The organism is Vibrio sp. FF145 (assembly GCF_041439075.1).
GTDB classification, from domain to species: domain Bacteria; phylum Pseudomonadota; class Gammaproteobacteria; order Enterobacterales; family Vibrionaceae; genus Vibrio; species Vibrio tasmaniensis_A.
Map to the genome: position 1 here is coordinate 1 of NZ_JBGONH010000039.1, position 48,603 is coordinate 48,603.

Here is a 48,603-nt window from a genome sequence, read left to right on the forward strand (position 1 = left end):
GGCTTCTCATGTAGGCTAGCTACACATCAAAGCCTCTGCCTTGTATAAATACCCAACAACTCGCTGCAAAAATCAGCTCGAAAGGTCAACATGCCCTAGTAGTACACAAGCAACATGGTAGAATGCCGCCATTAATCTTATCCTTGTATAAGATTGTTGAACCTTTCCATCGCTATTTAGCCAAATCATACCGAGAAACTTATGCCATTTTCCAAGCTTGGATTAAGCTCACCTATTGTTAAAGCCGTTGCAAAACAAGGCTATGAAAAGCCAACCTCTATTCAAGAAAAAGCAATTCCGATTGTGCTTTCTGGTAAGAACCTTATTGCTGCTGCACAAACAGGTACAGGTAAAACTGCGAGCTTTGTTCTCCCTATCTTAGAAATGCTAAGTAAAGGTGAAACACAACGTAAAAAACGTATTCGTGCTGTTATTCTGACACCAACTCGTGAGCTTGCGATTCAGGTTGAGCAGAACATTACTAAGTACGCGAAGTTCCTAAACCTAACATCACTAGCGATGTACGGTGGCGTATCTTACCAACACCAGAAAGACCGCTTGATCGAAGGTGTCGATATTCTTGTGGCAACACCAGGTCGTTTAATCGATATGTACGGACAACGTGCCGTTCACTTTGATGAAGTCGAAGTACTGGTTCTAGATGAAGCTGATCGCATGCTAGACATGGGTTTCATCGAAGACATCAACAAGATCATCGCGCGTTTGCCACAAAACATTCAAAACCTGTTGTTCTCAGCAACGCTATCAACGCCAGTTCGTGCGCTAGCGAAAAGCGCAATCAGTGAAGCGGAAGAGATTTCTATCGCCAAAACTGACGCTTCTAAAGCAAACATCGAACAATGGCTAGTTACAGTCGATAAAGACCGTAAATCTGCACTGTTAAGTCACATGATCACTGACGGTGAGTGGGACCAAGCGCTTATCTTTATCGAGACTAAGCACGGCGCGGCTAAGTTGGTTGCTCAACTTGAAAAGCGTGGTATCGAAGCGGAAGCTTTCCACAGTGGACGTAGCCAAGCGATTCGTGAAAAGATTCTGGCTGATTTCAAAAAAGGCCGTCTAAAATATCTAGTTGCGACAGGTGTTGCTGCTCGTGGTATCGATATTGATAATCTAAGCCGCGTAGTGAACTACGACATCCCATTCCCAGCGGATGACTATGTTCACCGTATTGGTCGTACAGGCCGTGCTGATGCATCTGGTGAAGCGATCTCTTTCCTATCGAAAGACAACTTCAAGAACCTGTGCATTATCGAAAAACGTCTTGGTCACTTGATTGAACGTCGTGTTGTTGAAGGTTTTGAACCACGCAAAGAAGTGCCAATCTCTGTATTGAACTTCGTTCCTAAGAAGAAAAGAGAGCAGCAACAAGACTAAGTAATTTCAGCTATAGAAATGAAAAAGTCGCATTAGCCAAAATGAAAATAAAACGAAGCCCATGTGGCTTCGTTTTGCTCTTAGAAATACAAATAAAATTGAGGCAATAAGATGATCACTCCTATCGCAACGAGATTAACCCGAGGCCAAGACCTAAAGCTTGAGATCCAAAAGCTAGTGACAGCGCACAATATCTCAGCGGGCTCTGTCGCGTCTTGTGTCGGGTGTGTTTCTCAACTCAATATTCGTCTGGCTAATGCAAACAACACCAAGCTAATTATAGATCCGTTCGAAATTGTGTCACTTATGGCGACGCTAACCCCGAACCACCAGCATGTTCACCTATCCGTTGCTGATGAAAATGGCAATGTGATTGGTGGGCATCTGCTTGAGGGAACGATTATCGCCACCACCGCTGAATTAATTGTGCACCGTTACGATACTTTGACCTTCAACAGAGAGCATGATGATACGACGGGTTACACTGAGCTCACTATCAGCAGTAACACATAATAGCTTCACTGATAGCAGCACCAAACGCCTCATATAAAGCGATACCACCCAATAGTAATTAGGAAACACGATGGCTCCAAACTCCGCAGACTCCGTTATCGTTCTCGATTTCGAAACCACAGGCTTATCACCAAACATGGGTGACCGAGCGATTGAAATCGGTGCGGTTAAATTAGTTAACGGCGAAGTCGTCGACACCTTTCAGCAACTCATGAACCCAGGGTTTCGTGTTAGTGGATTCATTGAAAGCTATACCGGAATCAGTAACCGTATGTTAAGCACAGCGGCCAGTTGCAGTGAAGTGATGGATGAGTTTGCAGACTTTATCCAAGGCAGCCAACTTGTTGCTCACAATGCATCGTTTGATAAGCGCTTTCTCGATGCGGAATTAGACTTTATTGGCCGAGACTACACAGGCAAGTTCGCTTGCTCAATGTTGATTGCTCGCCGCCTAATCCAAGATGCGCCGACTCATAAGCTAGGCGACCTTGTGCGCTTTAAGAATATCGACAACGACGGTACTTTCCACAGAGCGTTAGCCGATTCAGAAATGACAGCACGGTTGTGGTTATTGATGATTGATGAGCTTCAAAGTGACCACGGCATTCAACAGCCGAGTTTTCAACTGATGCAGAAAATATCTAAGACCGCTAAAGGCTCTATTCCAAAGCTGCTGATGAGCAACAGAAATTAAATATCTAAACTCTCTCCCCTTCAAGTTTGATTGACAGGCTAGTCACATGGATAACTACTAGCCTTTAGAACGAAAGAAGACTCTACTCCTGCAGTGATTCAAATGTTCCTTTAAGGCTTGCTAATTCACCCATGAAATAAGCCCACTGCTTATTAGTGCTGCTTTCTACGATATCGACTAAAAAATTGGCTGATGTCTGCATGTTCTTGTTAAGCTCAGGCTCAAGTCCTTCAGGGTAATAAGCTTCATTGTTCAGAAGCAGGTTCATAATAATCGGCTGAGCTATATCTAAGTCGCTTTTCTTTTCTATCAGTGTCGATAAATCTTGGTAGGTATTATTTTGATATTGGCGCCAGTTATCGTTGGTATTTACCCATTCTTGAGACCAAGTTGAAATAATCTGCTTTTGCTCTTTCGATACCGTCCCTAGCCATCGCTCTAACCGATCTTCAATTCGACTTCGATAACGTTCTCTCGAATCTTCATCATTCAATGATAATCTTTCTTCGTAATATTCTTGCTGCTTTTCCCTAAAGTTCTTTAAGAATTCCTTATCTTGTTTAAGGTTAAACTGCATGCTTAACGCGTAAATATCGGGAGAGAACTTACTAACGATTGAGCGAATATGTTCTTTAATTTGGTCACTTTGTTCAGTGATAAAAGCAGAACTCATATCAGAACGATCTGTGTTTAAGATCACTTCTAATTGCGATATATACAGCGGCAGTTGAGTTTCTTTATGCCATTGCTGTAATAAATCGAGGCGCTCTTCGAGCTCGGATTCTTGACTATTCGATAGAGAAACAAAGTCTTCAATATAGCTAACGACAAACCAGCTTATATTGTTATAGGCAAATTTAGTCCCGCAGCCAGAGAATAGAAAACAGCTTAATAAGACTAACCAACGACACTTTCTCATTACACCCTCTCACAACATTTTACTCAACAACGAACCTCAAGACGATCTTATAACATTAGCTACAAAATCGGGTTCTCGTAAAAACTTTCGGATAAATTGAGACTCAGACTTGCTAATCTAACTATTTCGGCAAATGATTAAACTAAAAATAATTAATGGCAGTGATGTAACTTGATTTTTATTGCTCATTTGACGCAATACGAACCCTATAAATGAGTTGGGTTGGCGTATTTCAAATGATTGATATTTGGGAGGGGAGCTATGGCCGCTATTCCTGATCATCCAAGCGATTTAGAATATGAGCTTTGTTATTTTGACGATGGTTCAATAACCACAATCACGATATTGGTTCACAATCGAAAGGAAGCGATGACTTGGTATCTTAGCGAGGGAAAACATATCAACGATCTTTATTCGATAAGACCCGATGAATAATGCTTTGGTATAGAGAACTAGGTCGATAAACCTAAGAGAGTAAACTTGAGTGGCATTTTGTGGAACACCCTTTACTGCAATGTCATTAAGTAACAATCTCGTTAATTAGACATATCGCAGCAAAGGGATTCAGTCTCGAATTATTTCAGAATTCGGGCGCGGAATTGACGACCCTTCATTTTACCTGATTCGATTTTACCTAATGCTTTCTTAGCCATTGATCTTTCTACAGCAACGTAAGCACGCATCGCGAACAAGTTGATCTTACCTACTGATTTACCATCAATACCGCCTTGGCCTGTCAACGCACCAAGGATATCACCTGCGCGAAGTTTCGCTTTCTTACCACCATCAATCTGGATCGTTACCATGTTTGAGTAGTACGGCTTAGCAATTGGTTTAGCTGGTAACTGAGACGGTTCGATTGGCATATCCATGTACTCATCAATTTGAGCAACACGGTGCATCTCTTTTTCGCTAAAGAAGCTGATAGCGACGCCTTTACTTCCTGCTCGTCCAGTACGACCGATGCGGTGTACGTGAACTTCAGGATCGCGAGACAACTCAAAGTTGAACACAGCATCTAGGTTATCAACATCAAGACCACGAGCAGCAACATCTGTTGCAACCAAGATAGAGATGGTTTTATTTGAGAACTGAACCAAAGCTTGGTCACGTTCACGCTGTTCCATGTCGCCATGAAGCTCAATAACACTGAAGCCACGGTGGCTTAGCTCGTCGTTTACGTTCTGTACTTCTTTCTTAGTATTACAGAACACAACCGCTGACTCTGGTTGATGATGAAGAAGCATTAGCTCTAGTGCGTCATCACGAGCTTCAGTACCTTCAACCTTATAAAAGTGTTGCTGGATGCTTGAGTGATCGTGTGTTGATTCAACCTTCACCATTTCAGGGTTATTCATGATGCGGTCTGCAACAGATTTAATCTGTTTAGGGAAAGTTGCACTGAACAATAACGTTTGACGATCTTTTGGTGCTGCTTCAATAACAGCATCTAGTGCATCTTGGAAACCCATTTCCAGCATGCGGTCGGCTTCATCTAACACAAGTGTGTTCAACTCAGACAGGTCAATGCGGTCTCTCTCTAGGTGGTCGAGGATACGACCAGGAGTGCCCACAAGAATGTGTGCGCCATGCTCTAATGAACCAATTTGTGGGCCCATTGGCATACCGCCACATAGTGTCAGCACTTTAATATTGTGAATACCACGAGCAAGAGTACGGATCTCTTTTGCTACTTGGTCTGCTAGCTCACGAGTCGGACATAACACTAAAGACTGAACACGGAAACGCTTAACGCGTAGGTTTTGCAGCACGCCTAAACCAAAAGCAGCTGTTTTACCTGAACCCGTTTTACCCTGACCGATAACATCCTTGCCATCCAGAATAGTAGGAAGACTTAACGCTTGAATAGGCGTCATTTCAGTATAACCAAGAGAATCTAACGTATTTAGAAGCTCTGGCTTAAGGGCGATTGAAGAGAATTTTGAAGTGCTCAATGGAAATATCCAACTGGTGAAAAACAGAGTGCATTATGAGTGTTTTTGAAAATTATTCCACCTTAATCACAGTTTTGAAGAAATAGGTTAGGCGAACACAAAAAAGCCAGCTTTGTTGGCTGGCTTATCGTCATTTTCGAATTACTTCTTATGGCACACCGTGACCTTTTGAGGCAACCCAAACGCGATACCATTGCTCGCGCGTCAGTTCGATTTTCAGTGCATCAACGGCCGTTTTCACACGCTCAATCTTACCGGAACCAATAATAGTAATCGGATTAGAGGGTAATCGACGAACCCAAGCGTAAATTACTTGGTCAATACTATCTGCACCCACTTCTTGGCGAATGGCTTCTAGTTCATCACGAACACGAATCGCTTGTGCTGAAGCGCCACTAAAGATGCTACCACCACCGAGACAAGACCACGCCATTGGACGAATACGGTTCATCTGCAGTTGATCTAGCGTGCCATCATGAGCCACTTCGAAGTTCAATGGGTTGATTTCAACTTGGTTCGTCACCAGTGGCTTACCTAGCCGTGATTGCAGTAAGTCGAACTGACGCGGTGAAAAGTTAGAGACACCGAAGTGCTTAACTTTACCTACCTTATGTAGTTCAGCGAACGCTTCTGCCACTTCATCCGCGTCCATCAATACGTCAGGGCGATGAATCAGTAATACATCAAGTTCGGTTACACCCAAACGCTCTAGAGAGTTATTTACTGATTGGTAAATATGGTGCGCGCTGGTGTCATAGTGATTGATCTTGCGATCTGGAGTGTGGTCACCACACAAGTTGATGTCGCACTTGGTGACGATTTGAATATCATCTCGAAGGCTCGGCTCAAGCGCTAATGCTTCACCAAACAACTTTTCACATTGGTAGTTACCGTAAATGTCCGCGTGATCAACCGTTGTGATGCCAAGATCAATGTGCTGCTTTAGGAAAGTCAGACGTTGTTGCGGGGTCATACCCCACTCAGCTGTACGCCAGTATCCTTGCACCAGCTCAGAAAGTTCTGGGCCTTGTGGCGCTACCGTTACTTTTGCAACCATGGGTTGTCTCCTTTATCAATACTGAACGTATCCTAAGCTCGTTTTACCGAAGGCTCAACGTATAACAAATGGCAAAGGTAAACGCTTACTAAAAATGTGAGAGCCACAGAAAAACGAACACTTAAATGAATTATAACTTGCTGTCTGCCCGTGAGCCGTTCTCCTGAAAGGCTTGTTTACTCTGATGAGTGACGAAACCATCTATAAATTTGAGCAATTAAAAGCGATTTAGTTCAACCGTTAAGTTGTCACCATCACTATGTAACTGAATCCAAGGGGCTGAAGAACTAGAAGAAGATGAGGAAGAGCTAGGCACATTCCATACACTCATTTGCTCAGAGGAATGATGTGGTGAGTTGATGAATTCTACGAGTTGTTTATCTACCTTGTCGTAACCAACTCCCTCACGTTTCGCTTGTTCGAGTTGAGCGACGACATCAAAATCATCCTCTCCAATGCGAATTGAACTGAGAGCAAAGCCATCTTGACGAAGATATGCCTGAAGCTTTGTGTAACTTAGGTTCGAATATGGCAGATTAAGGCGAACCACTTCGACGCTTGAGTCACCCAACTCCAGTTCAACATAAACATCCAAATCGTAATATTGGGTTAAGTCACTGCACAACAGAGTGCCTTCAACTTCGCCACAATCCATAAGATCGATATCGTTAATATAGTTTTGAGAACTCGGTTGAGTTGGGTTGCTATTGAATACCGTCCGTAACCACCAGCTTTCACTCGCCTGCGCAGAAAATGAAAGGGTATTCAGAGTCAATAACAAAGGCAGGATTAAGCTAGGAAGAGTTCTCATTATTTGTGCTTATTTCACGCGGTATGGAGCGTGCATTATACGTGACCAATCAACAAACAACTGCTCGATTTACATCTATAAAACTAAAAATATTGCTCAACGATAAGATTAACAAACTTGATACTAAGAAGAGTTGCACTCTGTTATATCTGTCGTCACACAATACACCCCATGAATGTGTCATAATGTTGAAATTAATGAATAATTTACAAGGAACGTCCATGACTGCAACGAACTATCTCAACCAATTGAACCAAAAGTATCTTGCGACTCATAAAGCGAAAGAAGACTTCTTTTGGGATACTTATATGGGGATCAGTGATGACCATGATGGCTCGACACTCGCGCAGACCCAATGGACTGAATTTCTTAGCTCTGCCGAGCAAATTGCTGCTATCGAAACGCAGCTAGCTACTATCGAAGAAATTCAAGACCCTCAAGAAAAAGAGAGCACGCTAACAGGCTTGAATGGTTGGTTAGCGACCTTTAGATCTCACGCTATTGAGTCTGAGCAGTCACAGAAGCTTAAAGCCGAACTCATAAAGTTTGAGGCTGAACTGTTTGAGAAAAAACAGAATCATGTAATGACTTACGTGAATGAAGCGGGCGACGACACTGAAGGGTCGTTACCGGTTCTAGGTTCAACAATAAGAACCAATAGTAATGAAAAAGTTAGGCTTTCAGCTCACCAAACACTACTAGGTTTAGAGCAGTGGCTGCTGGCTAACGGCTTCATTGAACTCATCAAAAAACGCAACCAGTTTGCTCAATCGCTGGGTTTCAAAACCTTTTTTGACTATTCCGTCGTTAAAACCGAGCAGATGACAACTGAGCAACTGTTTACAATTCTGGATGACTTTGAAGTTCGCACGCGAGATAACCATCAACAAAGCCTAGAGAGCTTAACTCAGAAAAAAGGTCAGAGCGCTCTAGAAGCCCATAATTTCACCTACTCTTTTGCAGGTGACGTCATGAATGACTTAGACCCTTATGTTCCATTTTCAAAGTCACTAAGGCGTTGGGTTGAGTCTTTTGGTCGTCTTAATATCGAATACTCACAAGCAACATTGAAATTAGATTTGCTTGATCGTAAAGGAAAGTATCCAAACGGTTTCTGTCATGGGCCAGTTCCTTCTTTCTACGATCAAGATACTTGGGTAGCTGCACAGGTCAACTTCACGAGCAACGCCAAGCCCGACCAAATCGGCAGCGGTTATGATGGTATCAATACGCTGTTTCACGAGGGCGGCCACGCTGCACATTTCGCTAATGTTAAAATGAATGCGCCTTGTTTCTCTCAAGAATTTGCACCAACATCGATGGCTTATGCCGAAACTCAATCCATGTTCTGTGACAGCTTATTGAATGACGCCGATTGGCTAAAACAATATGCCCTGGATTCAGAAGGCCAAGCAGTACCTGATGAGCTAATCAAAGCCATCATAGATAACAAACAACCGTTCAGAGCCTACCAAGAACGAAGCATTCTTGTTGTTCCCTATTTCGAACGAGCACTTTACGAATTGGCGGATGAAGATCTGACACCTGAAAAGATCACTGCTCTTGCTCGTAGCAGTGAGAACACGATTCTTGGATTGGCTTGTAGCCCTCGCCCATTAATGGCGATCCCTCATCTATTGTCGGATGAAGCCTCTTGCGCATATCAGGGTTACTTATTAGCTCATATGGCCGTGTATCAAACTCGTGCATATTTCACCGATAAGTTTGGTTACTTAACGGATAACCCGGAGATCGGCCCTTTGTTAGCTAAGCACTATTGGCACCAAGGAAATAGCGTGAATCATAATGGGACAATCGAAAGCCTGACTGGGGAAGGTTTTAATGCCAAGTACCTCGCTGACGAGTGCAACTTATCGCCAGAAGAAGCTTGGGCTATTGAAGATCAAAAAATCAAACAGCTGTCGACAAGAGAACGAGCACCCGTCGCTGATTTGAATGCGAAGATATCAATCGTTGATGGGACAACCGAGTTGGCGAATAATGATAAGTCAAACCATCAGATGTGTGATGAGTTTGAACACTTTATCGTTGGGCAATACGGCCGATAGCGGGTGCTGAGCATCTGTAACCAAGGTTGAACCAAAAAACTCAAACGAAAAAAAGGACGATATTTAATCGTCCTTTTTATTTACAGCATCGACCCTACACAGTGACACAATTTAAACGAGATTGAACATCAAAAATAATGTCGACAGAATCAAGGCTTCTTAGTGATTTCCTATGAATACCACATATCTGCCCTGTCAAAACAATATAAAACTTTTCTGTTTTGAGTAAATTCCAAGCTTCATCAAGAGATTCAGCATAAACCTTGTTCTTGAGATCTTGCGGGCGAGTACCTGCAACTCTTCCATGTTTACGCGCCAATTCAAATAATCCATTTCGATTCGGTTTACATGTAAACAGAGTGTCATTTCCGTAAATAACACCCTTGGCAGTAATGCTCTTAACCATTACATTCTCCAGATTATCATTCCACTCATAACACTGAGTACCAAACCACATATCGGTTGGATACTTAAACGGCAAAACGAAGAGAACATGGTGTAACGACCGGGCATGCGACACACCATAGCAATCAGATTTAAAGTTCTTAAGCTCTCAAAGCTATTAAGCTATTAAGCTATTAAGAGCTTAGAAGTAGTAGTAAGCTGCTGCGAATACGTGTGTTTCTTCGTCGTACTGTGCGCTAGTTGAACCCATGCGTGCACCATCAATATCTTGTTTGATATCAATACCCATGTCAGCGTTGTCTGCAATACGGTACATTGCCGCGATGTTGATGTAAGAAGCATCTACGTCCGCTTGGCCATCAAGTTCATTGCTGTTAGAGGCGTAACCAGCTGCAATTGTTAGGTCTTCAGAAACCGCGTAACCACCTGAAACGTAGTAACCCGTGTCTTTCTCAGAATCTGCGTCATCAATCCAAGAGTTCATACCTAGTGTTAGGTCACCAATTTTTACGTTACCAGTTACCGTGTAAACTTCGTAATTAGCTTCGTAATCACGGTTTTCGTAACCTGCGTATAGGTTGAATACCTCTTGCTCTAGACCGATGTAGCCGTTCACACCTTTGTCGAACTTATCATTGTTACGAGAATCTTTCGTTTCGAAGTAAGAGATACCGTAAGCGATACCGCTTGTTGCACCCTGGAACTTAACAACATTGAAGCCGTCAGAAGCATCACCAGCAGAAGCGCCAAACTCGTAAGTGTTATCACCAGCACCGTCAACTTTATCTAGTGCTGTATCATTTTCCCAACCGAATGAAGCGATACCGAAACCAGTGTCAAAACCAAGCCAAGCTTTGTCTACATCAGCAGCAGGGCCAGTATCGATGCCATTTGTCCACTTGTAGTTAACTGAATCATTCGCTGAAACGTTATTGTCTGTTGTGTAGTTCACCATCAAGTCTGTTTCGAAGTAACCAACAATACGGTTGTTACGGTAGTTTACTGCAAGTGTTAGGCCTGTAGCCCAGTCATCGTAGAATGCTTTAGAACCAGTGTCGTAGTAACCGCCAACACCCATAGCACCAGATACTGAGAATTGATCTTTATGCATTGAATCAAATGCGAACATGTCTTCATTTTGGCTGTTTTGGCTGCTTGTATTTACCGCGAAAGCTGAACTTGAAATGCTTGCAATCGCAAGTGCTACTAATGTCTTTTTCATAATAACCACTACCTATATATTGATTCGGCCTTGTTAGTCCGGCCTTTTGGAGTAGCGCTATTGTTCAAAAATTTGTGTTGTGGATATACCGTAAAACTACTGGAATTTTATCGTTGCGATGAATTTAATTACATAATGATATATTGATATTACTTTTATATTGAGAAGCGCAACCCAATCGTAAACCCAATATCAGTGCTGTTATCCATATTGCGAATATTCTCTGTCATCAAGGCTTCTAAACTAAACCTATTGAATCGGTACCTATAACCTAGCACCACTTCATTAGACGGCTCTGAAAAATCTGGTTCATCCGTTGCCCACCCTTGATAATTTAAAGACTCAACTAACAAACTGTGCCGAGCATTAAACATATACTCATACCCTAATGCCCAACTTGCGCTGAACCCCTCTAAACTAACTAAGTAGTCATCACCGTTACGGTGAACCAAACCTACCGTTGAAAAAAAGTTATGCCTTAAGGTGATAAAGCTGTAGTTAAGTTGGACGCCTTGTTCGAAGCTAGTTCTGGCAAACCGGCCACTTTTTACGTTGTTGTAAAATAAAGAGCCACCAGCAGAGAGCGACATCGGCCCTCTAGAATGCAACAGAAGCTCATTGTAAAAAGTCAGCGCATTGGTTAAATCATCCCCCTCAAAATCAGACACATGAACCCCTGCATGATTAAAATCCATGGTGAACTGATCTTCAGCCACTTCATCACGGCCATTTTGTCCAATACCAAACAGATCGTGAAAACCCATCACAAAACTGTCTAAACCATTATCTTTTGCAGTCACAACTCGATAATCCAGCTCGGTTTTCCAAATTGGAGATGCTTGCCACTCAATCGCAATATTTGACTGGTTTTGATAATAGTCGAGCGAATACGCACTCGTGTGTGCCCATATACTGGCTTGGGTATAAGAGGACTTGAACTCAATAGTCCCCACCCTTTTGGGCTGAGCAGAACGAAGTTGTGTTGAAAGCACATTTGAATGAATAGGTGACTGCGCATAGACAAACATTGGGGATGCGTTCGCGCTTGCAGTAGGATGAAAAAAAGTCAGTATCGAGACTGAAATACTCAGTAACGCCCTTAAACTTATCACAGTGTTTACTCGGTTGTATAAATGCCCGATTTTATTAAAAAACACCGTTCAATTAATGCAGTAGATCTACCGCTTATCATCCTAACATTTAGATTAAAGAGTTATAAAAAAACGAAAATTAGAACCTCTCGAAAATGTAATCATCTTATCTTGCACTGTGCTTTACGAACGCATAGTCTTCGGGATATTAACCTGATGAATATATTGATAGAGGAAAGGTATGTCGGCTACTAACCTAAATTTTGAACAATTGTTGATGAAGCAATCAACGACTCTCATCAATAGCGATCCTAAGTGTTTTCAAGCTACTTGGTCAGAAGCGAGCTTTGACGTACTCGATTGGTTTGGGATGGATCGTTTAACACTCTACCCTAACTCAATGGTCTTACTGGAAGACGGAAAGACTTGTTCAGTATCGAAAGCGAACATACCTCCGGTTAATAAACAGAGTCTCATTGGTGGCAACTATCTTGATTATCTAAAGCTGCTAAAGACCAAAAAAACTTATCTCGCGTTTTCGAAAGACGACCTTGAGAACACTCAGAATTACGTATTAAAGCAGTTATACAAAGAAGGGGGCCGATGGCACTGCATCATTCCTTTGCAACTCTTTAACCAACGCTGGGGAGCACTGTCTTTTACTAACTTTCACGACAACGATACCACTTTCGCTCTCGAAGACATCCAGCGCTTAAAATTAGTCTGTGAGCTTTGGCTCTGTTATTGGCAGCACTCAACGCTAGCCAGAACATTAAAGCAAAATGAGAATAGGCTAGAAGATGACAGTGACAAATTACTCTTACTCACCAAGAAGCAGACCAAAGTGTTGGCCCTTATTGCTCAAGGCCTAAGTGCAAAAGAGTGTGCGGAACAGCTCCATCTAAGCTCTCGAACTATAGAATCGCATAAGTACAGAATGCTTGGGTTGCTCGATTTGAACAACCACAATGACCTCCTTCAGTTCGCGTTGCGTAATGGGTTAGGTATTACAGAAAACCTGCACACAACGCGTTAAAGCAATCTATTGACCCTGTAAATCATTCTGTGTTCGGTGACCTTCAGCTCTTTATATCTGAAGGTTCTGTATTTCTGAAAGTTCTATATTTCTTGAGTTTAAGGACACTGGCTACTCGTTACCTTCACTCAGAGCAAATTTAATTTCATCCGACGAAAAGCCTTTTCGACTTAGCATCGCGTAAGCCTTAGAGCGTTCTTTATGATCGTTTAGGTCATAAGACTTCTTCTGCAACTGTTCTAAACACGAAGAATAGAAATCTAGCTGCTCTCCATTAATCAATCGGTCGATGAGCGATGACAGCTCACTGGTGTCGATTTGTCGTTGTCTAAGGTCTTGCTGAATGGCGGTTAGACCCTTGCCTTTACGAGCATACTTGAGCACCTCTTTTTCCAAATCGGCTTTCTCGGCCTTAATTTGAATATTACTTTTCAGTTGATGTGCTTGTGGGTGTTGGTCAATCGCTACCTTAACTTGTTGATAGCTAAAGCCACGCTTTTGCAGAGTCGCAACCAGCTTTTCACGGCTCATGGTAAAGCTTGAGTAGTAGTGGTTGATTCGGTCTATCAAGATGGTTTGTTCATCGATAGACTTTTCGAAAGACACCTTATGGATTGCATCAGAAATCACTGAATCGGTCAGGCCTTTCTTCTTCAATTTTTCGACAATATATCGAGAACCAAATTCACCTGAGAACGCTTGTTCTACGAATTGTTCAGCAAACACTTGGTCAGACTTGAGATACCCAAAGCCCTTCAAAGTATTCAACGTTTCATCGATCCATTCTTGATTGTCGGTTTTCCCTTTGAGCTTCGCTACCAACTCACTTTCTGTCATATCTCTCTGAGTTAAATGCCACATCGCAGAGTTCATAACGCTTTCGATTCGCGTCGCTTTTCTTACCGTTGTATTTCTACCATTCGTTTTTTGCTGTGAATCATCCATTCGATTTCAACTGTCCAAACTAAGCCTACCTCATCATAACTTAATTCTAAGGTGGTTGAATTACCTAAAAGAGTGAAGCTCAATATAAACGGCAACCAATAAAAATGGACGCTTATTCAGCGTCCATTTGATATCACATTAAGTAGAAATCGACCTTAAGCCGTACTTAGTTTTTTTGGATTAGCTCTCTTCGTGATTGTAAACATGTACATCACGTTGAGGGAATGGAATCGTGATGCCCTCTTCATCGAAGCGTTTCTTCACGGTTTCCGTCACATCCCAATACACTTCCCAGTAGTCATCTGTCTTAACCCAAGGTCTTACAACAAAATCAACTGAAGACGTATTCAAGGTGTGAAGCTTGATCATATGCTCTGGTTTTTTCAACACTAGAGGGTGAGCAAGAATGATGTCGTTCAATACCGATTTTGCTTTATCGATATCATCTGAGTAACCGATACCAAAAACCATATCAACACGTCTCACACGCTCTGCTGTGATGTTGTTGATCACGTCACCCCAGATCTTGTTGTTTGGGATCACCAAGCGTTGGTTATCGATGGTTTGAACGGTTGTCGATACTAAGCTCATGTCTTTTACAGTGCCTTGAACACCAGCGACTTTGACCATGTCGCCAACATCGTACGGACGGTAGATCAAGATCATCAAGCCCGATGCAAAGTTAGACAGCGTATCTTGCAATGCAAAACCAATGATGACACCCGCAACACCGAAACCCGTTAATAGTGGTGCTAGCTCAATCCCTATTTGAGACAGGGCGATCAGCAAACCAACAAACACGACCGCTTTAGATGCAATTGATACAAAGAAGTCCTGCATCAATACACTGAAGTCCATTTTAGAGTGCGAAACACTCTTACGAACGGTTTTACGAGCCACATTAGCAATAAGGCGAGTTACATACAAAATACCGAGGAAAAGCGCGAGTTTAACGATAAATGAAGGGGTATTTTCAAAAGCCCATGAACTGAATGAACGAAGCCAACCATCCAACAACTCCAGTGCAACATCAACATCCAATACATCAGCGTTAATGTCGCCGGTGGTCGCTAATAGAATACGCTTGTACGAGGTGACATCCACACCAAATGGCACCATCATGGAGATACTTTTCTCTAAGCTGGCAACCATAACGCTGGTTCGTTCTCTGAAACGTATTAATTCAGTTTTTATCGTCGCCTTTTCTTCTTCACTCACAAAAGACAAACGGCGCTCTAAATCTTGACGCTGCGTGTCTGTGTAGAGAATCGCATTTGTCAGATATTGCGAACGAGAAACTAGTGCGGTTTTTAACTGACTTTCCGCAGCCGATACATCAACGCCTCGATCTTTTGACCAACTTAAGGTCTTAGAAAGTTGCTGATAGTAGTCATCCATCATTCCGATACGTTTTTGAATCAACAATTCAAGACGCTTTTTTGCATCCCCTTCAGCCGAACGGTTGTCTTTGCTCATAGAGACAATTTTAACTTCGTTCAATGACAGTAAATGCTGTAAAAGCTCTACTTGCTGGGCAAGAACAGCGTCTAAGCCTTGCTTCTTATCAGATGATAATTGGGAGGATATCTCTTTGCGTAGTGCTTGGTTCTTTCTTCGCAATATGTCTTCTAGAAACGGCTTTTCAGCATCGTGCGCTGTTTCTAATGTAGCGAGGTCCAGCATTAGCTGGTCTTGTACTTCTGCTATTTTATCGACGCTTTGCGCAAAACTTCCAAATGCGACAAACGCCAACATTAACAATAGACAACGCCAAACCTTCATCATACTAATTCCTATTATTGTCTAAATTGACCCTATAAATAGTAGTAAAAAGAAGATGGATAACAAGCATTTAAACGTATGTTGTGTTAAAACTTTGCAAATTATCAGCCTGTATCTAATATTTGAGAGTTCCAATCCCCTCTTATGACCTGTAGAGTACGCAACCAACAAAGAACAACAGCCAATATCGTCATTTAGGTGCATGTACTAAATCGCCTTAAATCCTATGTTGGCTCACAGCAAAAGAGCATAAAAATGAACAACGAACTTGATGTTATTGAGTCTCTAGAAGAGCTAGAGCAATTCCTAATTTCAGTAGAAGCAGGGGGCTTAGGTCTTGAAGACGTTGAAGGCGTAGGTATGGCCACCAATAATTCTGATGGTCGTCATTTCGTTGCAGTATTCAACAGCAGTCACAAGGTTTTACTCGCTCGCTGGATCACTAAAGAAATCTTTGAAAATGGTAAAGACCTTGTGCGCAACGGTCCTCGCCGTTCTCACTAAACCTTTCCGATAGCACCAATGGTTAAAGCCCAATACACCATCTACGAACTGTTGGGCTTTTTTGTATCTCCTGATAATGAATAGAGCACTCTATACAGGATAAATTGGCGATAACTTCCAGTTGTTGTGAACTTTATCTAGAGCTCAATGTCGTATTTGCGTGAGTTGGTGTTTATGCATCGTTTATCGTGTATCTACGGTTTATCGCGTTTATACATCGTTTCACTTTAACAATTTCATGACTTGTGACTCGAAGAGATCTTATTTAAGCTAACCGCAATTCAATGAGCTCGCTTTAACTATTAACTATTAACTGATTAGATTACTGACTGATTTGCTGAACACATCGCTACTCATCTTATCCACACAGAACCGCCGACAAAAGCATTCGCTTTGGGCGCTGTTCCTTACCGGACTGGTTATCGTAACTTGTCTGGCGAGTACGCTGTCTGCAAACAAAGTAACCACTTCAGCTTCCCTAACTGGACAATCAATACTTGTCGGCGCAGAAACCAGCCACCCACAAGCAATCGTCGCACCTTTCGATAAAATGTCTGAGCTCTATGCCAGCGTTTTTGGTTCAGAAGCTTCTAAAACTCTGTCAGCGCCAAATTCTAGCGCGTGCAGCCTAAGCTCCAAAATGCTCACCTTCGCGACACCTAAAACAGGTTGGCTGATTCCTTTTATCCTGTTTATTGCTGTTGCGTACAGCCTATCACCGCACATATCGAGATTGTCTAGAGATAACCATCGCTCTTCTCGACCTACAAAACACCGCTTACATCTAAAGCACTGTATATTTAGAGAGTAAATAACCGGGCTACTACACCCTTTTATTTATTTTTTGGAGATACATTTGTGTACAACACACTACTAACTAAGTTTGTCGATTCGTTGGCATTCTGCATGCGTACATGCGCGAAAACGCTAGTCACTGCCCTTTTGGTTATGACGTCATTTACTGCCTTGGCACAGACGACGGGCTGGCTCAGCGTGCCTGAACATCCACCAGTCAAGATGCGAATGATGTCGACGGGTGAACAATCGGACGACGGTTCTAAGATTCAAACCGTGCTGGATGTCGTTCTCGACGGCGATTGGAAAACCTATTGGCGTAGCCCAGGTGAAGGTGGTATTCCACCAAGTTGGGACTGGTCTGGTTCCACAAACATAGAGTCGGTAGAGTGGCATTGGCCGATCCCTAAATATTACGAACAACTGGACGTGATGACGTTAGGCTACAAAAAACACGTCAGCTTCCCAGTAACGTTGACACTGAAAGACAACACGAAGCCAGCACTGTTCAAGGCGTCGTTCACCTTTCCGTCGTGTACCAATATCTGTGTTTTAACCGATTACGACATCGAATTGCCGATTGATCCGCAAACATTAGAGCTCGATGAAGAAGCGATGTTCTTGTTCAATCAAGGCATGAGCCAATCTCCACGAGAAGCTAACCGCACTTCAGTGAACGGCCTGTTCTGGGATAAAAGCAAACAACAACTGGTGACTCAGCTAACAAGTAAGGAAGGCTGGGATAAACCGATGGTATTGATTGATGGGCAAGAAGTGCTTGATGACTTCTTCTCTCCACCAACCGTCCACATCACAGACAATACAATGACCGCAGTATTCGATGTGAGTAACTGGATCGGCGAGGTCGACTTAACGGATCGCACAGTGAGTATTACCGTTTCAGATACTAACTTTGCCGAAGAGATGACCGCGCAAGTTGGGTCAGACCCGATAGCTTACCAAACAAGCAACAACAGCTTTCTAGTCATGCTTGGTTTTGCGTTAGTGGGCGGTTTAATCCTCAACATCATGCCGTGTGTTCTACCCGTATTAGGAATGAAGTTAAACAGCATCATTCAGAACCAAGGTGCTTCAAATCGCCATATCCGACTCTCATTCCTAGCGTCTGCTGCGGGGGTTATCACTTCGTTTTCGCTACTAGCTCTAGGCATGACCGTTCTGAAAATGGGTGGCAATGCGATTGGTTGGGGAATCCAGTTCCAAAATGTTTGGTTCATCGGGTTCATGCTGATCATTACCCTACTGTTCTCAGTTAACCTACTCGGTCTATTCGAATTCAGGCTTCCATCAGGCTTGAACACTTGGATGGCAACCAAAGGCGACGACTCACATTCAGGTCACTTCATCCAAGGCATGTTTGCGACACTATTGGCAACGCCTTGCAGTGCTCCATTCCTAGGAACTGCAGTGGCTTATGCTCTGGGCGCAAGTTACCAAGAGTTGTGGGCTATCTTTATCGCACTCGGCATTGGTATGAGCGCACCTTGGTTGATCTTCGCGCTATCCCCAAGCCTAACCAAATTGCTTCCAAAGCCTGGGGCATGGATGTTCAAAGTTAAGCTGGTATTTGGCTTAATGATGTTCATTACCAGCCTATGGCTAACAAGCCTTCTGAGCCCATTCATTGGTAAATTCCCAACTATCCTGCTGTCGCTATTTATCGTGATTTCAGTACTGGTTTGGATTGGCATGAAACTGGGTCGCAAGGTGCTTATTCCTATCGTCGCAACCACAACCTTGGTGTTTGGTGCTGCATTGATCGTCGGTAGTGTCACCGCTGATAACTGGGCGACTCCGATTGTTGACGATCTCGCTTGGCAAAAACTGGATGCGAAGCAAATCCCTCAGTTGGTCGAGCAAGGAAAAACAGTCTTTGTCGACGTGACTGCTGAATGGTGTATCACCTGTAAAGCCAACAAAATTGGCGTCATTCTTCAAGATCCTGTCTACAGCCACCTGCAACAAGAAGACATTGTTTTGATGAAAGGCGATTGGACAACACCAAGTGAAAGTGTCACTCAATACTTACAAAGTAATGGGCGATTTGGTGTGCCATTTAATATCGTTTATGGCCCGAGCTATAAAAATGGTATTCCATTACCCGTAATTCTAGACAGTGACACTGTTATTCAAGCCATCGACGCTGCGAGATAATTGATGAAGACGCCCAACAACGAACAAAAGCCTAGCTCTGCTGAAGATAACGCTGTAAAGGCTGAAACCAAAAAGCCAAGCCGTCTTAAGAAGTGGGGAAAGGAACTCGTTTCAATGATACTGATCGTTGGCGTGGTTTCGTTTGCCATGGATTTTTACCACAGCAGAAGCATGCCTCAAGGAGACGCGATTCCAATCGTGGGTCAGTCGATCCAAGGTGAGGATATTGATGTTATCGAGCTAAGCAAAAGCGGTAAGCCCGTTATTGTCTATTTTTGGGCGACTTGGTGTAGCGCGTGCAAATTGGTGAGCCCGACGGTTAATAGCTTCAGCGACTCCCATCAAGTAGTTTCTGTCGCACTTTCATCTGGCCCAGACGAACGTGTTCAGCGCTTCTTAGACGCCAAAGAGTATGACTTCCCTGTTATCAATGATCTCTCTGGATCGATCAGCAGAAGTTGGGGAGTCAATGTCACGCCAAGTATTGTCATCATCAAAGATGGAAAGATCAGCAGTATCGCAACCGGCGTTACTTCCCCTATCGGCCTGTGGTTAAGAACCTACTTTGCATAACTCGCTCACTAAGAAAAACAGAGCAGAGCAAATGAACCGATTAAAGCCAATTTAACAAACAATAATACCGTGAGCGCGACCCAAAACGCGCTCACGATTATCAAGAATTAGAGAATAAACAACATGAAAAAACATCTGATTTGCACACTGATTTTAGGCTCACTAATGAGCACAAGTGCCTTCGCTGAGTTAAGCACAGAACAAACCCAGCAACTCGAAGAAATTAACCAGTTCCTGAAGGAGAATCCTTCTACGATTTCAGGGCTGCATACCAGTTTAGAGCAGTATGTCGCGGGCCAAGCGCAAGCAAAGAAAGCTCAAGCAGAGAGTCACGACTGGTTGTATAACAATGACGCTCACCCAATCACGGGCAACCCTGACGGAAAATCAGTCATCGTTAACTTCACTGATTACAACTGCCCTTTCTGTAAACGCTTAGAGAAAGGCTTAGTAAAATTAGCTTCTGAAAATAGTGATATCAAAATCATCAATGTGTACTTGTCATTTAAGCAGCAACAAGTAGATGGCCTTGATACCAATGCAGCTCTATACGCGATGAAAGTATGGAAAGATAATCCAGAAGCCTTCCCTGAAGTCAACAGACTGCTGATGGCAAAAAGTGGTATTCACTCGAAAAGCTCACTAGAAGCCGTAGCCAAGAAGACAGGAACAGAAGCGGAACTAAAAACAACTCAAGAACAAAACCAGGTTCTAACCACTAACCATCAAACCTTTAGCGCTCTGGGTTTAACAGGAACGCCAACGATGATGATGAATGATCAGCTTCTACCGGGCTATGTGCCTTACGATCGACTTAAAGATATCGTGGATGATGCTTTTTAATCGAGCGTAGATAGAGATAAAGACTAGAAAGAGAAGTGAATAAAAGCCGACTCGCGCAACACCCAGTCGGCTTTTTCATTGTTTGAATAAAGTAGATAGTCCATTTACCTTAAATTTAAAGGTGAGTTGAATCCTAAAAACGACCAAAGTTAAAATGCGTACATTCTTTTGTCCGTCGATAGTTCAAAACAGTACTCTGCGTGTTTTCTAAGGCATTCAAACACTTCTCGATCCAACTTATAACTATCAACTTGGTCCGTTAATATCGCTAGAGTTTCTTCCAGTGTCATACCTTTACGATAAGGGCGAGACTGGGTTAATGCTTGGAATACATCGACTACAGCAACAATTCTACTGGGTTGATCTAAATCTTCAGCCGTTTTACCCATCGGATAGCCTGAACCATCTAACCTTTCATGGTGGTCGGAAGCCCACTGACACACCTGAGGCGAACTAAACAGCTCCTGCAGCGCGAATCGAGTATCTGTCGCATGGCGTTTAATACAACAGTATTCTTCGTCAGTGAGCAAATCTGGCTTATGAAGAATGTCACCAGGGGTTTGCAGTTTGCCAATATCGTGAACTAAACCAGCTAAATAGAGCTTTCTCTGCGTTGTGTGTGAATAACCAAGTTGTTTAGCTAGATATTCAGAAAGTTGCCCTACCTTCAACGAGTGCTTGAAAGTGAACGAGCTTTTCGTATCAACGACATTAGCAATAAACTCGGCAAAGGCGACTGTTTCATCCAGCGACATTTGCTGAGAGAAAAAGGGTACAGGTTCAAAGTTATCTCTCATATTCTCGATGTAAGGGGTCTCCATCGAGAACCAAAAATCATCCAGATCAACCAACTCACACATGTGCTGTACAAGATTGGTTTCGAACATCTCGTCCGCTTGCTCAGTCAAACGTCCAATAATGCTCGCTTTACCGTCTGGGGTTAGGTTCCCATAACGATCAGAAGCGGTTATGCCATATAGATAGTCAACTCTGTCAGCAAGCATCACAACTGCAGCCAGTTCCTTTTCTAATTCACTGATATTCATAGTCTTTAGATCTAACCAAGGGGTATGATGATAAAGAACTGGCTTAGCAAATATAGAAAGAACAGGGCACTCCTTTAAAATTTGGTAGCCCTTTTGACAATGGTAATAAGTCGAGTCGGGAACAAACCCCGAATTCAGTCGACGTTGCTCGTCTATTTGCGACACTCCGCAGTCGTGAATTAGCCCTAACGAAAATGCGAGCTGTGCCTGCTCCTCTTCCCACCCCACGCTCAGAGCACATCGATATGCGATGTAACCCACCCTCTGTCCATGGTTTTTGCTTTCAAAACCGACGTTATCAAGCGCCTTAGCAATACCAAATAGAGCCTTTCTTAGGTCTACGGTTACCTCTTGGCAATGTTGATTCATTACTTAAGCCTAGTATTTTTATAGTTTTTATATATTTAGGCTGCTAATACTAATGCATGACCAACGATCATACCCGCAATTATTATAAGGTTTAATGTATTTCGTGATAGACCTAGCGTATCACGAATAATTCGCGCTACAAGTGGTTGCATATTCAAAATTGTGCGACATTATAACCTGCCGACCAAAAGACACTTAAATCATCAGCCAAAAGAAAAGGGAAAACATGTTTAAAACAGTTATCGATGAAGAGTTATCCATCGCTCTGGTTGAAGAGAACTTCGCATCTCATTACGCGGAAATTTCACAAAGCCAAAATGAGTATCTTAGCCAATGGTTAGCATGGCCACCGCACTGCAAAACAGAGCAGGACTTTAGGATCTTCATCCAGCGCTCGCTACATGATTACGCGGAAGGCAAAAGCATGACATGTGCGATTGTGTACAAAGACAATATCGTCGGTAACTGTAGCTTTAACACCATTGACCACAGCAAACAGAAAGTCACGATAGGCTATTGGTTGTCTGAGACTTACCAAGGTAACGGGATCGTTACACGCGTAGTTGAGAAGCTCATTGATATTGCTTTCAATGAGTTAGATATGGAAAAGGTGGAGATATCAGCTGCAACTGGCAACCAGAGTAGTCGCAAGGTTTGTGAGCGCTTACATTTCACATTAGAAGGTATCATAACTCGTAACGAGAACTTAAATGGCCGTATCATAGATCATGCTATTTATGGCCTTCATCGTTTAAGCACCAACAATATCTAAGCTTGATTTTCTACTTGGTAAATTTTGCCAATTGATAGTGAATGATAATTGGTAATTAGTAAGTTAATTAAATTAGTAAGCCACGATATTAAACCGTGGCTTTCATTTTTAAGAGTCTAATTGGTCTCTTACTAAAATCATTTACGTGATCTTTGGGATTAAGATACAGAACTTGGCACCACCGCGATTGCTATCGCAGATCCGAATGTCCCAAGAAAGCTTTTTAGCCGCTGAAATCGCTATCGCTAGACCTAACCCTAACCCACCAGTTGCTGATGCTCTGCTAGAATCTAAGCGAGAAAACGGAAGGAATACTTCTTCACGCCTGTCCTCCGGTATCCCAGAGCCATTGTCTTCAATCAGAACCAGCCAATTTTCTGAGTTCTCGTCCAGAGTTACCCAGACTTTGTCTTGTGTGTAATTCCCAGCGTTCTTAATCACGTTATCAAAAACCAAACGCGCCATCGAGCAATCACACTTAATTTTGCACTCTAGCTTTACTTTGGACTCAAAAATAACATTGTCTAACTCCGAGTAACGGATTCTATCTAAACAATACTCGCGAAGGTCAGCTTTCACTTTAACAAGCTCGAAGAAAGAATTATCCATGACATTCAACTTCGACAGCATGATAATTTCTGACGTGAGGTCGTTGATATCCCCGATGTAGGTATCAATATCATCGAAAAAAACCTGATGATGCTCTGGAGCTTCCCGCCTTAAGAGATCCGTCGCCAATTGAATACGGCTTAGCGGTGTACGGACTTCATGTGGAATCGCTTGAGCAAATATATGACTTTGTTTTACTTTGCTCTCAATCTCCTCAGCCATGAAGTTAAAACTTTTGGCTAGCTCAGACACTGGGTGTATATCATCTACGTCAGAGCGAGTACTCAGCTTCCCCTTACCAAACTGCTTCTGTTTCTCAACAAGTAACTCTATTCTTTCTTGAAAACGCCTAACAGGTAAGTAAACACTTGCGCCAATAGCGAAGATAACGGCCAACAAAAGCCCAATAAGAAAGTTTCTTTCTGAATCTTCATACCACTCAATTTCAGGTGAGAAGAAATCGCCTACCTCACTGAACGCAAAGCTAAACCTAGAATTTGGTAGCTGAAATACTGCCGAATAGAGATTATTTTCACTTAGGTATACCGGTACACCATTCAAGGTGGTAAATAACTCGCATCGTTGACACGGAGCCTCTCCCGACCAATTCTCCAACAGGCGTAAATTGAAAATATAAAATTGCTGGTAGCCTGTTCTGTCGAGTTCTTTATATAGCGAGTTTTCTCGGTTGTGTTGACGAACATACTGCTCAGAAAAGTAGATGCCATCATTAAGGAATATTTCGATCTGGGTACGCCGCATGTGCCCTTCACCAAGGTTCCAAAACAAAAATATCGTTGCCGACATCCCTGCCACAATTCCAAGGTACAAACGAGTAAACATAGAAACAGATCGAAGTTTCACCGCGATAGACTTATACAACCAGCATATACCCCTTGTTACGAACCGTACGGATCAACTGCTTATCTTTTGCATGCATACGCAGCTTCCGGCGCAACCCTGAAACACGCATATCAATAGAGCGGTCGTTAAAGGCATAATCAATACCTCTAAATAGCTGGCAACATTGATCTCGAGTAACGACCTGACAAATGTTATTAACAAGAAGATTTAGAATTTCAAACTCGGCAGAGGTGAGCTTTAGGTTCTGTCCATACAGAGTGGCACTTTGAGCTGTACTGTTGATCACAATTTCACCTGGGGTTTCAGCGGTCGTGTCAGGCTCAGCAACGACAGGGGCTGCGCGACGCAATAGTGCTTCAATTCGTGCCAATAATGCATGACCACGAATAGGTTTTGCAACGTAGTCATCCGCGCCAAACTTAAACAAACTAACCTCACTCATTTCATCAGCAGAGGCAGTCAATACTAAGATAATCCCATTATAAAATTCGCGAGCCTGTCGGCAAATCTGTGCGCCGCTCATTCCTGGAAGCATCAAGTCCAACAGAACGAGATCGGGTTCAATACTGCGGATCGCTTCAATGGCCAAATCCCCTTCATGGACAACGCTAACATTGTAGCCTTCAGCTTCGAGGTAAAGCGTAGTTAAACGCGCTATCGCCTGGTCATCTTCGACAATCAGCACTTTGGTTTTCGACATTTCTATCACCAGCATTTATTAAAAGCGAGGGCAGTATATATACTGTTCATATATCATCAATATTGTTATTGAAGTCACTAACTTACCGTACGCAAAACATATTAATCACTTTTGTACATACACGTTTACAAACCATCGTTCAGCAACAAAAACGCTCATTTATTGATTGATTTCCCGTCAAAAACGGAAAATCTAGACGCTTAAATGCTTACGTTTGCTTACCTTCTTACGCGCACTTACATTAAAAGAATTTACAAAACTCATTCAAATAAACTTACTAAACATTAATAACACAATAGTTAGTAACACTTCAAATCAACAAAATGACAGATTTTAAAACCGCGATCGTATTCTAAAAAATTGAAGAAAACGATTACTTAACCAATCAAATAGCATGTTCCATTATCAAGCTCTCTCCCCCTCTATCAAGCTCTCTCCCCCTCTATCAAGTAAAGTCTTCTTCAAGTAACATTTATTCGGCTAATCATTAACTCAAATAATAAACAACGGTGACTTACTGATTAAACAAAAGTCACTTTGTCACAAGGCCACTTAAAGATGAATAAATCGCTTTTAATGTTACTGACCATGACCGCTTTGTTGGCAACACGAGTCACCGCTGCTCCTAATAAACATGAGGTGATGAATCAAATCAAAGCGCAAGTAAGCTCTTGGATAGATATTCAAGTCACACCACAAAATAGTATTATCCAAAAGATGGTCTTCAACTGTAATTTCTACCTAACAACCCCAAGCATTAAATCTCCAGATGGCAACGAAAGCAGCTCTGGTTCATATCGCTTTTATTCACATAATGGGGTAGTCGGCGCGATGACTGAACCTTTCACTACTCAACCCCTTCCAGAATTAACAATGTGCCTGAAAGAAGACTTCATCGTCACTAACCAAGATCAAGCCCAATTATTATTTGAAGCAATTGAGACGGTATACACAAATCATTCAATGTTTGACGATCGCTTCCCGAAAGAAATCGTCAAGACATCAATAGGTTGGAACTTCATCAACGGGGAAATTTTTGGGGACAATAAAGGCTATGCGATTGAAAGCACCCCGGAAGGAAAAGTAACCAAAATTATCCGTTCACTGAATCTTTAAACGCTATTTTTGTCGCTAATTTATCTTTAGTGCCTGATTTTTCTTTAACACATAGCTTCTTCATGGCTGTTAAAGATCAGAGTTCAATTTGATAGACGCACTGCCAAAGCACGACATCTGTCTGCATAAATCGATTAAAGTATGAGTTCCCCGAATTTATTATGATGACCAGCTACCAACCTTTCGAACATCTAAAGTGTCCTATCTGGATATATGACATTGATAATAAGCGAATAACCTGGGCAAACAGCAGTGCCCTCCCTCTTTGGGAGTCTGAATCTCTATTTGAACTGACCTCACGCGATTTTGGTATTGAAATGTCAAAAGCGATCGAAGCAACGCTTGAAGAATATCAGAGACAATTTCAGCGAAATCAAAGTGTAAAGACTTGGTGGAACTTCACCCCAAAATACATTTCTAAACGCGCACTATGTCTTTTCTCTGGAATCCCATTACCCGATGGCCGAACAGGGATGCTAGCGCAAGTCATCGCAGAAGAAGAGAGCTTAAAACGCGATCTCACATACTCTGATGGTTCCAACCTCTCTCTTTTATTCAACAAAGTGGGAAGCGTAGTGAGTGCAAACTCCGCTTTTTCTAAAAACTACGGCTCGCCGTTTAGTCGCCTATCCGATTTTGTTTCAAGCGAAGAAGTTGCAGACCAATGGTTATTTTCAGCTCGCAAAGGTCGAGACATTTTGGAGGAAGTCAGCTGTAAAATTGAAAATAAAACCCACCACTTTGATGTTCATGGAAAGTGGTTGTTTGACAAAAGTGAACTGCTATTAAACCTAACCTGTACCACCAAACAAAAAGAAAATTTGATTAAAGCTCGATATAACGCAGAGCACGACTGCCTCACTGAGCTCTACAACCGCCGCGGGATCACCAAAAGGCTCGAATCGAGCATTGCCTGTCGCTCGCCCTTTGAATTGATGTTTGTGGACCTTGATGGCTTTAAGTTGGTAAATGACACTTATGGGCATGGTGTTGGTGACCAACTACTCAAAAAAGTTGGCAAGCGTCTTAAACAGATCCTCGACGAAACATGCACAATCGGTCGCTTTGGTGGTGATGAGTTCATCGTGATTGCTCACGCCCGAAAAAATCAAAATATCCCGTTACTCTGCTCTCGCATTATCGATTCTTTGAACAAAAGCTTCCAAATAAAAGGAATTGGCACCTTATCTGTAGGTTGCAGCATAGGTTCTGCTCATTTTCCAGATAATGCCACGGATAAAGAATCATTGTTAAAGCAGGCCGGAATGGCGATGCATGTTGCCAAAGCCAATGGTCGGAACCGCTTCCAAACTTTTACTCCAAATTTAGCGCAGATTCTGCATCGGCAAGTAGAGATACGCCATAGGTTAACTCTGGCACTAGAAGGTGATGACCTCAATCTTCATTACCAACCGATAATGGACACCAATAGCAATAAAGTTAAAGGGTTTGAAGCCCTACTTAGATGGTCGGATAAAGATCTGGGCAATATCGAGCCTGATGAGTTTATTAGCCTAGCGGAAGAAACTGGACAGATTGTTCCACTCGGAAAGTGGGTCCTTAACTCTGCACTTAAGCAACTGTCGATATGGCACCGAGAATTTGATGATGAATTGGTAATGAGCATCAATATCTCGTGTATTCAGATGCACACTACTTTTGCAGAGCAACTATCGGCAATGCTCAACTTCTACAACATACAACCTAAAAGTATCGCCCTTGAGATCACTGAATCCTCAATGATCTTCAAACACGGTGAAGTCAGACAAGCATTAGACGATATTTCAGCGCTAGGCGTTGAGCTACACCTTGACGACTTCGGCACTGGCTACTCCTCACTCTCTATGTTACATGACTTGCCAATTAGTACCGTTAAGCTAGATAAAAGCTTCGTCCATGGCACCTATAAAGGGAGCGAAGCGATTGTCCAAGCCACCTATGCTATCTGTGAAAAAATGGGGCTTAAGGTGGTTGCGAAAGGGGTCGAAACTGAAACACAAAAAGCTTTCTTAACCAGTTGCGGATATCAATATTTACAGGGATTTCTGTTCAGCAAACCTATCCCACCCGATGAAGTCGAAATGCGATTTTTGTCTAGTAGATAACTCGGCTCTAAGGGGGTTACTTACTAAAGCAATTAAACTCCCCAAGCACAATATAATTATGTAAGTGGTAAATGCGCAAATGCTATCAACTATACCGCTTACGTAAATTTTACGTCATACCCAAATCTAGATAATTTACACTTTGGTTAGTTGTAATTAAATCACCATTTAAATTACTCCCCAATGTCACCCTAATATAATTATCAATATCCAACCAACCAAAGTAGACATACTTATACTATGCTCTGGAAAATAATACTAGATATTACCTTTTCTTATAGATCGGGTAATCTTGAATTTATTTCCTTTATTTACATAAAGTTAAATGACATTAAAATAAAATCAAACCATCCTTATAGAAACAGTCCAACTACAGAAGTAAAAACAAGTGCAATACAAATTAACATAGAAAATAAAACTATATTCTCAAAATTAACAATAAATAAACCATATCGAGATAATCATAAAAAACCGGGCGATCTGACATATAAATAATTTAATCATATAAAACCAAAAGCCAAATTAGCTTTCCAAAGAGGGAATGACAAAAATTACAGAACAAGACAAAAAGTAAAAATCCAGCCCCTAGAAATGGATAAATGCCAAAATAAATGGATAAATCCACTTTACCCCTTGTAAATCATCAACTTTTATTTATAAATTCAAGTTTTGGGTGAACATCTCTATAACCTGTTATTGACCCCAAAATTCTGCGATTAGTATCAACATCTTGAGAGAAATAGTGACATTAGTTATGTTATTTAGAAAGGACTCTTAGGTTGAATGAAAATCTCAGCATCACATATCAATCACGTAAATATAATAACTATCGCTTAGGAGTTAAGCTATGCATTGTTCTTTCAATATAAACAATAACTATGAGAGCTTGCAATTAATTTATAATGAAGAAAAAATATACATAAAAAGGAACAGTAATAAGATATCAGAGGAAAGTCTTAATAGTAAAGAAAGTTTTGTTTTCAAATATCTTATTGAGCATTCATCGATATCAAACCCTCAATCTGCTAGAGATGTTGAAAAGTCATTTAAATTACACTTCGATGAAGAGTTCAGCTTGTACGCTTTAAAGAACATTATTGCTTCGATAAGAAAAAAGTATAGGAATCTGTGTAAGAAAGCCAAAATTAACAATAATAGTGAACTTATCTCGAACCTTTATAAGGTTGGTTATTTTATCGACCTAGATAAAAGTACAACCAACCGTATAACACCAAAATACAACATCAACCAATTCAAGCTCAGCCATATCGAGATGTTGAAGCTGATGCTCAACACTTACCAAAAAGAGTTGATCAGAGGCTTTATAACCGTTTGTACCGTTTCTTCATTTTTTTTGTTCGTTGTCTACTTCTTCCAAATCCTTTATACAACGAAAATTGCAGATGAATACAGTAAAAACGCAAAGCAAATAGTAGAGGAAGTAATGAACTATGGCTGTGATAGCGAAGTTGCAGTGTACGCATTGAGGCACTCACTTAACCTTGATTCTGTTTTGATGACAACGCCATATGGTTCATGCTACATATCCAAAACACAATCAAAAATGGTTGAACTAGACCAAATTGAAAATTTTGACGATAGCCTAGATTTTGCTTATTCACGCTTCTCAGACCCCAAAGAGGACATCGAACTCATTGCGCGTATTTCTAAATGGTCTATTGAAGCTAGATATAAGAACTCATTACTCCCTCTTTTGGTTGATTCAGTTTCCATACAAAAAAATGGTCACTACATATTAAACCTAGGCGAAAACAGTCAGCCTATTTATCAAGCCCCACTTCCAACCGGTGCAACCATCACTTTCTACAGTGATGATATTGTGCTTCTGTGGGTCATTTTTTCTCTGGTGATCGCCACGCTACTTTATCGCTCATATATTCTTGGCTTTGGCATTTACCTGCTTCGTTGGCGACACATATCCTTCGAGGAAGAGCCCATAATCAACACCGACGACAATAGCGTTTTATATTACGAGTTATTGTCTAGAGTGCGCAACGTAGGCGTTCTGAGTTTCATCAACACCATGAGACGTACTAATTTGTTGACCTTTCATACTATTTTAATCATTGAAACAGTAAAAAAAGCGAAGTTGGACAACAGCCATGATATCTACGGTGTCAATGTGTGCCCGAGTGCGTTGGTGGGATCTAACTTTACGAAGCTCAAAGAGCATTTAGTCACGATGGAAGCGAATGAGTTTGTCGTAGAAATAACAGAGTATTCAAACATTGGCTATGGCTATGAGGTCATCGACAACATCAAAATGATCAAAGATCTTGGAATCACCATCGCGCTAGACGACTTTGGTACAGGTAACAACAACATTGAAATAATTAGTGCTATCTCTCCGACCTACCTAAAACTGGATCGTTGTTTTGTTAAAGACATTGAGTCAGGAGATTATCATCAAGGAGTATTGCTTAATATATCGGAGATTGGACGCTTATCAAACATCACGATGATTTATGAAGGTGTCGAGACGCGCAGGCAGCAATATATCTTATGTCAGTTAGGCTACAACCTACATCAAGGTTATCTGTACAGTCGACCTAGTCACTCGGAGGAGTAATTATCTTCCACCTCATTTAAATATTGATGACCTCCCTTTTCTTGTTTAATTGCAATTGATCATACAACGACTTGAGAGCCCACAAGGAAGTAGGCTTCAAGTGTTCTCATAACCCAATACATTTCTCCCAAACACAAAAATCTACTCTTCATTTTTATAAAAACCTTGCCAATCTGAATAAAAGGTTTAGTGTTATACACATGTATATCACCATGCAGTTTTAATTATGACCGAATGGAAAGACGACCAACCGATCTTTAGGCAGCTAGCTGCAAAGATCAGTGACCAAATTCTTCAAGGTGTTTGGTTAGAACAACAAGCATTGCCCTCAGTGCGTGCTGTTGCTGCCGATCTTAAAATCAACCACCTTACTGTCATGAAAAGCTACCAGTTACTGGTTGATGAAGACCTAGTCGAGAAAAAACGCGGCCAAGGTATGTATGTCGCAGAAGGGGCACTTCAAAAATTGAAAGAGTCCGCACATCAATCATTCATCAACACACAGATCCCAGCCATCGCTGAGACGCTAGGCATCATTGATATGAGTGTCGAAGAACTCGTGAAACAGCTAGAACAACATATAAAGGACAAGTCATGAGTACTTTACTTTCAGTGAAAAATGTAACTAAAACCTATTCAAATCAAGTGGGTGTCGAGAACATCAGCTTTGAGTTAAAGCCGGGGCAAGTGCTTGGGCTGCTAGGTCACAATGGCGCAGGTAAATCGACCTTGATCAAATCACTGCTTGGTGGGCACAACTATCAAGGTGAGATTGAAGTAAATGGCTACCACCCTATCCACCAGCACGCTGAACTCATGTTGCACTTATCGTACATTTCAGATGTGAACGTATTGCCTGAGTGGATGACAGTAAAGCAACTGCTTCGATACACACAAGGCGTTCACCCAAGCTTCAACAAGCAAAAAGCAGAACAGACGTTAAGCAGCACCAACATTAAGCTGACTTCGACTATCAAGCAGCTTTCTAAAGGGATGAAGGTACAACTTCACCTTGCGATCATCATCGCGACCGACACTCAAGTGTTGATCTTAGATGAGCCAACGCTAGGTCTAGATCTGCTCTACCGCGATACTTTTTATCGCCACCTCCTAGAGTGGTTCCATGACGGCGAACGCGCGATGATCATTGCCAGCCATGAGGTTTCAGAGATTGAACACCTATTAACGGATGTATTGATTCTAAAACAAGGCCATTGTGTGCTGCAAAAGAGCATGGAAGACATCGAAAACGACTATTTCATTATCGATGTCGCAAACAACCACTCAAGTGAAATCCAGAAACTCAATCCTCTGACCTCACAGCCTGGGCTAGGAACCACTAAGTGGTTATTGGAAGGCCAATATAAAGCGCAAGTTGAATCATTGGGTAACATCTACAACGTTGGTCTCGCAGACCTATTCCTTGCAACACAGACGGAGAAGGCATAATGCACCCAACTTTTTATATGCTAGAAAAAGAACTGATCGAGCACAAAATTAACACTCGATTACCTCTATTTATCGCGTTATGTGGTTTCTTGCTGTTCGTTAGTTTGTTTTTCAATGGCGCAGCGCAGCATGAGTTCTTCTTCCAAATGGAAGTGAATGGCGACGTGAGCGACATCCACAGAGAGTTTGCACAAGACCTCAACTCAGTGATCTACTTTGGTGCTGGCCTTATTTCACTCATACTTTCGACGCTTTACATCCCTAAAACACTGCGTAAAGAGCGCCAAGAAGGCAGCTCGATGTTTTGGAGAAGTATGCCTGTATCCAATGCCATGACTCACGGCGTGAAGCTAGGCTTCGGTCTAGTGGTTATTCCGGCTATCTGCGCGCTATTAGTTCTATTCGCTGACTTCTTGTTTTGGGTACTGAACGTTTCAAGCGAACAACAATTGGCATTGATAGTAGAGCAGCAATCACTGTTTTATGTGCTGAGCAATTGGTTGGTATTCTTTGGGCGAATGATGTTAGTTGCACTGGTTTTATTGCCACTAGCAACCGTTACCCTGGCAATTTCGCAGTTAGTGAATTCTCCACTGCTTGTCATTTTTATCTCAAGCTATGCGATTAAGTTACTCTCGGTCGCCGTATTTGGATTCTATGGCATCAATGACTTCTTCTCTCTCATCGCATCACTACCAATAAAGGTACTAACGGCGAGCAACCCATTCAGTGCGATTGCAGAAGCGCCGGTTTTGTCTTTGGGTATTTATGTGCTGATTGGTGTTGGCGGCTATCTGCTGAGCCTAAAGCTAAATAGAACGGACGATGTGAGCTTGAAGACGCTGTTCCAACGATAGAGTCACTTATTCTGAGCCCTCAACGGGTAACCAAATCAGATATCAAAATCTAAATCTAAATCAAAGCTTCTGAGAAATCGGGAGCTTTTTTATTGGCCGCTGTTTTATTGTTAGGTGCTTTGAATTCTAACAACGGTTTTCGTGATAGAGGCAAAGGTACGGATTGGTGGTTGGTTTTGGTTTTGCTTCAGAGTGCTGAGCGGGTAAAGATAAACTAGGAGGTATTAATGAGCTGACATTGAATTGCATTACTGTTAATGCCTGCCAGCTCTTTGGGGGGTAATTTCTTTAGTCGCCGACCAGATGAAGGTCCTTGAGAGTGCTATTGAAATCGGTTTGTTGCGTTTTACATTTGATTAAGCTGTTCAGCTTTTTTAAAGCTTTACGATTTAAAGCTTATTTCTTTGAAGCTTCTTTCGCTGTGTCTTTCCAGTATTGGATGCGAACGCGATGAAGCTGTGCTCTTCTCATTTTTTTCATAAGGGATATTTCCTTTTCTTTATCTGCTCTTCATGAGCTATTTTTATTGCCTACCATTCGAATCTAACGGTGTTTGATGGCCAGATCAATGATACAAGTCACAAAATATATAGAGTTTCGAGTACCATTTACATCAAAGTATGACCTAGTTATCAACTATGGCTCAATTCAATCTATTAAGCCGTTGTTCGAAATTTAGATTAGTTATCTCAGATGACAAATTCATTTCAGTATCAATACAGTTCAGTGATACGTATTTAATAGACCGGACTAACACGGATTTAGTTCCCAATATTTACCTTTCTCGCTCCCCCTGAAGAGTTACACCGTAACCAAATTTACATTCAAAATGGTCATTTTTTCTCCACGCTGAACTGTACGGCACAAACTCAAAATGGGATTATGTTTGTAACGGAAGAGCTTTTAATAGAAAAAGACAGTAATGGATAAAATCAAATGGACGTGATCATGAGTAAAGTCATTCTACAAGGGCATATTCTTGTGCCAGACAACGACCTAGAAGCCGTCACACAAGCGCTGGTTGTTCATAAGGAGCTCACACTCTCAGAACCCGGTTGTATCGTGTTTCGAGTCAGTCAAAGCTCACTTCAACCTAATCGTTTTGAAGTTTATGAAGAATTCACTAGCCGTGAGGCGTTTGAAGCGCACCAACAGCGAGTAAAAACGTCTGAGTGGGGTGAAACCTCCAAGAACGCAACACGTCACTACCAAGTCACCGATGTTCTGACACCTAATGATTGACCCGCTAGCCAACCGTATCATCACGTTGATCAAACAAGATCCCTTGCGAATGCAGGTTTTAGACTGTGTCTCTCAACTGAATTTACCGCAGTGTTATGTTTCGGCGGGCTTTGTGCGAAATCTCGTTTGGGACTACCTACATAACTATGCTTCCCCGACTCCACTTAATGATATTGATGTGATCTACTTTGATCCTATTGATACCTTCTACGAATCGGGTCTTAGATACGAGGCTCTACTTCAACAACGGTTGCCTGAATTAAATTGGCAAGTTCGCAATCAAGCCAACATGCATACTCGAAACGAGGATCAGCCCTATCAAAGCTCATTGGATGCGATGAGTTACTGGCCAGAGAAAGAAACCGCAGTCGCCGTCAAGCAAAGCCCGACAGGAGAAATCGAGTGTATTTCCGCTTTTGGTTTAGAGAGTTTGTTTGATTTAAAGATCACACCGAATACCAATCGCAGCAGAGACGTGTTTGACCAACGAGTTCAATCTAAAAACTGGTTAACTCATTGGCCCAAGTTAACGATTGGTTGTTTGAGTCTCAAAGGGTCCTTTGTCGCTCGTACTAATTAGTCGCAAATTTTATACATTAATATGTTTAATATAAACTATGGTTAATATTAACTCACATCCATATAAGGTAGCTATTATGTCGATTTTACGTGCGTTACTGATACTTATAAGCTTAGTTATCATTGGGTGTGCTGATACACATAAACTTCAGGTTACGGATGTAAACTCGACAGCTAAATTTGAAACAAGTGATTCAGTTTTAATCGGCCGCTCAAAGAATGGGGAGTATGGGAAGCACTATTATTCAGGCTCTGGACTAATGGTGAGTAAAGCTCTTCAATCAGAGTTATTCACAAAACTAAACAACGTCGCAATCGCTAACCAAGCAGCTGATTACAATTTTGTCCTTGAATATGCGAAAAGCAATGAGTTCGACTACTTAATTTTTCCTACCATATTACACTGGGAAGATCGCGCGACTGAATGGTCAGCTAAGCCAGACAAAGTAAGCGTAAAAATTACAGTTGTTGATGTTAAAACAAAAGTAATTATTAAGTCTGGCATAATCGAAGGAAAAAGCGGGCTAGCTACCTTTGGCGGTGACCACCCACAAGACTTATTGTCAGAGCCGGTCAGCGAATTTATGGCTAGCCTATTAAATTAATTATCGTGGTGATTCAATAATTGAGCTCTATTGCGTAGACAACATCAACTCGACCTTATGACACCGTAGTTAGCATGGTTAACCTATGTCGAATCAAACTTTGCCTCTGTAAAACCATTGACTAAAAGCCCAATCAGATCGAACATGCCCCCCACTTACTTAGCTTATTAATTTATTAGCTTAGTAAGTTAGTAACTAACTCATCAACCGCGCCTGGCCACTAATCTGCTGCGCTCTCTCGTCATACTGAGTAACGACCATGAACCAACAATACATGCTGCAAGCTCTTGAAGCTTCGCGCCAAGCCCTACCCGATTGCCAACCAAACCCGCCTGTGGGTTGTGTTTTGGTGAAGAACGATAAGGTGGTGTCTGTTGGATATACGCAAAAGGTCGGTGGAAACCACGCCGAGGTTGAAGCACTGAATGGCTATGACAGCGAAACGGACGGAGAAATGGAAGGCGTTACCGCTTACGTAACTTTAGAGCCATGTTCATTTGTTGGCAGAACACCCGCTTGCGCAAGTACATTGGTTAAAGCAGGTGTAAAACACGTAGTAGTGGCGATGCTAGACCCTGACCCTCGCAATAATGGTCGTGGTGTGGCGATACTCGAGTCGCACGGCGTGAAAGTCGATGTAGGGTTATGCCAAGAACAGGTAAGCGCCTTTTTAACCCCGTATCTTGGTAAGTCCTAGCTCTTAAACAGCCAGTGCTAATTCAATTTCACTCGGTAAAGCGGATTGACTGGCTTATCGACAAAATACGACCAAATATGATCGTAGACGGCATGTTGGTTGGGGAACGGCGCAAGTGCTTTCGCTTCCTCTAAATCGCACCAGCGGTACTCTGTATGTTCGTCATTCAGTTCAATCGCTTGGTTGGGTGGGCATAGCACCGCAAACACAGGGATTAGCTGAATCACATTAACGTGAGCCTCGTAAAACTGCTCCAGAAACTGCGCGTTATACAAAGCTTCCACTTTAATTTGGGTCTCTTCTTCAAACTCGCGCACGATAGCCTGCCAGCCTGTTTCACCTGCTTCAATCGAGCCTGCGACATGGCACCAAAACTCGCCCTTAACACGCTTCATTAGTAGCATTTTCATTTGTCCGTCGATCTCTGAAAGAGCGACACCGGATACAATTGAAGTATTGAGTGGAATCATAACGTTACCTTAGTTTTCATAAGAGGGCGGCAAGGCTACCACCCTTCGTTTGTGAAGTTACCTTCTATGATTAAAAACGAGAAGTTACTCATCAATTAATGAAGTTCAAGCCATAACTCATGGGTTCCGTGTTAACCGTCTCGCTTAGCTATCCAGTAATAGAACCATTTCTTATTTGAGGCGCTTTTCGATAAAGAGTAGAATCGCCGCCTTGTACTGTGTTTAAAACCTTTAAGCATACACAGTAGACTCACAACCCTTTATCACCACGATATAAGTATTAATACGACTATGCACTCATCAAAACCAACGCGTGACTCAGAAAACAGCCATACTCCTGAGCATTGCTTCACTCGTTTTCAACAGCCGATCGAGTCATATTCGTTGCCTGAGCGTTTCACATTCCCGTTCTACTACGAACCGCACCCACTGTGTGAAATCGCCTCTCATCAGCTTCAACAATATCTAGAAACGCAAACCGATTGGCAACATGACTTCGGGCTAAATTCAGACGCAGGCCGCGGCAAAATGTTTGGTGTGTTACTGGTGAAAAGCCCTGAAGGTGAGCTTGGTTACTTCTCTGCTTTCTCTGGAAAAATCGCCGACCAAAACCTACTGCATCACTTTGTTCCGCCCGTATTCGACATGTTGAGTAGCGACAGCTTTTTCCATCAAGACACGGCCGACATGATGGCTGTGAATGCGAAATTTAAAGCGCTGCAAGCAAACGCTGATTACCTTGAACTGTGCGAGCAACTGGCACAACAAAAAGCACAAGCTGAACAAGAGATTGAAGCTCAGCGTTTATTAATTATAGAAGGCCGAAAAACACGTAAAGAACAACGCGAACAATGTAAAGAAAACCTTGATGAGCAAGCCTTCGAACAGCTAAATAACGAGCTAAACAAAGCCAGTGTTGCCGACAAGAACCAGCAGAAATATCTTAAGCTCAACTGGGAACAGATCCTAAACGAGTTACAAATCAAAGTTGATGTGTTCACTCATCAATTAGCTGAACTCAAAGAGCAAAGAGCACACCTTTCTCATCAGCTTCAGCACAAACTGTTTTCACAATACGCTTTCCAGAATGCGGAAGGTAACATTGAGGATCTCAACCAGATCTTTGAAGACACGCCAAACAAGATACCACCAGCAGGTTCTGGCGAGTGTGCCGCACCCAAGCTTTTGCAATACGCGTATTTAAACGGTTACACACCATTGGCACTGGCTGAATTTTGGTGGGGTCGTTCTCCAAAGTCGGAAATCCGCAAACACAAAACATACTACGCCTCTTGCCAAAGTAAGTGTGTACCGATTTTAGGCCATATGATGAAAGGCCTTGAAGTCGATCCCAACCCATTGCTAGAAAACCCAGCAGAAGGCAAAGACCTCGATATCTTATTCCAAGACGATCACATCGTTGTGGTGCACAAACCAGCAGGTTTTCTATCCGTACCGGGTAAAACCATCAAAGATTCAGCCTACACTCGCGTTCAAGAAATGCATCCCGATGTTGAAGGGCCATTTGTTATCCACCGCTTGGATATGGCGACCTCTGGCATTCTAATATTTGCGCTTACACGACGTGCGAACAAAAGCCTACAGAAGCAGTTCATTACTCGTGAAGTTGAGAAGCGTTACGTGGCAATGATTGAAGGCTTTCTAGCAGAAGATGAAGGCTATGTTCGACTGCCATTGCGTGGTGATTTGTATGACCGTCCTCGTCAGATTGTCTGCTTCGAACACGGCAAGCCTGCAGAAACCAAATGGGAAGTGATTGAGCGAAACGAGCAAACTACTAAGGTTTACCTGCACCCTAAAACAGGGCGTACACACCAGTTGCGTGTTCACTGTTCACACGAAGAAGGCCTTAACATGCCTATCGTCGGTGATGGCCTATATGGCAATAAAGCCGACCGGCTGCACCTACACGCAGAAAGGCTAGCACTGCACCACCCAGTCACCAAAGAGTGGATGCAGTTCCAGTTCGACGCCGAATTCTAAGCGTTAAGACTACTTTCTGCGTTGAGCCTAGGAGATAAACCAGAGTCACAAACCATTTGTGACTCTGACTCCCTCTTTCTCCTACCCCTTTCGGATAATTCTCCACGCTTATTGCACTACATCAAGGTCCACTTTTTTGTGACGAGTAGCATGCGCCTCTTCTTCTTTTCTTGAGGCCTTTGATATGTCATCAGCTGCTTTGAATATACAACCCAACACAACGACTTCTTCCGTGATCGCTTCGCAAGCACTAAGCTTGAAACCACTCACAGAAAAAAAGCCAGACTTAAACTCGGCAATGCTCAATCTAATTGAAGAAGTGAAAAACGAACTCCCTCTTTACGAGTCGGAGACGTTTATCTGTGGACCGAAAGGAAACTGCTCTGGTTGCTCTAAGAAATTATTGGAGATGGTCGACAGTGAATTGATGTATTGGGAACACAGTATTTCAATCGGCCAAGGCCCTAACTTCGAAGAATTACGCCGTTTTGGTAAGCTATGCAGTAGTGTTAGACGCGGCCTAGAACGCAACGGCTTGGTAGAAAAGCGCCCAAAGAAAAGATAACCAGCTAGCTCACAGCTACTACAAGCTTTCGATGAGCATTACAAAACATCGATCCGCATTACAACCTATAAATCATCATTGCAATCCAGCCTAGCCACTAACAGGTTGAACTCGTTCACTATAAGAGTGATAATATTTTGTAATACAATAAGTACCAAGACAAACCATTAGAGATTTCCGCCAAGTTCTTGAGCGAATCCATCCTTCATGTCTAGCGTGTCTTAAATCTTCTGAAAACCAACATCACATCCATTAAAAGCCCTTTATTGGATAGCGGGGAAATACCTTGAAGAAACCACAACCAATACTGGGTAAGACCGGTATGCTATTTTTCCTCGTCATCATCAGTGCGTTTCCTCCATTGACCATCGACCTGTATTTGCCAGCCCTTCCGCAAATGGTTGAGGTGTTTAATACTGACCGATCAATGGTCAACCTAACCCTGAGCAGCTACTTCGTGACCTATGCAGTTGGCCTGTTGTTCTGGGGACCGCTCAGCGAAAAGTTTGGACGTAAGCCGATTCTGCTCATTGGCATCGCAAGCTATATGGTGGCGAGCGTATTATGTGCAATGACCAATAGCATAGAGCAGTTGATTGGGGCTCGTATATTCCAAGCCTTTGCGGGCAGTGCTATCACAGTTATCGCAACCGCCATTGTGAAAGACCTTTATGACGGCCGAGAACGCGAAAAGATCATGGCGACTATCATGTCGTTGGTGATCATCGCGCCGATGGTTGCACCTGTATTTGGTGCCTTTCTACTGAAAATTGCTTCTTGGCGAATGATGTTTGTCACGCTCGCTATTTTTGGTGCGTTCGCCTCAGCATTGGCACTTTGCTACCGAGAGACACTTGAAACTAAATACCAAGGTTCTATGTTCCGCTCATGGGGCAGAATGGGCGTGGTCATGAAAAACCGATCGTTCATAAAACTGCTGGTCATTTTCTCTATTACACCAATGGCACTAATGGGCTTTCTTGCGGCGGGTTCTTATATCTACATCGATCACTTTGGATTGACCGAACAGCAATTCAGTTACGCTTTTGCGTTCAATGCATTGTGCGCCTCATTTGGCCCAACAATTTATATGAAGTTGTCCTACAGAATATCAGTTCAAAAGGTCATCTCTGGATGTTTTGCTTTATTGGCGATAGCAGGAATCTTTACCCTAACCATCGGCGACTTGTCCCCTTGGTTCTTTATGTTTATCGCAGCACCAGCGACGCTGATGGTTATCATCATGCGAGTACCGGGCACCAACTTAATGCTGAACCAGCAAGATCATGACACGGGCTCTGCCGTCGCATTGATTCAGTTCTTTAGCATGATTTGTGGTTCACTTGGTATGGTGTTGGTTTCAATCCGCCCAGAGTCGCTGATTGAAAACCTCGGCTTTATCCAATTATCCATCGGTACGCTAGGCGGCCTGATGTGGCTAATGGTCAGAAACAAAGAGTTCGTGACTAATAAGCTGAATTAAAGCTCTCAAGCCTAATTGTCATTCACACTACAATAAACTTGAAAACCGCTATAACGAAATTAGAAACCGTCTACATAGGCGGTTTTCTTGTATTTGAAGACGTACATTGAATTTTCAAGCCATGAGTTTCACGCACAAAAAAGCTCCTATTAAGGAGCCTTCTTATCAGAGCCAGTGAGCACTCAGTTTGGTCAATTACTACTAAGCGTTAGCCACTTTACGCGCTGGGTGTTTAATAAACACAGCGACTACAGCCACGATTGCAAGCGCGAAACAGTAGTAAGAGTTAGACACGATCTCTAGCGGCGATAGGTTAAACACAGAGCCCAATAGCAACACCTGAGCACCGTAAGGCAGTACGCCTTGAATCACACACGAGAAGATATCCAATAAGCTTGCAGAGCGGCGTGAAGATACATCATTCTCTTCAGCTAATTGGCGAGCCACACTACCAGAAACAATGATTGCTACCGTGTTGTTTGCCGTACATAGGTTCACCATTGATACTAATCCTGCAATGCCTAGCTCACTTGCGCGGCCATTCGCTTGCTTAGAGTGAGAAGAACCAAATGCACGAATCAAACCGCTCACTAAGTTAGTCAGAAACGCTAATCCACCTTGGCGACGCATCAGCTCACTCAAACCACCAATCAGCATCGACAGTAAGAAGATCTCTTGCATGTTGCCAAAGCCTGCGTAGATATCTTGAGCGTAATCCGTCATACCGTAGTGCTCAATAGAACCTAGGCTCACTCCACCCGCTAGCAAGATACCAATCGTCAACACAACGAACACATTCATGCCCGATACCGCAAGGATTAGAATAGTGATGTACGGAAGGACTTTCAGCCATTCAATTGGGCCCGTTTCAGGTACCTGAGTCGCCGTGCTGTTGAAAGCAAAGATAACAATCGCGATAAGTGCAGCAGGAAGTGCAATACGGATGTTCTCTTTAAACTTGTCTCTCATCTCACAGCCTTGCGAGCGAGTCGCGGCAATCGTGGTATCAGAGATGATTGAAAGGTTATCACCAAACATAGCACCACTTAGCACTACGCCAGCGGTTAGAGGAATACTCATGCCAGCTGAGTCAGCAATACCTAGTGCAACAGGAGCAACCGCAGCGATAGTACCCATCGACGTACCCATTGCGGTCGCAATGAAAGCAGAAATAAGGAAGATACCCGGTAAAATCATGCTTGTCGGAATCGCCGACAGCCCAAGGTTTACGGTTGCGTCAACGCCGCCTGACGCTTTAGCTACAGCCGCAAAAGCACCCGCCAATAGGTAGATCATACACATTGCGATAATGTCTTTGTGACCTACTCCACCTAAGAACTGTTCGATAGCACGGTTCAATTTATCTTTGCTTAGCAACAACGCTAGCATCACTGCAGGCAAAGCCGCAATCGGAGCTGGAAGCTGATAGAAAGCAAAATCGACGCCTTGCAGTGACAAGTACGTACCTACGCCAATAAACAGCGCTAGGAACACGATCAGAGGGATAAGCGCAACTGCAGAAGGTGCAATTACAGCATTAGAATTTTTTGAATTGGACATGGAACATCAACGCAATAGAACAGGAAGATGAGCAGACTAATGTCACACTTAAGGCTTGTCAACGTCTAGACGTCTAAACGCCCAATTTAATGCAAAGTAATAAGCACATCATTGAACATCACATAATAGAAAAGGCTACTTACTAACCAGTAAATAGCCTTTCGAGAACAGATCATGTAAGCAGAAAACTTTATAACTTTTGTTTAAATATCACTTCATATTCGCCCAGCTCGTCATAACGTACTGTCGTTAGTTTATCGAATTCGACTTCAACAACACCACAATATGACCCGGTAATAATGGCCTCCCCCGCTTCGAAGCTAACACCGCGTTGAGTCATGGTGTTAATCAGCCAATAGATAGGAGTTTGTGGTAGTGAGTTTGGGTGCTTACCAGTGAAGGCTTGCACTTTCTCATCTTGAGTAATAGCAATCTCAAAGTTCGCCGCTGCAAAAGCGCTCTCTTTACTAAGCTCAGGGCCAAGAAACAAACCTTGATTAGCTAAGCCATCGGCCAACACTTCATAGAACTCTACGCCACTATCATCGGCAAAGCGGGATTGAATAAGCTCTAAAGCCATGCGACACGAACCGATAGCCTCATTAACTTGCTCTTCAGTGTAACCATTGGAATTTGCTGGTAAAGGCTTGGCCAAGACAAAAGCAATTTCAGGTTCAATACGAACTACTCCGTTATCCGAAAAAGCCTCGCATTCAGAACCAAACTGAACGCTATCTTCGAAAATAGGCGCAACGATCAACTTCTCTTCGCTCAATGGCAACAGGCATTTCCAACCACCGACTTTACTGCGGTGAAGGTCAACCATTGATGCTTGAATGTGTAAAGAATCTTCAAGGTTGTTCGGGCGAAATTGATCACTCATTCGCGCTGCTTTCATACCAGAAACTCGGTAGCTTAGTAACTCCTTTGCCGCTTGTCTAAACTTACTTTGCATGTCTTATCACCCTGAAATTATAGGGCTTTATAATACTGAAATTTATAGCTTGTGGGTAGGTATCCAATTACAGTTTCCACCATGCTTGAACAGGTACTTGTTCTGAAATCACCAAACGTTCACCCATCACAGGGCTTACCATTTGTACATCTCGCTCTTTGCTTATCGCCAGTGCTTGTTCCATTGGGTCTTGCCAATCATGCATAGAAAGGTCGAAGGTACTGTTGTGGATTGGCATCATCACCTTACCTTGCAGATCAATGTGCGCCTGAACACTCTGCTCTGGGAACATATGAATATCCGCCCAAAGTGAGTTATACGCGCCCGTTTCAACCATGGTTAAATCAAACGGGCCGAAGCGGTCGCCAATCTCTTTAAAGCCGCTGAAGTAACCAGAATCACCACTAAAGAAGACTTTCTTGTCTGAAGCGTTAATAACCCAACTGCCCCACAGTGTTTGGTCACGATCAAGCAAGCCACGTCCAGAGAAATGCTGTGTCGGTGTCAACGTGAACTCAATGTCTGAGGCTGTTGCTGATTCCCACCAATTCAATTCGATGATCTTCCCTTTATCCACGCCCCACTTTTCCAATAGTGCGCCAACTCTTAATGGCACTAAGAACGTCCCCACTTTGTCGGCGAGCACCTTAACGGCACCTTTGTCTAAATGGTCGTAGTGATCGTGGCTGATCACCACCACATCAATATCGGGTAGGTCTTGCAGTGTGATTGGTGTCGGATGAAAACGCTTTGGTCCCATCCATTGCACTGGTGATGCACGATCACTGAACACAGGGTCAGTCATCACTAACTTGCCATCCAGCTTCATCATCACGCTTGAGTGACCTAAGCGGTAAGCAACGTCGTCTTGTTCTTCGATCAATTGCTCAGCTGTCATTGGAATCAAAGGCAATGCAGCGCGCGGCACTGGCTCGTTTCTTTCCACAGTCACGTATGCTTTCAAGATTGAAAAAATATCAGACATACCCGATTTGTATTCCAACTCACTGTTAGCAAACTTCTTTGGAAGCTTATCTAGATTGTCGTTTGATTGTGAACCTGTGCTTACGATAGCGACCACGGCAAGTACTCCTAAAATCGGTAATAGATATTTTTTCATTGGTATCTCTTTAACCGTTGGGATAGACCCAACACATAAACTACACCGACTAGTTTACATGCCAAAACCAAAAAGTAAACCACCGAGTGTAATCTTTAATTTATCTAGACGTGAGCGTGTCAAAGTCGATTTTGGAAAAACCAATTTTGGCAACGAGTTAACTTAGTTATTTAGCTAGTCAGAAAGGTTAATCAGCAGACCATACATTCTTGAAATCTGGCCATCCCCAGTTGGTGATGGCAACGTTTTTCAGAATCCCTTGGAAACGAACGGTCTGTAAGTGATGGAACATGGGCACTAACCAATAATCTGAGATCAGAGTAGACGCGATGGGTTCTAGCTCTGCCAAGTAATTAGGCAGTTCAACCGATGCTTTATGACTATCCAAGCGCTGCTTGAGCCAGTCGCTGTTCATCTCTCCCAAAGCAAAGTGCAAAACAGGATCGTTCATCATCCATGAGAACAGCGAAGACGGGGCATTGTCATCGAGGTTGAGGTTACACAACACCAAGCCCTCCTTTAACTCGCCACTCTGAGAGAGCTGCGCCAACTCTCGAAAACTGTAGGTGTTCACCTCAACGTCTACGCCATATCGTTTGAGTATGTCGGATACGCAAATCGCACATCGATACAACGCATAATAATCGTAAACCGCAATAGTCATCTTTTTCGGCAGCTGTGTCTCTTTCGAAGGCGTTCGATACAATTTCTTCCAACTTGGCAGTATATTTTGAGCTAAAGAGACACTAAACAAACCCTTATTGTGTTCCAGCTGAGACAAAATCGCTTGTGGGTTGGTCAGTTCTGAAAGGTATTTGCGCTGCTCATTATTTAGTGGGCTAGCCGCTGAGTTCTGATTGAATAGGATAAACAAACACCCATCCTCAACTCGGCTACGAAGGCCATCAGTTTCAGCCGACACCAGCTTCGCGTCGCTTTTCCCTAATTGATGGAAGCAAGATGAATCTTCATAAGGTGACACCTGCATTTGGCTGTCATCAAAGCGAGCACTGCCCGTCATCGACTCTTCGAATTGCCAAATAGTCACTTCATCCGTTAGAGAGCGACAACCATAATAGTGTTCAAATGCGGCAAGCTTGATGCGTTCGTTACTAGTCTCAACCACTTTGAAAGGGCCGGTTCCAATCACGGCATGAGACACTGAATTCAATGGCGATGGCTCACGAGTCACTTGCGCAGCAGGTTGAATCGAATACTTAACGCCAGCCAATAAGCCCGCGAAGCCAGTGTCTGCTTTGGTCAATTGGAAGCTGATCCTTAACGGCTGTTCACTGTAAACCGAAGCGACATGGGCGAGCTCTGTCTGATAGAAAGGTAGCGGTTGTAAGGCGGTAAATAACGACACGAGTTGCTTGGCGTCAACGGGTTGACCATCATGGAAGGTTAAGCCCGGGCGCAAATAGAAAGTCCAAACTAATTTTTCAGCATCATATTCCCAATGGTGCGCCAGTTCAGGCTTCAACTTGCCCTTGCCATTACAAGTGACGAGGCAACTGAACACTTGCCTGATCAAAAATCGTTCGCTACTGCGGTGAATATGATGCGGGAATAGGTCTTCAAACTTACGTTTATAGGTTAATTGAACGTGCAGCAGCCCTTCACGCATCGTCGCGCCAGAGGTTTCTTGGAGGAGAGAGCCAAATACAGCGCGGTCATTGTCTAGAATTGAGAGTGCTTTTTCGTATTTGCCCTGCTCTATCAGTTTACTAGCAACATGTTGAGTCAATTCTTGATTGCTATAGCGCAATGTCAGGTTAGAACGTTGATTCCTGCCGACTTTTGGCTCCCACACCAACCATTCAGCCTGATGCATCTTGCCTAACAAGGTTCGTGCATGGCGCAAGCTGGTGAACAGCTTATCTGCGACCTCAGTTAAGGTAACCGAATGTGAGAGGTTAGGCTCAAACGAATCTAGCCTTGTGTAGTAACGCATCATGTTTAGATCAGACAAATAATGAACCTTTTTAGAAACAACCCTTCCTGATTAAGCTCATTATAAAACACATCAGCCCAAAAGTAGCGCTAAAAGACAAAAACAGGAACAACCTAGTAAAAACCCATCTGTTTATTACTTCCTATTAAGTGACCATAATTAATGGGTCAACAAGGAACTTTGAGTTCCCACCAAAGCCTAATACAAGAGAAGTAACCATCATGAGAAAATACTATCTTAATAAGCTTAAAAGCACCTGTAGCAAGCTCGAAAGAGAAGCACTACGAACACTTATAGAGCTATGTAACTGGCGTTATTAGTACACTTTTAAGCACCGAGTTAACGCGAGTTGATACAACCTAATATGCTCCTACCCCCAATATGAGTTAGGTCTCAACTCGCTTTTCCATTCAAAACGCCCTCTAAACCCTGCTGTACCAATCACTCACACATACGATAAATTTCTGTTGTCGACTCGACAAATTTAATTCGTTTTCTTAGTTAAACGAAAAGCCTTAAGGTTCGCCCCGAAGCAAGCAAAGAGCCTCAGAAAAACTGAAAGCTCAGCTAACAACTCATTTATTTGCAGTTACCAATCAGGTATTAACTAAGGAAACGCCATGCGTATCGCAATTCTTTCTCGCAACGAAAACCTATACTCTACTTCTCGCTTAAAAGCGGCTGGAGAAGCTCGTGGTCACCAGGTCGATGTTATCGACACGCTGCACTGTGATATAGATATCGCGAGTAACAATCCGAAGATTCGCTACATGGGTGAAGAGCTACCTCAATACGATGCTGTTATTCCACGTATTGGCGCTTCCATTACCTTTTACGGCACTGCGGTTGTTCGCCAATTCGAAATGATGGGCACTTTTTGTATCAATGAGTCAGTAGCAATCAGTCGTTCTCGCGACAAACTGCGCTCACTACAATTGTTGTCTCGTAAAGGTATTGGCTTACCAAAAACAGGTTTCGCAAGCCGCCCAGACAAAATTCAAGACTTGATCAAAAACGTAGGTGGTGCGCCACTGGTTATCAAGCTTCTTGAAGGTACTCAAGGTATCGGCGTGGTTCTAGCAGAAACAAACAAAGCAGCTGAAAGCGTTATCGAAGCATTCATGGGCCTAAAAGCGAACATCTTGGTTCAAGAGTTCATTGAAGAAGCTAATGGCGCAGACATTCGTTGTTTTGTTGTGGGTAACAAGGTTATTGCAGCAATGAAACGCCAAGCTGGTGAGGGTGAATTCCGCTCTAACCTGCACCGTGGTGGTACAGCTCAACTGGTTAAACTAACCAAAGAAGAGCGCGCTACAGCGATCAATGCGGCTAAAATCATGGGTTTAAACCTATGTGGTGTCGATATTCTACAATCTAAGAATGGCCCTGTTGTAATGGAAGTGAACTCTTCTCCAGGCCTAGAAGGTATCGAGAAATCAACAGGCAAAGATGTGGCAGACATGATTTTCGAGTTCATTGAAAAAAATGCAAAACCAAACGCTAACCGTACTCGTGGCAAAGGCTGATTAAACGACGTTTACTCATGATTGGAAAAAACATGAACAATAAAATGATCATAGGGAATACAGAAGCACTTTGCTTACCAGAGTTAGGGATAACTGGACTACATACGCGTGTTGATACAGGGGCTCAAACCTCTTCTCTACACGTAGACAATCTACTATGTGTAAAAACAGACGGTGAAAACTTCGTTGAGTTCGATCTTCACCCAGACGTTTACCACCTAGAAGAGACAGTGCGCTGCAAGGCGAAGCTGAAAACAAGTAAAAGAATCAAATCATCGAACGGCGAAGTTGAACACCGTTGTGTGATTGAAACCATGCTAAAAATCGGCGGTCAGGAATGGCCTATCGATATCACACTAAGCAACCGTCAAGATATGACTTATATGATGCTGCTTGGTCGTCAAGGCATGAGTGACAAAGTGATTGTTGACCCAGCGGGGGAATTTCTAATTTCTCACTAATTGAACTGCTCCACAGCTCAAATAGTGAGTCAACAACGCGCATTAATAAAGGCCAGTCTTTGAGACTTAATGCCGTTCGGATAAGCATTATTGCTTGAACCTGAACGGATATTTGGCT

The 48,603-nt window shown here is 42.7% G+C and carries 44 protein-coding genes; 27 read left to right on the forward strand and 17 right to left on the reverse strand.

Annotation, left to right across the window (positions count from 1 at the left end; genetic code table 11):
- Window positions 1–201 precede the first annotated feature (201 nt).
- The 3 genes from ACED42_RS14965 (at window position 202) to ACED42_RS14975 (ending at window position 2,605) form a co-directional block, all read left to right on the forward strand.
- Window positions 202–1,398, forward strand: a complete 1,197-nt coding sequence (locus ACED42_RS14965; RefSeq protein WP_017109066.1) for a DEAD/DEAH box helicase — start codon at window positions 202–204, stop codon at window positions 1,396–1,398.
- Between the two features lie 111 nt (window positions 1,399–1,509).
- A complete protein-coding gene (locus ACED42_RS14970; RefSeq protein ID WP_371703121.1) occupies window positions 1,510–1,911 on the forward strand; it encodes a PPC domain-containing DNA-binding protein in 402 nt (133 codons plus the stop codon).
- 70 nt (window positions 1,912–1,981) lie between these two features.
- On the forward strand, window positions 1,982–2,605 hold the full coding sequence (locus ACED42_RS14975) for a PolC-type DNA polymerase III (RefSeq protein WP_017098680.1): 624 nt from the start codon (window positions 1,982–1,984) through the stop codon (window positions 2,603–2,605).
- 82 nt (window positions 2,606–2,687) lie between these two features.
- On the opposite strand, the gene ACED42_RS14980 is transcribed toward ACED42_RS14975, so the two are convergent.
- Window positions 2,688–3,524: a DUF6279 family lipoprotein gene (locus tag ACED42_RS14980; RefSeq protein ID WP_371703122.1), complete on the reverse strand. Its 837-nt coding sequence runs from the start codon at window positions 3,522–3,524 to the stop codon at window positions 2,688–2,690.
- 261 nt (window positions 3,525–3,785) lie between these two features.
- On the opposite strand from ACED42_RS14980, the gene ACED42_RS14985 reads away from it, so the two are divergent.
- Window positions 3,786–3,959: a hypothetical protein gene (locus ACED42_RS14985; protein ID WP_009844771.1), complete on the forward strand. Its 174-nt coding sequence runs from the start codon at window positions 3,786–3,788 to the stop codon at window positions 3,957–3,959.
- Window positions 3,960–4,099: 140 nt separating this feature from the next.
- On the opposite strand, the gene dbpA is transcribed toward ACED42_RS14985, so the two are convergent.
- The 3 genes from dbpA to ACED42_RS15000 form a co-directional block, all read right to left on the reverse strand.
- Window positions 4,100–5,479 carry an ATP-dependent RNA helicase DbpA gene (dbpA, locus tag ACED42_RS14990; RefSeq protein WP_009844770.1) on the reverse strand — a complete coding sequence of 460 codons (1,380 nt, stop codon included), beginning with the start codon at window positions 5,477–5,479 and terminating at the stop codon, window positions 4,100–4,102.
- A gap of 148 nt (window positions 5,480–5,627) precedes the next feature.
- Complete coding sequence (locus ACED42_RS14995; protein ID WP_371703124.1) at window positions 5,628–6,536, reverse strand: aldo/keto reductase family oxidoreductase; 909 nt, start codon at window positions 6,534–6,536, stop codon at window positions 5,628–5,630.
- 217 nt (window positions 6,537–6,753) lie between these two features.
- A complete protein-coding gene (locus ACED42_RS15000; RefSeq protein ID WP_009844768.1) occupies window positions 6,754–7,347 on the reverse strand; it encodes a hypothetical protein in 594 nt (197 codons plus the stop codon).
- A gap of 221 nt (window positions 7,348–7,568) precedes the next feature.
- Between ACED42_RS15000 and ACED42_RS15005 the strand changes: the two genes are divergently transcribed.
- Window positions 7,569–9,416 (forward strand): M3 family metallopeptidase, encoded by a 1,848-nt coding sequence (locus tag ACED42_RS15005; protein WP_371703126.1) that lies wholly within the window; start codon window positions 7,569–7,571, stop codon window positions 9,414–9,416.
- Window positions 9,417–9,510: 94 nt separating this feature from the next.
- Here the strand turns inward: ACED42_RS15005 and ACED42_RS15010 are convergent, their stop codons facing one another.
- The 3 genes from ACED42_RS15010 to ACED42_RS15020 all read right to left on the reverse strand — a co-directional run bounded on the left by ACED42_RS15010 (window position 9,511) and on the right by ACED42_RS15020 (window position 12,071).
- Window positions 9,511–9,822, reverse strand: coding sequence for a hypothetical protein (locus tag ACED42_RS15010; RefSeq protein WP_029222827.1), 312 nt, complete (start codon window positions 9,820–9,822; stop codon window positions 9,511–9,513).
- Window positions 9,823–10,002: 180 nt separating this feature from the next.
- Window positions 10,003–11,043 (reverse strand): hypothetical protein, encoded by a 1,041-nt coding sequence (locus ACED42_RS15015; RefSeq protein ID WP_009844765.1) that lies wholly within the window; start codon window positions 11,041–11,043, stop codon window positions 10,003–10,005.
- A 155-nt stretch (window positions 11,044–11,198) separates the two neighbouring features.
- On the reverse strand, window positions 11,199–12,071 hold the full coding sequence (locus ACED42_RS15020; RefSeq protein WP_371703128.1) for a DUF3187 family protein: 873 nt from the start codon (window positions 12,069–12,071) through the stop codon (window positions 11,199–11,201).
- Between the two features lie 304 nt (window positions 12,072–12,375).
- Between ACED42_RS15020 and ACED42_RS15025 the strand changes: the two genes are divergently transcribed.
- Window positions 12,376–13,170 (forward strand): response regulator transcription factor, encoded by a 795-nt coding sequence (locus ACED42_RS15025; protein WP_371703129.1) that lies wholly within the window; start codon window positions 12,376–12,378, stop codon window positions 13,168–13,170.
- A gap of 111 nt (window positions 13,171–13,281) precedes the next feature.
- On the opposite strand, the gene ACED42_RS15030 is transcribed toward ACED42_RS15025, so the two are convergent.
- Both ACED42_RS15030 and ACED42_RS15035 read right to left on the reverse strand, forming a co-directional pair.
- Entirely contained in the window at window positions 13,282–14,115 is an 834-nt protein-coding gene (locus ACED42_RS15030; RefSeq protein WP_371703131.1) for a RecX family transcriptional regulator, read from the reverse strand.
- 180 nt (window positions 14,116–14,295) lie between these two features.
- Window positions 14,296–15,900: a mechanosensitive ion channel family protein gene (locus ACED42_RS15035; RefSeq protein WP_017099775.1), complete on the reverse strand. Its 1,605-nt coding sequence runs from the start codon at window positions 15,898–15,900 to the stop codon at window positions 14,296–14,298.
- 252 nt (window positions 15,901–16,152) lie between these two features.
- Here ACED42_RS15035 and ACED42_RS15040 point away from each other — a divergent pair, with 252 nt between their 5' ends.
- The 5 genes from ACED42_RS15040 (at window position 16,153) to ACED42_RS15060 (ending at window position 20,787) form a co-directional block, all read left to right on the forward strand.
- Window positions 16,153–16,401: a hypothetical protein gene (locus tag ACED42_RS15040; protein ID WP_009844760.1), complete on the forward strand. Its 249-nt coding sequence runs from the start codon at window positions 16,153–16,155 to the stop codon at window positions 16,399–16,401.
- Between the two features lie 334 nt (window positions 16,402–16,735).
- Window positions 16,736–17,212 carry a hypothetical protein gene (locus ACED42_RS15045; RefSeq protein WP_371703132.1) on the forward strand — a complete coding sequence of 159 codons (477 nt, stop codon included), beginning with the start codon at window positions 16,736–16,738 and terminating at the stop codon, window positions 17,210–17,212.
- A 95-nt stretch (window positions 17,213–17,307) separates the two neighbouring features.
- The gene (locus tag ACED42_RS15050) at window positions 17,308–19,371 is read left to right on the forward strand and encodes a protein-disulfide reductase DsbD family protein (protein WP_371703163.1); all 2,064 of its coding nucleotides are present in this window, start codon (window positions 17,308–17,310) and stop codon (window positions 19,369–19,371) included.
- A gap of 3 nt (window positions 19,372–19,374) precedes the next feature.
- The gene (locus tag ACED42_RS15055) at window positions 19,375–19,944 is read left to right on the forward strand and encodes a protein disulfide oxidoreductase (protein ID WP_009844757.1); all 570 of its coding nucleotides are present in this window, start codon (window positions 19,375–19,377) and stop codon (window positions 19,942–19,944) included.
- 123 nt (window positions 19,945–20,067) lie between these two features.
- Window positions 20,068–20,787, forward strand: a complete 720-nt coding sequence (locus tag ACED42_RS15060) for a DsbA family protein (RefSeq protein WP_371703134.1) — start codon at window positions 20,068–20,070, stop codon at window positions 20,785–20,787.
- 149 nt (window positions 20,788–20,936) lie between these two features.
- Here the strand turns inward: ACED42_RS15060 and ACED42_RS15065 are convergent, their stop codons facing one another.
- On the reverse strand, window positions 20,937–22,202 hold the full coding sequence (locus ACED42_RS15065; protein WP_009844755.1) for an HD-GYP domain-containing protein: 1,266 nt from the start codon (window positions 22,200–22,202) through the stop codon (window positions 20,937–20,939).
- Between the two features lie 226 nt (window positions 22,203–22,428).
- On the opposite strand from ACED42_RS15065, the gene ACED42_RS15070 reads away from it, so the two are divergent.
- Window positions 22,429–22,974, forward strand: a complete 546-nt coding sequence (locus ACED42_RS15070; RefSeq protein WP_371703136.1) for a GNAT family N-acetyltransferase — start codon at window positions 22,429–22,431, stop codon at window positions 22,972–22,974.
- A gap of 141 nt (window positions 22,975–23,115) precedes the next feature.
- On the opposite strand, the gene ACED42_RS15075 is transcribed toward ACED42_RS15070, so the two are convergent.
- Window positions 23,116–24,465 carry a HAMP domain-containing sensor histidine kinase gene (locus tag ACED42_RS15075; protein ID WP_017099768.1) on the reverse strand — a complete coding sequence of 450 codons (1,350 nt, stop codon included), beginning with the start codon at window positions 24,463–24,465 and terminating at the stop codon, window positions 23,116–23,118.
- Complete coding sequence (locus tag ACED42_RS15080) at window positions 24,458–25,147, reverse strand: response regulator transcription factor (protein WP_029222829.1); 690 nt, start codon at window positions 25,145–25,147, stop codon at window positions 24,458–24,460. Before ACED42_RS15080 ends, ACED42_RS15075 begins: the two co-directional genes overlap by 8 nt.
- A 558-nt stretch (window positions 25,148–25,705) precedes the next feature.
- On the opposite strand from ACED42_RS15080, the gene ACED42_RS15085 reads away from it, so the two are divergent.
- From ACED42_RS15085 to ACED42_RS15130, 10 genes are all read left to right on the forward strand, one after another.
- Window positions 25,706–26,263, forward strand: a complete 558-nt coding sequence (locus ACED42_RS15085; protein ID WP_371703137.1) for a hypothetical protein — start codon at window positions 25,706–25,708, stop codon at window positions 26,261–26,263.
- A gap of 161 nt (window positions 26,264–26,424) precedes the next feature.
- On the forward strand, window positions 26,425–28,368 hold the full coding sequence (locus ACED42_RS15090) for a putative bifunctional diguanylate cyclase/phosphodiesterase (RefSeq protein ID WP_371703138.1): 1,944 nt from the start codon (window positions 26,425–26,427) through the stop codon (window positions 28,366–28,368).
- A gap of 847 nt (window positions 28,369–29,215) precedes the next feature.
- Window positions 29,216–30,958, forward strand: a complete 1,743-nt coding sequence (locus ACED42_RS15095) for an EAL domain-containing protein (protein WP_012601022.1) — start codon at window positions 29,216–29,218, stop codon at window positions 30,956–30,958.
- Window positions 30,959–31,184: 226 nt separating this feature from the next.
- Window positions 31,185–31,556 carry a GntR family transcriptional regulator gene (locus tag ACED42_RS15100; protein ID WP_017111621.1) on the forward strand — a complete coding sequence of 124 codons (372 nt, stop codon included), beginning with the start codon at window positions 31,185–31,187 and terminating at the stop codon, window positions 31,554–31,556.
- On the forward strand, window positions 31,553–32,407 hold the full coding sequence (locus ACED42_RS15105) for an ABC transporter ATP-binding protein (protein WP_371703140.1): 855 nt from the start codon (window positions 31,553–31,555) through the stop codon (window positions 32,405–32,407). The genes ACED42_RS15100 and ACED42_RS15105 overlap by 4 nt, the downstream gene beginning before the upstream one ends.
- Entirely contained in the window at window positions 32,407–33,264 is an 858-nt protein-coding gene (locus ACED42_RS15110) for a hypothetical protein (protein WP_371703143.1), read from the forward strand. Before ACED42_RS15105 ends, ACED42_RS15110 begins: the two co-directional genes overlap by 1 nt.
- Window positions 33,265–34,212: 948 nt before the next feature.
- Window positions 34,213–34,506, forward strand: a complete 294-nt coding sequence (locus ACED42_RS15115; RefSeq protein WP_371703145.1) for a putative quinol monooxygenase — start codon at window positions 34,213–34,215, stop codon at window positions 34,504–34,506.
- Window positions 34,499–35,086, forward strand: a complete 588-nt coding sequence (locus ACED42_RS15120) for a nucleotidyltransferase family protein (RefSeq protein WP_017102478.1) — start codon at window positions 34,499–34,501, stop codon at window positions 35,084–35,086. Before ACED42_RS15115 ends, ACED42_RS15120 begins: the two co-directional genes overlap by 8 nt.
- Window positions 35,087–35,162: 76 nt before the next feature.
- Window positions 35,163–35,690 (forward strand): DUF4823 domain-containing protein, encoded by a 528-nt coding sequence (locus ACED42_RS15125; protein WP_009844743.1) that lies wholly within the window; start codon window positions 35,163–35,165, stop codon window positions 35,688–35,690.
- Window positions 35,691–35,949: 259 nt separating this feature from the next.
- Complete coding sequence (locus ACED42_RS15130; RefSeq protein ID WP_371703148.1) at window positions 35,950–36,387, forward strand: bifunctional diaminohydroxyphosphoribosylaminopyrimidine deaminase/5-amino-6-(5-phosphoribosylamino)uracil reductase RibD; 438 nt, start codon at window positions 35,950–35,952, stop codon at window positions 36,385–36,387.
- A gap of 17 nt (window positions 36,388–36,404) precedes the next feature.
- On the opposite strand, the gene ACED42_RS15135 is transcribed toward ACED42_RS15130, so the two are convergent.
- Complete coding sequence (locus ACED42_RS15135; protein WP_371703149.1) at window positions 36,405–36,857, reverse strand: NUDIX pyrophosphatase; 453 nt, start codon at window positions 36,855–36,857, stop codon at window positions 36,405–36,407.
- A 291-nt stretch (window positions 36,858–37,148) separates the two neighbouring features.
- Here ACED42_RS15135 and ACED42_RS15140 point away from each other — a divergent pair, with 291 nt between their 5' ends.
- From ACED42_RS15140 to ACED42_RS15150, 3 genes are all read left to right on the forward strand, one after another.
- On the forward strand, window positions 37,149–38,861 hold the full coding sequence (locus tag ACED42_RS15140) for a pseudouridine synthase (protein ID WP_371703150.1): 1,713 nt from the start codon (window positions 37,149–37,151) through the stop codon (window positions 38,859–38,861).
- A 184-nt stretch (window positions 38,862–39,045) separates the two neighbouring features.
- Complete coding sequence (locus ACED42_RS15145) at window positions 39,046–39,426, forward strand: hypothetical protein (RefSeq protein ID WP_371703152.1); 381 nt, start codon at window positions 39,046–39,048, stop codon at window positions 39,424–39,426.
- 322 nt (window positions 39,427–39,748) lie between these two features.
- On the forward strand, window positions 39,749–40,909 hold the full coding sequence (locus ACED42_RS15150; protein ID WP_371703165.1) for a multidrug effflux MFS transporter: 1,161 nt from the start codon (window positions 39,749–39,751) through the stop codon (window positions 40,907–40,909).
- A 201-nt stretch (window positions 40,910–41,110) separates the two neighbouring features.
- On the opposite strand, the gene ACED42_RS15155 is transcribed toward ACED42_RS15150, so the two are convergent.
- From ACED42_RS15155 to ACED42_RS15170, 4 genes are all read right to left on the reverse strand, one after another.
- Complete coding sequence (locus tag ACED42_RS15155) at window positions 41,111–42,469, reverse strand: Na+/H+ antiporter NhaC family protein (protein ID WP_371703155.1); 1,359 nt, start codon at window positions 42,467–42,469, stop codon at window positions 41,111–41,113.
- A 190-nt stretch (window positions 42,470–42,659) separates the two neighbouring features.
- Window positions 42,660–43,424, reverse strand: a complete 765-nt coding sequence (locus ACED42_RS15160) for a fumarylacetoacetate hydrolase family protein (RefSeq protein ID WP_371703157.1) — start codon at window positions 43,422–43,424, stop codon at window positions 42,660–42,662.
- 67 nt (window positions 43,425–43,491) lie between these two features.
- A complete protein-coding gene (locus ACED42_RS15165) occupies window positions 43,492–44,544 on the reverse strand; it encodes an MBL fold metallo-hydrolase (RefSeq protein ID WP_371703159.1) in 1,053 nt (350 codons plus the stop codon).
- Between the two features lie 187 nt (window positions 44,545–44,731).
- Window positions 44,732–46,516, reverse strand: coding sequence for an SgrR family transcriptional regulator (locus ACED42_RS15170; RefSeq protein ID WP_371703161.1), 1,785 nt, complete (start codon window positions 46,514–46,516; stop codon window positions 44,732–44,734).
- A 602-nt stretch (window positions 46,517–47,118) separates the two neighbouring features.
- Here ACED42_RS15170 and rimK point away from each other — a divergent pair.
- Window positions 47,119–48,024: a 30S ribosomal protein S6--L-glutamate ligase gene (gene rimK, locus ACED42_RS15175; RefSeq protein ID WP_012601042.1), complete on the forward strand. Its 906-nt coding sequence runs from the start codon at window positions 47,119–47,121 to the stop codon at window positions 48,022–48,024.
- Between the two features lie 32 nt (window positions 48,025–48,056).
- Complete coding sequence (locus ACED42_RS15180) at window positions 48,057–48,485, forward strand: RimK/LysX family protein (protein WP_004733090.1); 429 nt, start codon at window positions 48,057–48,059, stop codon at window positions 48,483–48,485.
- Window positions 48,486–48,603 lie beyond the last annotated feature (118 nt).

Bases quoted from the DNA above. Each gene is read 5' to 3' on its own strand.
- rimK (WP_012601042.1), top strand. From the start codon at position 47,119: ATGCGTATCGCAATTCTTTCTCGCAACGAAAACCTATACTCTACTTCT.
- ACED42_RS15040 (WP_009844760.1), top strand. From the start codon at position 16,153: ATGAACAACGAACTTGATGTTATTGAGTCTCTAGAAGAGCTAGAGCAA.
- ACED42_RS15065 (WP_009844755.1), bottom strand. From the start codon at position 22,202: ATGAATCAACATTGCCAAGAGGTAACCGTAGACCTAAGAAAGGCTCTA.
- ACED42_RS15105 (WP_371703140.1), top strand. From the start codon at position 31,553: ATGAGTACTTTACTTTCAGTGAAAAATGTAACTAAAACCTATTCAAAT.
- ACED42_RS15180 (WP_004733090.1), top strand. From the start codon at position 48,057: ATGAACAATAAAATGATCATAGGGAATACAGAAGCACTTTGCTTACCA.
- ACED42_RS15145 (WP_371703152.1), top strand. From the start codon at position 39,046: ATGTCATCAGCTGCTTTGAATATACAACCCAACACAACGACTTCTTCC.
- ACED42_RS14965 (WP_017109066.1), top strand. From the start codon at position 202: ATGCCATTTTCCAAGCTTGGATTAAGCTCACCTATTGTTAAAGCCGTT.
- ACED42_RS15110 (WP_371703143.1), top strand. From the start codon at position 32,407: ATGCACCCAACTTTTTATATGCTAGAAAAAGAACTGATCGAGCACAAA.
- ACED42_RS15005 (WP_371703126.1), top strand. From the start codon at position 7,569: ATGACTGCAACGAACTATCTCAACCAATTGAACCAAAAGTATCTTGCG.
- ACED42_RS14985 (WP_009844771.1), top strand. From the start codon at position 3,786: ATGGCCGCTATTCCTGATCATCCAAGCGATTTAGAATATGAGCTTTGT.
- ACED42_RS15000 (WP_009844768.1), bottom strand. From the start codon at position 7,347: ATGAGAACTCTTCCTAGCTTAATCCTGCCTTTGTTATTGACTCTGAAT.
- ACED42_RS15050 (WP_371703163.1), top strand. From the start codon at position 17,308: ATGCGTACATGCGCGAAAACGCTAGTCACTGCCCTTTTGGTTATGACG.
- ACED42_RS15140 (WP_371703150.1), top strand. From the start codon at position 37,149: ATGCACTCATCAAAACCAACGCGTGACTCAGAAAACAGCCATACTCCT.
- ACED42_RS15060 (WP_371703134.1), top strand. From the start codon at position 20,068: ATGAAAAAACATCTGATTTGCACACTGATTTTAGGCTCACTAATGAGC.
- ACED42_RS15035 (WP_017099775.1), bottom strand. From the start codon at position 15,900: ATGATGAAGGTTTGGCGTTGTCTATTGTTAATGTTGGCGTTTGTCGCA.
- ACED42_RS15100 (WP_017111621.1), top strand. From the start codon at position 31,185: ATGACCGAATGGAAAGACGACCAACCGATCTTTAGGCAGCTAGCTGCA.
- ACED42_RS15010 (WP_029222827.1), bottom strand. From the start codon at position 9,822: ATGGTTAAGAGCATTACTGCCAAGGGTGTTATTTACGGAAATGACACT.
- ACED42_RS14970 (WP_371703121.1), top strand. From the start codon at position 1,510: ATGATCACTCCTATCGCAACGAGATTAACCCGAGGCCAAGACCTAAAG.
- ACED42_RS15120 (WP_017102478.1), top strand. From the start codon at position 34,499: ATGATTGACCCGCTAGCCAACCGTATCATCACGTTGATCAAACAAGAT.
- ACED42_RS15025 (WP_371703129.1), top strand. From the start codon at position 12,376: ATGTCGGCTACTAACCTAAATTTTGAACAATTGTTGATGAAGCAATCA.
- ACED42_RS15135 (WP_371703149.1), bottom strand. From the start codon at position 36,857: ATGATTCCACTCAATACTTCAATTGTATCCGGTGTCGCTCTTTCAGAG.
- ACED42_RS14995 (WP_371703124.1), bottom strand. From the start codon at position 6,536: ATGGTTGCAAAAGTAACGGTAGCGCCACAAGGCCCAGAACTTTCTGAG.
- ACED42_RS15130 (WP_371703148.1), top strand. From the start codon at position 35,950: ATGAACCAACAATACATGCTGCAAGCTCTTGAAGCTTCGCGCCAAGCC.
- ACED42_RS15090 (WP_371703138.1), top strand. From the start codon at position 26,425: ATGATGACCAGCTACCAACCTTTCGAACATCTAAAGTGTCCTATCTGG.
- ACED42_RS15030 (WP_371703131.1), bottom strand. From the start codon at position 14,115: ATGGATGATTCACAGCAAAAAACGAATGGTAGAAATACAACGGTAAGA.
- ACED42_RS15165 (WP_371703159.1), bottom strand. From the start codon at position 44,544: ATGAAAAAATATCTATTACCGATTTTAGGAGTACTTGCCGTGGTCGCT.
- ACED42_RS15070 (WP_371703136.1), top strand. From the start codon at position 22,429: ATGTTTAAAACAGTTATCGATGAAGAGTTATCCATCGCTCTGGTTGAA.
- ACED42_RS15160 (WP_371703157.1), bottom strand. From the start codon at position 43,424: ATGCAAAGTAAGTTTAGACAAGCGGCAAAGGAGTTACTAAGCTACCGA.
- ACED42_RS15015 (WP_009844765.1), bottom strand. From the start codon at position 11,043: ATGAAAAAGACATTAGTAGCACTTGCGATTGCAAGCATTTCAAGTTCA.
- ACED42_RS15155 (WP_371703155.1), bottom strand. From the start codon at position 42,469: ATGTCCAATTCAAAAAATTCTAATGCTGTAATTGCACCTTCTGCAGTT.
- ACED42_RS15125 (WP_009844743.1), top strand. From the start codon at position 35,163: ATGTCGATTTTACGTGCGTTACTGATACTTATAAGCTTAGTTATCATT.
- ACED42_RS15095 (WP_012601022.1), top strand. From the start codon at position 29,216: ATGCATTGTTCTTTCAATATAAACAATAACTATGAGAGCTTGCAATTA.
- ACED42_RS15080 (WP_029222829.1), bottom strand. From the start codon at position 25,147: ATGTCGAAAACCAAAGTGCTGATTGTCGAAGATGACCAGGCGATAGCG.
- ACED42_RS15055 (WP_009844757.1), top strand. From the start codon at position 19,375: ATGAAGACGCCCAACAACGAACAAAAGCCTAGCTCTGCTGAAGATAAC.
- ACED42_RS14980 (WP_371703122.1), bottom strand. From the start codon at position 3,524: ATGAGAAAGTGTCGTTGGTTAGTCTTATTAAGCTGTTTTCTATTCTCT.
- ACED42_RS15085 (WP_371703137.1), top strand. From the start codon at position 25,706: ATGAATAAATCGCTTTTAATGTTACTGACCATGACCGCTTTGTTGGCA.
- ACED42_RS15150 (WP_371703165.1), top strand. From the start codon at position 39,749: ATGCTATTTTTCCTCGTCATCATCAGTGCGTTTCCTCCATTGACCATC.
- ACED42_RS14975 (WP_017098680.1), top strand. From the start codon at position 1,982: ATGGCTCCAAACTCCGCAGACTCCGTTATCGTTCTCGATTTCGAAACC.
- ACED42_RS15020 (WP_371703128.1), bottom strand. From the start codon at position 12,071: ATGTTTGTCTATGCGCAGTCACCTATTCATTCAAATGTGCTTTCAACA.
- ACED42_RS15115 (WP_371703145.1), top strand. From the start codon at position 34,213: ATGAGTAAAGTCATTCTACAAGGGCATATTCTTGTGCCAGACAACGAC.